Source organism: Bartonella sp. OC16QHHD, from assembly GCF_042194035.1.
In the GTDB taxonomy this organism is placed as follows: Bacteria; Pseudomonadota; Alphaproteobacteria; order Rhizobiales; family Rhizobiaceae; genus Bartonella.
The window spans coordinates 1-57671 of record NZ_JBHIMJ010000007.1 but is presented as its reverse complement, the minus strand read 5'-3'; the positions used below and the strand labels follow the sequence as shown (position 1 = coordinate 57671).

General features: G+C 36.6%; 48 protein-coding genes, 1 tRNA gene and 3 pseudogenes (1 of these 52 running past the window's edge). 24 read left to right on the top strand and 28 right to left on the bottom strand.

Features of this window, described 5'->3' with window-relative positions; genetic code table 11:
• The 5 genes from ACFIK1_RS01255 to ACFIK1_RS01235 form a co-directional block, all read left to right on the top strand.
• Positions 1-412 carry the 3' portion of a hypothetical protein gene (locus tag ACFIK1_RS01255; protein ID WP_375661896.1) on the top strand. 383 nt of this gene lie to the left of the window's left edge, so only the last 412 of its 795 coding nucleotides appear in the window; the start codon falls outside the window, past its left edge; the stop codon is at positions 410-412.
• Positions 409-951, top strand: a complete 543-nt coding sequence (locus ACFIK1_RS01250; RefSeq protein ID WP_375661895.1) for a hypothetical protein — start codon at positions 409-411, stop codon at positions 949-951. The genes ACFIK1_RS01255 and ACFIK1_RS01250 overlap by 4 nt, the downstream gene beginning before the upstream one ends.
• The gene (locus ACFIK1_RS01245) at positions 948-1403 is read left to right on the top strand and encodes a hypothetical protein (protein ID WP_375651248.1); all 456 of its coding nucleotides are present in this window, start codon (positions 948-950) and stop codon (positions 1401-1403) included. The genes ACFIK1_RS01250 and ACFIK1_RS01245 overlap by 4 nt, the downstream gene beginning before the upstream one ends.
• 75 nt (positions 1404-1478) lie before the next feature.
• The gene (locus tag ACFIK1_RS01240; RefSeq protein ID WP_015857131.1) at positions 1479-1727 is read left to right on the top strand and encodes a hypothetical protein; all 249 of its coding nucleotides are present in this window, start codon (positions 1479-1481) and stop codon (positions 1725-1727) included.
• A gap of 2 nt (positions 1728-1729) precedes the next feature.
• Positions 1730-2770: a tyrosine-type recombinase/integrase gene (locus ACFIK1_RS01235; protein ID WP_375661894.1), complete on the top strand. Its 1041-nt coding sequence runs from the start codon at positions 1730-1732 to the stop codon at positions 2768-2770.
• 82 nt (positions 2771-2852) lie between these two features.
• On the opposite strand, the gene ACFIK1_RS01230 is transcribed toward ACFIK1_RS01235, so the two are convergent.
• A tRNA-Gln gene (locus ACFIK1_RS01230) sits at positions 2853-2927 on the bottom strand.
• An 877-nt stretch (positions 2928-3804) separates the two neighbouring features.
• Between ACFIK1_RS01230 and ACFIK1_RS01225 the strand changes: the two genes are divergently transcribed.
• Complete coding sequence (locus tag ACFIK1_RS01225; protein WP_375661893.1) at positions 3805-4407, top strand: superoxide dismutase; 603 nt, start codon at positions 3805-3807, stop codon at positions 4405-4407.
• An 82-nt stretch (positions 4408-4489) separates the two neighbouring features.
• Here the strand turns inward: ACFIK1_RS01225 and ACFIK1_RS01220 are convergent, their stop codons facing one another.
• A complete protein-coding gene (locus ACFIK1_RS01220) occupies positions 4490-6583 on the bottom strand; it encodes a S9 family peptidase (protein ID WP_375661892.1) in 2094 nt (697 codons plus the stop codon).
• Positions 6584-7437: 854 nt separating this feature from the next.
• Between ACFIK1_RS01220 and ACFIK1_RS01215 the strand changes: the two genes are divergently transcribed.
• The gene (locus ACFIK1_RS01215) at positions 7438-7875 is read left to right on the top strand and encodes a MucR family transcriptional regulator (RefSeq protein ID WP_012754848.1); all 438 of its coding nucleotides are present in this window, start codon (positions 7438-7440) and stop codon (positions 7873-7875) included.
• 98 nt (positions 7876-7973) lie between these two features.
• On the opposite strand, the gene ACFIK1_RS01210 is transcribed toward ACFIK1_RS01215, so the two are convergent.
• Both ACFIK1_RS01210 and ACFIK1_RS01205 read right to left on the bottom strand, forming a co-directional pair.
• The gene (locus ACFIK1_RS01210) at positions 7974-8384 is read right to left on the bottom strand and encodes a SufE family protein (RefSeq protein ID WP_375611146.1); all 411 of its coding nucleotides are present in this window, start codon (positions 8382-8384) and stop codon (positions 7974-7976) included.
• A gap of 108 nt (positions 8385-8492) precedes the next feature.
• A pseudogene (locus ACFIK1_RS01205) lies at positions 8493-8868 on the bottom strand (DUF5330 domain-containing protein).
• Between the two features lie 1054 nt (positions 8869-9922).
• On the opposite strand from ACFIK1_RS01205, the gene ACFIK1_RS01200 reads away from it, so the two are divergent.
• Positions 9923-10756, top strand: coding sequence for a peptidoglycan-binding protein (locus ACFIK1_RS01200; protein ID WP_375636199.1), 834 nt, complete (start codon positions 9923-9925; stop codon positions 10754-10756).
• A 97-nt stretch (positions 10757-10853) separates the two neighbouring features.
• Here the strand turns inward: ACFIK1_RS01200 and ACFIK1_RS01195 are convergent, their stop codons facing one another.
• From ACFIK1_RS01195 to ACFIK1_RS01175, 5 genes are all read right to left on the bottom strand, one after another.
• Entirely contained in the window at positions 10854-11042 is a 189-nt protein-coding gene (locus ACFIK1_RS01195) for a hypothetical protein (protein WP_375661891.1), read from the bottom strand.
• Positions 11043-11666: 624 nt separating this feature from the next.
• Positions 11667-11807, bottom strand: coding sequence for a hypothetical protein (locus ACFIK1_RS01190; RefSeq protein WP_375661890.1), 141 nt, complete (start codon positions 11805-11807; stop codon positions 11667-11669).
• A 718-nt stretch (positions 11808-12525) separates the two neighbouring features.
• Positions 12526-15192: a pyruvate, phosphate dikinase gene (gene ppdK / locus ACFIK1_RS01185; protein WP_375661889.1), complete on the bottom strand. Its 2667-nt coding sequence runs from the start codon at positions 15190-15192 to the stop codon at positions 12526-12528.
• Positions 15193-15364: 172 nt separating this feature from the next.
• Positions 15365-16021, bottom strand: coding sequence for a DsbA family protein (locus ACFIK1_RS01180; RefSeq protein ID WP_375661888.1), 657 nt, complete (start codon positions 16019-16021; stop codon positions 15365-15367).
• An 82-nt stretch (positions 16022-16103) separates the two neighbouring features.
• Positions 16104-16604 (bottom strand): DUF721 domain-containing protein, encoded by a 501-nt coding sequence (locus ACFIK1_RS01175; RefSeq protein ID WP_375638055.1) that lies wholly within the window; start codon positions 16602-16604, stop codon positions 16104-16106.
• Between the two features lie 203 nt (positions 16605-16807).
• Here ACFIK1_RS01175 and mutY point away from each other — a divergent pair, with 203 nt between their 5' ends.
• Entirely contained in the window at positions 16808-17866 is a 1059-nt protein-coding gene (mutY, locus tag ACFIK1_RS01170; RefSeq protein WP_375620664.1) for an A/G-specific adenine glycosylase, read from the top strand.
• Positions 17867-18621: 755 nt separating this feature from the next.
• Here the strand turns inward: mutY and ACFIK1_RS01165 are convergent.
• Positions 18622-19710: a site-specific DNA-methyltransferase gene (locus tag ACFIK1_RS01165; protein ID WP_375661898.1), complete on the bottom strand. Its 1089-nt coding sequence runs from the start codon at positions 19708-19710 to the stop codon at positions 18622-18624.
• 371 nt (positions 19711-20081) lie between these two features.
• Here ACFIK1_RS01165 and ACFIK1_RS01160 point away from each other — a divergent pair, with 371 nt between their 5' ends.
• The 7 genes from ACFIK1_RS01160 (at position 20082) to ACFIK1_RS01130 (ending at position 30663) form a co-directional block, all read left to right on the top strand.
• Positions 20082-20777: an HAD family hydrolase gene (locus tag ACFIK1_RS01160; RefSeq protein ID WP_375661887.1), complete on the top strand. Its 696-nt coding sequence runs from the start codon at positions 20082-20084 to the stop codon at positions 20775-20777.
• Positions 20778-22558: 1781 nt separating this feature from the next.
• Entirely contained in the window at positions 22559-22915 is a 357-nt protein-coding gene (locus tag ACFIK1_RS01155; protein WP_375661886.1) for a hypothetical protein, read from the top strand.
• A gap of 174 nt (positions 22916-23089) precedes the next feature.
• Positions 23090-23437: a hypothetical protein gene (locus tag ACFIK1_RS01150; protein WP_375661885.1), complete on the top strand. Its 348-nt coding sequence runs from the start codon at positions 23090-23092 to the stop codon at positions 23435-23437.
• A 206-nt stretch (positions 23438-23643) separates the two neighbouring features.
• Complete coding sequence (locus tag ACFIK1_RS01145; protein WP_375661884.1) at positions 23644-24009, top strand: hypothetical protein; 366 nt, start codon at positions 23644-23646, stop codon at positions 24007-24009.
• A gap of 612 nt (positions 24010-24621) precedes the next feature.
• Entirely contained in the window at positions 24622-26019 is a 1398-nt protein-coding gene (thrC, locus tag ACFIK1_RS01140) for a threonine synthase (protein WP_375650418.1), read from the top strand.
• Between the two features lie 83 nt (positions 26020-26102).
• Positions 26103-27377 carry a M16 family metallopeptidase gene (locus ACFIK1_RS01135; protein ID WP_375661883.1) on the top strand — a complete coding sequence of 425 codons (1275 nt, stop codon included), beginning with the start codon at positions 26103-26105 and terminating at the stop codon, positions 27375-27377.
• A gap of 400 nt (positions 27378-27777) precedes the next feature.
• Complete coding sequence (locus ACFIK1_RS01130; protein WP_375661882.1) at positions 27778-30663, top strand: EAL domain-containing protein; 2886 nt, start codon at positions 27778-27780, stop codon at positions 30661-30663.
• A gap of 42 nt (positions 30664-30705) precedes the next feature.
• Here the strand turns inward: ACFIK1_RS01130 and ACFIK1_RS01125 are convergent, their stop codons facing one another.
• The gene (locus ACFIK1_RS01125; RefSeq protein WP_375618404.1) at positions 30706-31290 is read right to left on the bottom strand and encodes a YqgE/AlgH family protein; all 585 of its coding nucleotides are present in this window, start codon (positions 31288-31290) and stop codon (positions 30706-30708) included.
• Positions 31291-31361: 71 nt separating this feature from the next.
• Here ACFIK1_RS01125 and ACFIK1_RS01120 point away from each other — a divergent pair, with 71 nt between their 5' ends.
• A complete protein-coding gene (locus ACFIK1_RS01120; protein ID WP_375661881.1) occupies positions 31362-32240 on the top strand; it encodes a protein-disulfide reductase DsbD domain-containing protein in 879 nt (292 codons plus the stop codon).
• Positions 32241-32266: 26 nt separating this feature from the next.
• Here ACFIK1_RS01120 and rnhA read toward each other — a convergent pair whose 3' ends face one another.
• From rnhA to cyoE, 4 genes are all read right to left on the bottom strand, one after another.
• Positions 32267-32734, bottom strand: a complete 468-nt coding sequence (rnhA, locus tag ACFIK1_RS01115; RefSeq protein WP_375634233.1) for a ribonuclease HI — start codon at positions 32732-32734, stop codon at positions 32267-32269.
• 5 nt (positions 32735-32739) lie between these two features.
• Entirely contained in the window at positions 32740-33699 is a 960-nt protein-coding gene (locus tag ACFIK1_RS01110) for a homoserine kinase (protein WP_375634231.1), read from the bottom strand.
• Positions 33699-34754 carry a 4-hydroxy-3-methylbut-2-enyl diphosphate reductase gene (gene ispH, locus ACFIK1_RS01105; RefSeq protein WP_375661880.1) on the bottom strand — a complete coding sequence of 352 codons (1056 nt, stop codon included), beginning with the start codon at positions 34752-34754 and terminating at the stop codon, positions 33699-33701. Before ispH ends, ACFIK1_RS01110 begins: the two co-directional genes overlap by 1 nt.
• 178 nt (positions 34755-34932) lie before the next feature.
• Positions 34933-35868 (bottom strand): heme o synthase, encoded by a 936-nt coding sequence (gene cyoE / locus ACFIK1_RS01100; protein WP_375661879.1) that lies wholly within the window; start codon positions 35866-35868, stop codon positions 34933-34935.
• 344 nt (positions 35869-36212) lie between these two features.
• Between cyoE and ACFIK1_RS01095 the strand changes: the two genes are divergently transcribed.
• Together ACFIK1_RS01095 and tldD are read left to right on the top strand one after the other, a co-directional pair.
• A complete protein-coding gene (locus ACFIK1_RS01095; RefSeq protein WP_375611128.1) occupies positions 36213-36752 on the top strand; it encodes an invasion associated locus B family protein in 540 nt (179 codons plus the stop codon).
• Between the two features lie 110 nt (positions 36753-36862).
• Positions 36863-38287, top strand: a complete 1425-nt coding sequence (gene tldD, locus ACFIK1_RS01090) for a metalloprotease TldD (protein WP_375661878.1) — start codon at positions 36863-36865, stop codon at positions 38285-38287.
• Positions 38288-38842: 555 nt separating this feature from the next.
• On the opposite strand, the gene ACFIK1_RS01085 is transcribed toward tldD, so the two are convergent.
• The 8 genes from ACFIK1_RS01085 to ACFIK1_RS01050 all read right to left on the bottom strand — a co-directional run bounded on the left by ACFIK1_RS01085 (position 38843) and on the right by ACFIK1_RS01050 (position 47471).
• On the bottom strand, positions 38843-40096 hold the full coding sequence (locus ACFIK1_RS01085) for a class I SAM-dependent RNA methyltransferase (RefSeq protein ID WP_375661877.1): 1254 nt from the start codon (positions 40094-40096) through the stop codon (positions 38843-38845).
• Positions 40093-40836: a TlyA family RNA methyltransferase gene (locus ACFIK1_RS01080; protein WP_375661876.1), complete on the bottom strand. Its 744-nt coding sequence runs from the start codon at positions 40834-40836 to the stop codon at positions 40093-40095. The genes ACFIK1_RS01085 and ACFIK1_RS01080 overlap by 4 nt, the downstream gene beginning before the upstream one ends.
• A gap of 16 nt (positions 40837-40852) precedes the next feature.
• Positions 40853-42760 (bottom strand): 1-deoxy-D-xylulose-5-phosphate synthase, encoded by a 1908-nt coding sequence (dxs, locus tag ACFIK1_RS01075; RefSeq protein ID WP_375661875.1) that lies wholly within the window; start codon positions 42758-42760, stop codon positions 40853-40855.
• A gap of 241 nt (positions 42761-43001) precedes the next feature.
• Positions 43002-43256: an exodeoxyribonuclease VII small subunit gene (locus ACFIK1_RS01070; protein WP_375618413.1), complete on the bottom strand. Its 255-nt coding sequence runs from the start codon at positions 43254-43256 to the stop codon at positions 43002-43004.
• 7 nt (positions 43257-43263) lie between these two features.
• Positions 43264-44367: a 3,4-dihydroxy-2-butanone-4-phosphate synthase gene (ribB, locus tag ACFIK1_RS01065; protein ID WP_375634292.1), complete on the bottom strand. Its 1104-nt coding sequence runs from the start codon at positions 44365-44367 to the stop codon at positions 43264-43266.
• A gap of 15 nt (positions 44368-44382) precedes the next feature.
• Positions 44383-45471, bottom strand: coding sequence for a chorismate synthase (gene aroC / locus ACFIK1_RS01060; RefSeq protein ID WP_375634294.1), 1089 nt, complete (start codon positions 45469-45471; stop codon positions 44383-44385).
• 148 nt (positions 45472-45619) lie between these two features.
• Entirely contained in the window at positions 45620-46438 is an 819-nt protein-coding gene (gene fabI / locus ACFIK1_RS01055; RefSeq protein WP_273787904.1) for an enoyl-ACP reductase FabI, read from the bottom strand.
• Between the two features lie 127 nt (positions 46439-46565).
• Positions 46566-47471, bottom strand: a complete 906-nt coding sequence (locus ACFIK1_RS01050) for a DnaJ C-terminal domain-containing protein (RefSeq protein ID WP_375661874.1) — start codon at positions 47469-47471, stop codon at positions 46566-46568.
• 324 nt (positions 47472-47795) lie between these two features.
• On the opposite strand from ACFIK1_RS01050, the gene pdxH reads away from it, so the two are divergent.
• On the top strand, positions 47796-48419 hold the full coding sequence (gene pdxH, locus ACFIK1_RS01045) for a pyridoxamine 5'-phosphate oxidase (protein WP_375611119.1): 624 nt from the start codon (positions 47796-47798) through the stop codon (positions 48417-48419).
• A 237-nt stretch (positions 48420-48656) separates the two neighbouring features.
• Here pdxH and ubiA read toward each other — a convergent pair whose 3' ends face one another.
• Complete coding sequence (ubiA, locus tag ACFIK1_RS01040; RefSeq protein ID WP_375634211.1) at positions 48657-49661, bottom strand: 4-hydroxybenzoate octaprenyltransferase; 1005 nt, start codon at positions 49659-49661, stop codon at positions 48657-48659.
• A gap of 90 nt (positions 49662-49751) precedes the next feature.
• Between ubiA and purD the strand changes: the two genes are divergently transcribed.
• Positions 49752-51026 carry a phosphoribosylamine--glycine ligase gene (gene purD, locus ACFIK1_RS01035; protein WP_375661873.1) on the top strand — a complete coding sequence of 425 codons (1275 nt, stop codon included), beginning with the start codon at positions 49752-49754 and terminating at the stop codon, positions 51024-51026.
• Between the two features lie 1156 nt (positions 51027-52182).
• Here purD and ACFIK1_RS01030 read toward each other — a convergent pair.
• The 3 genes from ACFIK1_RS01030 to ACFIK1_RS01020 form a co-directional block, all read right to left on the bottom strand.
• Complete coding sequence (locus tag ACFIK1_RS01030; protein WP_273787899.1) at positions 52183-52710, bottom strand: DUF6101 family protein; 528 nt, start codon at positions 52708-52710, stop codon at positions 52183-52185.
• A 144-nt stretch (positions 52711-52854) separates the two neighbouring features.
• Positions 52855-54264 carry an FAD-binding oxidoreductase gene (locus ACFIK1_RS01025; RefSeq protein WP_375661872.1) on the bottom strand — a complete coding sequence of 470 codons (1410 nt, stop codon included), beginning with the start codon at positions 54262-54264 and terminating at the stop codon, positions 52855-52857.
• A 2-nt stretch (positions 54265-54266) separates the two neighbouring features.
• The gene (locus ACFIK1_RS01020; RefSeq protein WP_375620641.1) at positions 54267-55229 is read right to left on the bottom strand and encodes an L-threonylcarbamoyladenylate synthase; all 963 of its coding nucleotides are present in this window, start codon (positions 55227-55229) and stop codon (positions 54267-54269) included.
• A 276-nt stretch (positions 55230-55505) separates the two neighbouring features.
• On the opposite strand from ACFIK1_RS01020, the pseudogene ACFIK1_RS01015 reads away from it, so the two are divergent.
• Positions 55506-55786: pseudogene (locus ACFIK1_RS01015) on the top strand (type II toxin-antitoxin system RelB/DinJ family antitoxin).
• Between the two features lie 9 nt (positions 55787-55795).
• On the top strand, positions 55796-56068 hold the full coding sequence (locus tag ACFIK1_RS01010; protein ID WP_375661897.1) for a type II toxin-antitoxin system YafQ family toxin: 273 nt from the start codon (positions 55796-55798) through the stop codon (positions 56066-56068).
• Positions 56069-56129: 61 nt separating this feature from the next.
• Here the strand turns inward: ACFIK1_RS01010 and ACFIK1_RS01005 are convergent, their stop codons facing one another.
• Entirely contained in the window at positions 56130-56348 is a 219-nt protein-coding gene (locus ACFIK1_RS01005) for a hypothetical protein (protein ID WP_273787999.1), read from the bottom strand.
• A 329-nt stretch (positions 56349-56677) separates the two neighbouring features.
• Here ACFIK1_RS01005 and ACFIK1_RS01000 point away from each other — a divergent pair.
• Positions 56678-57671: pseudogene (locus tag ACFIK1_RS01000) on the top strand (tyrosine-type recombinase/integrase); the annotation flags it as partial.

Below are 57671 nucleotides of genomic sequence, written 5' to 3'. Positions count from 1 at the left end.
TTATGCAAAAGTTTTAGAAAATGCACATGTTTACGGTTATGCATATGTTTCCGATAAGGCAGAAGTTTATGGCAATGCAAAAATTAAAGACGGGCATGTAGGCGATAGTGCAAGGATTTATGGTGATGCTAAAATTTATGATCATGCAGAAGTTTACGGTAATGCATGCGTTTCCCATAATGCAGAGGTTTATGGTTATGCCAAGGTTTTTGGTGATGCCTTGGTTTTTGGCAATGCACATGTTCATGGGCGTGCAAAAGTTTACAATGATGCACGCATTTACGATGAAGCACGTGTTTACGATAAGGCAGAAATTTACGGAGAAGCAAAAGTTTACGGTGATGCAGAAGTTTACCGTAGCGCACACGTTGATGACTATAACGCCATATCAACTGGAGAAAAGACCAGATGAAAAAATATGAACTGACAGATAAAACAATCGAAGTTGGGCGCAAAACGCTCCGCTGCATTCGTGCATTGAGAGATTTTGGGAACGTCAAGCAAGGTGATCTTGGCGGCTATATCGAGAAAGAAGACAACTTATCGCATCATGGTAATTGCTGGATTGGGGGTTATGCCAAGGTTTATGATGATGCTAAGATTTACGAAAATGCACAAGTTTACGGTTATGCACATGTTTACGGCAATTCTCGTATTTATGGCAACGCAGAAGTTTTCGATGAACCATGCATTTACGGTCATGCAGAAGTTTACGGTGATGCATATATTTGCGGTGAACCGCACGTTTTTGATAATGCAGAAGTTTATGGCAATGCACAAGTTTACGGTGAGGCATACATTTACGATAGGGCGCGTGTTTACGGCAATGCGCAAGTTTACGGTGATGCGCATATTTACGGTCATGCAAAAATTTACGGTGAAGCATGTGTATGTTGGGACGACTGGATTGATGACGATAGAAGAATCTCAACTAGAGAAAAAACCAGATGAGAAAATACGAACTTACTGATGAAACAATAGAGTTTGATGGATACATTACGCTTTACCGCATCCGTGCATTGAAAGACTTTGGAGATGTAAAGGCAGGTGATCTTGGCGGCTTTATAGAGCATGAAGACAATTTAAGTCATGAAAACGATTGTTGGATTTATAATGATGCCAAGGCGTATTTGTTTGCCAATATTTACGATAGCGCTAAGGTTTTTGATAACGCACAAGTTGCTTATAGTGCAGAGATTTTTGGAAATGCAAAAATTTATAATAACGTCAAAATATATAGAGGTCATATTTTTGGAAGCGTAGAAATTTATGGAAATGTGGTTATCGATAATGATTCAAGAATTTATGGCGATACAAAAATTTATGATAATTCAGAAGCTTGTAAACGAACTATGACCGCCCAGAACGGCGACTCTTCAGCAAAAGACGACATTCCTTTCTAGCAACACAAACAAAATTTTAACACCAGCGTGATTCACGCCACGAGTGAATTACATCTAAAATGAAGGGGAATAAACATGCCACACCGCCCACCTACTATCACGCAACCAGCTATTGCTCGTGCTTTAAGAGAAGCTAAAAAACAAGGATGTGAACTCATAGAAATCAAACCTACAGGGGAATTATTAATTCATATCAATAAAACCATAACACCAACAACGACAGATAATACTTATAGCATTGACGATTTTCCACCACTTGAAAACGAGCAAGAAGACTACGAGACCAGCAAAAGCTGCCCCTCTGTCGACGGTATAAAGTTTTAGCCATGCCAAAACGCCGTCCACTGCATCTTGTTCGTGAACGTACACGCCATGGTAAAGTTATATGGTATGTACGTATTGGTCATGGACCACGGTTTCGGATTGAAGGAACCTATGGAACGCAAGAGTTTGTTGATAATTATACGCTGGCTATTAAACAAGCTCAAAATGGCTCCTCCAAAACAAAGAGGCGTACCAGACTCACAGAAGGGTCTTTCGATTGGTTGCTGCATCAGTATTTACAAAGCATGCAATGGCATAATCAATCAGAATCCACTAAAAAAGTTAAATATCGAATTCTGAATAATGTTTCTAAACATATCGGTGATCGTGCATATAAAAGCATAAACAAACAACACATTCTTGAAGCCGTAGACAGAAGGCGAGAGACCCCCGCGGCGGCAAAACATTTTTTGACCTCTTTAAACGGTCTCTTTAATTGGGCGGTTGATAATGCCCTTTTAAATAGAAATCCTGCCTTTAATATAAAAGCACCAAAATCTTTAAACAGTGAGGGATTACTGCCATGGCTAGAAGAGGACATAGACAAATATTATCACCGTTGGTCACATGGTACACATGAACGCGTCTGGATTGATGTTCTTCTTTATACAGGCTTGCGTCGTGGTGATGCCGTTCGTATCGGCTGGCAAGATATCACAACAGATAATATTATTCATTTAAAAACAGAAAAGAGCCAATTTAAAACAGATGTTTTTCTCCCGATTTTGCCAGAACTCGCAGAAACACTTAAAATTGGACCTATTGGAGATGAAACATTTATTTGCAGTAAAGAAGGTAAAAAACTGACCAAAGAAAGTTTTGGTAATCTGTTTCGTAAAGCATGTAATGCAGCAGGTATTAAAAAATCAGCGCATGGATTGCGAAAATCAGCAGCAACACGTGCAGCAAATGCTGGTGCGACAGTTTCGCAAATGAAAGCGCTTTTTGGCTGGACAGAAGATAACATGGCATCCCTCTATACCAAAACAGCCGATAGAAAACGACTTGCAATAGAAGCAATCAAAAAACTTCAAAAAAGTTAGGGATAGGTGGAAAATAAGTTAAAAGAATCGACGGAATCAAAATTCCCGAACTTTTATATAACCTATTGATTTAATTAAATATTGGCTGGGGTACCTGGATTCGAACCAGGGAATGCCGGTACCAAAAACCGGTGCCTTACCACTTGGCTATACCCCAAAAAAACACGCTTTATAGCGACGTCTTGCACTTTATAGCGATTCCTGTGATTGGACGCAATATCTGAAAATCAAAGACTTTACTTTTTTATCATAAAATTTCTGAGTTTTGTATGGCATTGCCATCGATACAAATTCGTAGCAGAAACTGATATACAGTTGTGATTTTAACATAAGAAAAAACCATTTATCCATCAATTATTTTGCTCTTTGTATTGATTTTCTAGGAACAGAAAATGAAAATCTTGCAGTTTACTCATGTATCTAATAAATTTGCATATGATTTACTTTTCTTGATATATTAAAATCCCATCTTGCTCAATTTAAGAAAAAAGCTGTCACCAAATTGGCAATCGGTAAGTGTATAATAGTGCTGCTGTGCTCTTGCATTAAGCATAAAGATGGTAATGTCCACTAATTTTTACATTATATTATTCATGGGTAGCACCATAAAATAAAATCAAGCACATTGAAAAATATTTCCTAAAAAATAACACTTAATATTCTGTTGAAAACATTATGATACACCAATAAACTGGAAGAGTTTTGCAAAAATTAAAAACATTTTATATGGTATTTGAAAAAATAGAGATACAAAAACAAGGAATAATAACTATTTCCATTTACTTTTTATTCAAAAGATAATGATATTTATTACCCACTCATAGATGTAAAAAAATCTTCAGAAGCAATCTTTATGTAGACCAATACCCTTTTTGATTGATGAATATACATTTCCTAAAAGCTTCTTTTACAAAAAGAGAAACATTAAAACTATTTCATACAAACTAGGTATTCAACATTTGCTTTTAAATGCGGTAAATGGCAAATTAGGCTTATGAAATAAGCTTAACAATTAGAATCGAGGAGATTTTTAAATGGCTTTTGAATTGCCCCCGTTGCCTTATGATTACGATGCCCTTTCGCCTTATATGTCACGCGAAACGCTTGAATATCATCATGATAAGCATCACCTTGCTTATCTTACCAACACCAATAATTTTGTGAAAGAGTTAGGCTTAGAAAATGAAAGCCTTGAAGATATTGTTAAAAAAAGTTTTGGAAAAAATATTGGTTTGTTTAATAATGCAGCGCAGTATTACAATCATAACCACTTTTGGCTTTGGATGAAAAAAAATGGTGGTGGCCAAAAACTTCCTGAAAAGTTAGCAAAAGCTATTGACGCTGATCTAGGTGGTTACGACAAATTCCGCGCTGATTTTATTGCTGCTGCTAGTGCCCAATTTGGTTCTGGATGGACATGGGTTGCTATTAAAGATGGCAAGCTTGAAATTATGAAAACGCCTAATGGTGAAAATCCCTTAGTGCACAATGCTCGCCCTATTTTGGGTGTCGATGTGTGGGAACATTCCTATTACATTGATTATCGCAATGCTCGACCGAAGTACCTCGAATCCTTTGTAGACCATTTAATTAATTGGGACTATGTTTTGGAACTTTATGAAGAATGTGAATTTTAAACTATCTAGATAATTTTTTAGTGTATGAAAGTCTCTATAATCCAATAAATTATCGGAGACTTTCATACAGAAGTATTATGGATTAGCAAAAGTCTTTTCCTGCTATCTTTAGAATATATGCATAGATATAGGCAACTTCTTCTAGCTTTGAAAAACGTCCAGCTGCACCAGCGTGCCCTGAATCCATATTAATACGTAATAAAACTGCATTATCGTCTGTTTTTAGGTCTCGTAATTTTGCCACCCATTTTGCAGGCTCCCAGTAAGTTACACGAGGATCTGTTAATCCTGCCATCACAAGTATAGGGGGATAGTTTTGAGCTTTGACATTATCGTAAGGGGAATAGGAAGCAATAAGCTTATAATCTTCTTCTGATTCAAGAGGATTCCCCCATTCGGCCCATTCTGGAGGTGTGAGTGGCAATGAAGCATCTAACATTGTCGCTAAGACATCAACAAAAGGCACATTCGCTACGATCCCAGCAAAATCCTGGGGAGCTATATTGGCAATGGCTCCCATCAACATCCCCCCTGCTGAACCACCATGAGCAATCAGCCGGTCGTGAGAAGTGAATTTATTGTTTACAAGGTAACGCCCACAAGCAATAAAATCTGTAAATGTATTGTGCTTAAAGAGATGCTTTCCTTTCTCATACCACTCTACTCCCTTTTCTTTTCCTCCACGAATATGAGCAATCGCGTAAATAAAACCTCTGTCTACTAGAGAAAGTACATTACTATTGAAACTGGCAGGAATAGAGATCCCATAAGCACCATAACCGTAAAGCAGACAAGGCGCACCACCATCAAGGAGAGTGTTTTTGTGGTAAAAAAGTGAAATAGGAATCTTCTCACCATCGTCTGCTATTGCTGTAATCCGTCGTGTTACATATGCATCTTTATTATGCCCAGAGGGAATTATTTGCGTTTTTAAAAGCATTCGTTTACAATTTTTCATCTCATAATCAAACACTTGATCAGGTGTTGTCATAGATGAATAGGAAAAACGAATAGTTGGACTGTTATATTCTGCAACTCCTTGCAAACTTAAAGAATAAGCCTCTTCAGTAAAAGCAATGGAATTCACTTGTTTAGTGGTACGTTCCATCACTTTTATACGTGGAAGCCCCTCAAAACGTTCGATCCAGACAAGAAAATCTTGATAAGCATCATGGGATAATATTAGGCACCCAAGCTGATGTGGGACAAACTCAGACCAATTTTCTGATTGTGGAGATGTATATGGCGCTACCATAATTTTGAAATCTTTTGCATTATCTAAATTGGTCAGAATATAAAAGACATCACCACCCTCTGTAAGTGAATATTCAATACCTTTTTGTCGTTTCCGTACACATTGGGGAACAGTAAAAGGCGCCTCAGCAGGAATTAACCAGATCTCGGATGTTTCATGATCATGAATATTAATATAAATAACATCATTAAGCTTAGAACCGCTTACATCTAAGAAAAAACCTGGATTGTCTTCACGAAAAATAAGCTTATCTTGTGATTGATATGTGTTTAATTGGTGATAATAGAGCTCTGAAGGTCGGTGTTTTTTATCCATCTTAGTATAGAAAAAACCTTCAGATCTAGCATCCCATACAATTTGACCAGATGTATCAGTAATTGTGTCCATACAGTCAGACAATGTCTCAAAATTACGAATTTTAGCTGTATAGAATTCTGATCCTTTGTCATCATAGGTCCATACCACATGTGTATGGTCAGGAGATTCTTGAACTGAACCAAATTTGAAATATTCTTTGCCTTCTGCCAAGACATCACCATTAAGGTACACGTTTTTTTCTCCGCCATTCCTTGGTGTCCGAAAATAATGTGGTTGTTGGCCTCCGGTAACATAAGAGAATCCGTAAGCAAAAGGACCATGTTTTATAGGAACAGAACTATCATTCTCTTGGATCCTGTTTTTCATTTCGGTAAAAAGCAAATCTCGTAATGGTTTTGTATCAGCCATTTGAGCTGATTGATAAGCATTTTCTTTTTCAAGATAATGTCGAATATTGGGATCAAGACAGTTAGGATCTTTAAAAACATCTTGCCAGTTAGACGCACGTAGCCAATGATAGGGATCATCACGAAAAATACCATGATATATTTCCTTATGAGTGATTCTAGATGCTTTGGGAGGAATTGCAAAAGTGCGAGTCATACACAATCCTATATTAAAATATGTTAATAGCTTCGTTTATATGTTAGAATCACAATGATTGATGCAAGTGTAAAAATCTATAAGTTCTATTCACTTGCAAAAATAGCACCATGATAATTTTTAAAACTAATACCTTTCTGTTCATTACATATCACAGCTATTGTTTTCTAGGGATATAACACCACTTTTATAATGAAAGTGACTGGTAAAACAATTAAACTATTAGAAAAAGAATTGATTTTTTTTGAAACAGTATAATCGCATAATTTTACAGAGAGGAATAAATATATCTAAAATATTATTATTACTGTATAAAAAATAAAAATGTCCTATCTCCTTTTAATGAATAATTTTATATTATAAATAATACTATTATGTCATATTTATAATACATCATGTTTTTTATTATTAAATTTTATAAATATAAATAATAAAAATGAATTTAAAACTTATTAAACATAAACTTACTAAACTATAAGTATTCAAAAAAAATATAATAATTTATATATTATATTTTTATAATTAGTAATTTTATTTTTACGTTCTCAAAAAAAATAAATAAATTTTATCATATATTTTTTTATATTTGTGATGTATTATATATTATGTATGATATGTTATAGGATAAAAATATATTTTAGCATGTAATAATTTCGTTTTTCTTATTGTATATTATGACAAAAAATGGGTATTTATTTGATTTTTTTGTGTTTTGGCAATTTTATAGAATAATTGAATTGACAAAAAAGATTTTTGTACAATATGAAGCTCATGTGCATGAGATCTTTATATCATGAGTATATGCACTATATCTCGATTTTGAATTACTCAATTTTAAATTAAAGGAAACAAGAATGGAACATCGTGCAGTCTTAGAGACTGAAAGCAATTTAGTTATTACATTGGTTGCTGATATTGTTGCTGCCTACGTGAGTAATAATTCTATTCGACCGACTGAAGTGCCAAGTTTAATTGCTGATGTCCATGCTGCTTTTCGTAAAGCAGGGAATCTAGAGTTAACAGAAGTCGAAGTTGAAAAACAAAGGCCTGCCGTTAATCCGAAGCGTTCAGTATTTCCTGATTATCTCATTTGCCTTGAAGATGGAAAGAAGTTTAAATCTCTAAAGCGTCATCTCATGACACATTATGGAATGTTGCCAGAGGAATATCGTGAAAAATGGCAGTTAGATAGTTCTTATCCTATGGTGGCGCCTAATTATGCAAAAACACGATCGGCTTTGGCCAAAGAAATGGGGCTTGGACGCAAAAGCAAACGGAAAAAAACTAAATAATCTTATTTTGCGAAAAAATGGTTTCATGTATAAAGTTGATTTTAGTATACATGTTTTGTGTGAAGCTTTTGTATATATAGCAATTTCTACCAAGGGGATTACATATAGCTTTCGTTACGAATCCGTTTAATCATTGATTTCAGACCATTTGATCGTTGTGGTGTAAGATTTTCATTTAAACCAAGTTTTTCAAAGAGCTCTTGAGCATCAGAATTGCGAATTTCAGAAGCTTTTTTGCCTGAATAAAAAGCAAGAAGTATGTAAATGAGTCCACGCACAATATGAGCATCGGAATCACCTTGAAACGTCAATATTGGATCTTTTGAGTTATTACGTGAAGATAAAAGCCACACTTGGCTAACACAACCAGGAACTTTGTGAGCATCGTTTCGAGCGCTTTCTGGAAAAGGTGGCAATTCATAGCCAAGCTCGATGACATAACGATAACGATCTTCCCAATTATCCAAAAGCGAAAAGTTTTCTATAATATTACCGATTGTTTCCGCCATTATTTTAGTCCTGTTTCGTTTGAATAATCATTCTTGAATACACTTATAAAAAATAAATATTTATTCTTCCTAACATAAATAACACGAAGAACGTTAAAAATCCTTATTTCAAGATAACATTGCATGGTTTTGTAAGAACTCTTGTATTTCGATTTTGTAAGAAACATTAGGGGAAGTCTCTGATATCATTTTTGTTTCCTAATATGTTCCCTAAATATTCATAAGCAGCTCTTGCACCGTAATATGCGCGCTCGCCAAGTGAACTTAAAAAGGATTTTCCTACTTTGCAGGTTTTTATATTACGGTCACAAAATGCGCCTAAGTCATTTAAGGCTTCCTTAAAAGCAATAATCACATCGCTCGTTGTTGTCTCATTATTTTGGGGGCTAGAAGAATGGTTACTGCTTGGATCTGCTACAAAAAATGAAATAATGACAAAAATAAAAAATAAAAAAAATGATAATTTGATTAAAAAACGTATCATGGATAATCAATGTACCGCAGTGGTCAATACAATAAAAGAAGCATTTTATACACTGTTGCTTTATAAACAATTTATAAAATGTGCTTTTTATAAAATTGAGTATTCATGTATTGGATCTATATCATTGGCTTTTTTATAAATATGGCACAATTCCGCTGTATAAAATGGGATACATTGTCTATTCAGTAAAAAATTAACATCAAAATTATACACTTACAAGCTGGTCATGTTAATGAACATACTATGATAAAAAATGAGAGAGATAATCATGTTGTGTACATAATTATTTTAAATAATAGTCCACCATCTTAGCTTAGTTGAAAAGGCTAAAAAGAGTAAAATTCTGTTATTCTGACTCTAGTGTCGATAAAATATTTATATTATCTATAAAATTTTTACTGGAATGTTATGAAAATGGTCAACATGTCGATAAAAACATCAAAAAAATAACTGCATCTCTTATGATTACATCTCAAGCCAGTTTTTTTCTATAACATTGTAAACATCAATTTAATTGATACTTATGAAAATTATTTAATAGAAGGAATTTATACCAAAATATAATACTATTAAGAGATAATTATTCTTACCAAACCGTTTATGGATCAGTAACCATCTATATGTAAATTATAAAGAATAGATAACGATTGTCATCTTTTTAGCGTTATAGGCAAATATTTTCAATTTTATTTTAAATAATAGGCAAACATATGGCACAAAATGAAGAATAACGTGGCATTATTGTTTAGATAATTATATGTGATAATGCAGTTTGCAAACACCAAAATGATCTTGAATGCTAATCATTTGGTGCTCTCTTTATACACATTAAAGATTTGTAAAAAAATGAAATGAATAAAAGTTGGTAAGAACTCTTGTTGATTTATCAACTTATAAATTGATATAATGAAGCTGCTCATTCTAGGAGTTTGAAAGGAAAAATCAATAATGTCAATGCATTTCTCTCTGGCTGGAAGTAAGAACTGATTCATATTCGTTTCCTAATTTATATTTGTTTCTTTGTAAAAAATAAACGCAACTGAAAATAAAAGTAATGGCAACAAAACGAAAGACATACCGAAAAAAAACTGTAAAACACCGTAAATACTACAGTAGTATTGTTATAACACTTCTTCTTATAACTTTTCATTTTATTTTTTGGAGTGCAAAAACTCTTTATTTCTATACACGAAAAAATACTTTATTTTTTGTTGGATTTCTTCTTTTTAGCATTAGTTTTTTATTTATTTCATTTAATGCTTTATTTTCGCAAATGACAACGCATCAAAATATTTTAACTCAAATGAAATTTTCCTCTGTTCAAAGTATAGGTAAGAGCTCTACTTTATCGGAAAAAGAAGAAAAATCACAAGAACTCTCCCGTGTAGCTTCTGTACATTCTCAAAGTCATAACCACACAAATTCACCTTTACCCTCTCAATCAGCAAGCATGCTGGAAAAGCAAAAAGAACTAGCAAAATTAGGATTTTATGATGGTCCATTAGATGGACTGGAAGGACCTAAAACACGCCGAGCCATCACTTTATGGAAACAGCAAACTGCTCAGAGAATGCAAAAGAATGTTCTATCTAATCCCGCAGCAGATGAAATCGCGATATTAATTAAGCAAAGCGAAATAGAAACAAACAATACAAAAAATATGACACACTTAAAAGAAGCTATTTTAGAGCCTTCTGTTGAAGATATTATACAAGTGCAAAAAGCTTTACATATTTTTGGGAATGAGGAGGTTATTGTCACAGGAATAGAAGATCAAAAGACGATAGAAGCCTTAAAACAGTTTCAAAAAATATTTGATCTTCCTGTAACAGGTAAAATTAATCACACAATTTTAATGAAAATGCGTGAAATTGGTTTATTAAATTGAAGCTAATCATAATAATCTCTTAATTTATAATGATAATTCATCTTTCGTTTGTTTAATGCTCCCCTCAAACATTCCTTCATCTCAAGCCCTCTTATATTCAATCAATCAGAATGGTTTTCTTACACATTACATATTGAGCCGTATAATTTGCTTCAAAAAAACCACAACCGATTGCAGAAAAAAGAATATTGCAAAATAGCAAACGCGCTTGTTCTAGCATTTTTATTGCCTCTGATGATAAAAGGACACGAAATTTTTGTAGTATCGTATCACGTAAACCTTTCATATTATCGAACCACGAATTGTCCATATATTATCGTCAATTTGATCTTTATAAATATGATGCAAAGAATTTGTGCAAACACCTGTAAGGATAAGTAGACATAAAGCTAGTTGTGTTATGGTTGTTGTTTTGCAAAGTGTCTGATAAAAAACCGGCACTTCTCTCTAATCTACTGCTGGAAAGTTATGTGTTTTATGACATTGTCTTCTTAAGAGAGCGTGTGTGTTTAGTATTGCCTATAAATCAACATCCAAACCTAACGCAGCAGTATGTTTGAAACAAATGTTAAGACAGTTTAGTACTTCTCTCAGCTGTTATAGCTTTTGTATGCCAAATGGAGGCAAGAATATTGCGCATCTCTGTTTGTATAATCTCTTAAAACAGGAAAACAGCCTAATTTGGGAAGAATATGAAAATTTAAGGTAAAAACCAGTTTTCATCTTTGCCATTTCCTTTTAATTCAGCTTTACGCCTTTCAAAGACATCTAAAGCAATATCTTTAAAATAACGGAGATTACCTATTGCCTCATGCTCTTATTTATCACATGTCTTTTTAGTCTCACTCCCCCTCACCTAAAACAAAATGTCCCAAACGGAATATACTTGGATTGCCATTCACGGGCTTTCTTAAAAAACATCTCTAAAGCACCCAAAACCACTTCGCAACAACGCCCGTGAATAATAATAGCAAGGCCCCCCCACAACAACTGCGCGACAGCGCACATCATCTTTACGCTTGTGAAGAAGCACGCCGGCACCATTACACACTGTACCTACCTTCAATTTGTGATAGCTCTCACTTGAGATGATTTATAAGAGGCATATCCTTGCTTTATTTTTTTATCCACAGACGCTCATCCCGCCTGTAACATACAAAAAACATGGTTTTGATTGATTCATTATAAAAGAAGTCGAAATAAGAAGATCTTATGATATTTACAGCTTTCATTCAATATGAGAAATAAAAAATTATCTTTATAAATCAATAGATTGTGTAACTTTGATATTCCTTTATAAATGTAAAGATGGGAGTGCATAATGGAGTTTATAAATTTTGGGAAGATTTTTATAAACTTACGGGGAGTTTTACATAATCCCCATTCCACGAATATCAATGTGAAATGGAGCATCCACTGAGAAATGTCTATCTCAAACAGCATGATGTGCAAAAAAAATGCATTTGTTTGGAGCATTCTATTTTGCGTGAGGAGCTCATTCCCCTATAAAAAAGCAAACGCATAAATTGACTGCACAATAACACGTTTCTCTCTATCAAGAGGTTCGCCAATAGAAAGTAGTATTAATAATACATCTTTGTCTATCCTGCTTTATATTTTCTCTCATAAACCTCTAAAAAAAACACTTTCTCGCGTAACACAACTTATCGTGCATTTTAGAAGCATTTTTATTCCCTTTATTAAAGAAAATAAAAGAATATATAAAAATTTATTTCAGTAATAACGATACAACAAAAAATATTAACCCATTACATCCTTTTTGCTATTGCGGCCTGAGCTGCTGCTAAACGAGCAATTGGCACTCGAAAAGGAGAACACGAAACATAATCTAGGTTATTTTCTTCGCATAAAGCAATAGAGGCAGGATCGCCTCCATGTTCACCGCAAATTCCCAATTTTATTTTTGCACGCTTTGAGCGTCCACGCTGTGCAGCAATGGTAATAAGTTCCCCTACTCCATCACGGTCAATAGACACAAAAGGATCTTGCTCTAAAAGACCTTTTTGAAAATAGGTTGCCAAAAAAGGAGCTGCATCATCACGGGAAATCCCAAAAGTAGTTTGTGTCAAATCGTTTGTTCCAAATGAAAAAAATTCAGCAGTTTCAGCAATTTCATCTGCTCGAAGCGCCGCTCTTGGAAGTTCAATCATCGTCCCAACCATATATTGAATAGTGCTTCCCTTTTCTTTCATCACTTCCTCAGCAACCTGATCAATACGCGCTTTCACAAAATCGAGTTCAGATTTAAGCGCAACCAGTGGCACCATAATTTCAAGCATAACAGGAGATCCAGATTTTTGGGCAGCTTCTGCTGCTGCTTCAAAAATCGCCCGCGCTTGCATTTCTGCAATTTCAGGATAAGTAATAGCTAAACGGCATCCTCGTAATCCAAGCATAGGATTAAATTCGTGCAACTGCTGAGTGCGTTCAGCAAGCACTTCAGCAGAAACCCCCATAGCTGTTGCAACATCAAGAATTTCTGCTTTCGTTTTAGGCAAAAATTCATGTAATGGTGGATCTAGCAAGCGGATAGTAACAGGTAAACCACACATAATTTCAAATAATTCACTAAAATCTGAACGCTGCATTGGCAAAAGCTTATCTAGTGCTTTACGACGACCACTTTCATCATGACTTAAAATCATTTCACGCATGGCAACGATACGTTCATCAGAAAAAAACATATGCTCCGTACGGCAAAGACCTATACCTTCAGCCCCAAAAGAGCGTCCCATACGGGCATCAGATGGTGTATCAGCATTAGCGCGAACTCTTATACGTCGCATCCCATCAGCCCATTCCATTAATTTTGCAAAGTCTCCGCAAAGCTGAGGCTGCAACATTGCAACTTTCCCTTTGAAAATTTCTCCACTTCCACCATCAATTGTGATAACATCACCTTTTTTTAGGCTTTCTCCTGAGGCAAACAACGTATTTGTGTTATAATCAATCCGCACACTGCCAGCACCAGAAATACATGGTTTTCCCATCCCCCGCGCAACAACAGCAGCGTGACTTGTCATACCGCCACGCGTTGTTAAAATTCCTTCTGCAGCATGCATACCATGAATATCTTCTGGGCTTGTTTCTACCCGGACCAAAATAACTTTGCGACCTTCCGCCGACACAGTTTCTGCCTCTTCTGAAGTAAAAACAATTTCACCAGTTGCGGCTCCAGGAGAAGCAGGTAAACCACGTCCTATAACAAAACGTTCTGCTTTGGGATCAAGTGTTGGATGCAAAAGTTGGTCAAGCGACTTTGCATCAATACGTATCACAGCCTCTTCACGGTTTATTAACCCCTCCTCAACCATTTCAATTGCCATCTTGAGAGCCGCACGAGCCGTGCGTTTTCCTGAACGAGTCTGAAGCATCCATAATTTACCTTTTTCAATGGTAAATTCGAGATCTTGCATATCCCGATAATGCTGCTCAAGATTCTGCGCAATCTGACATAATTTCAAAAAAGCCTCAGGCATAATTTTTTCTAACGACGGTCTATTTGAACCAGCAACAATACGCGCATTTTCTGTAATATTTTGAGGCGTTCGAATGCCCGCCACAACATCTTCCCCTTGCGCATTAACTAAAAACTCACCATAAAGTTCTTTTTTCCCTGTCGATGGATTGCGTGTAAAAGCAACGCCCGTTGCCGAATCTTCTCCCATGTTACCAAAAACCATAGCTTGCACATTAACTGCCGTTCCCCAACTTTCAGGAATGCTATGTAAACGGCGATAAGTAACTGCACGTGCTGTCATCCAACTTGAAAAAACGGCTCCAATCGCCCCCCATAACTGTTGTTCAGGATCTTGTGGAAAAGGGGTTCCTAATTTTTCTTCAACATAGGCTTTATAAGAAATAATAACATTCTTCCAATCATCTGCTGTCATTTCTGTATCAATAGTGTAACCATTGCATGCTTTTACTTCATCAAGAATCTCTTCAAAATACGAATGGTCTAGCCCCAAAACAACGTTAGAATACATTTGGATAAAACGCCGATAACTATCATAAGCAAAACGTTCATTATTGGCTTGTAAAGCAATTGCTTTTACAGTTTTATCATTCATGCCAAGGTTCAGCACTGTATCCATCATCCCTGGCATAGAAGCCCTAGCCCCTGAACGAACAGACAGCAAAAGTGGTCTTTGTTCATTCCCAAATTCACGTCCTGTTTGTTCAGCAACGTATCTTAGTGCTTGCTTAACAGATTCCTGTAGCTCTTCTGGATATGATTTGTCATGGGCATAATAAAAATTACAAACTTCTGTTGTCAACGTAAATCCGGGTGGTACGGGCAAACCAAGATTACTCATTTCTGCCAAATTAGCCCCTTTACCTCCGAGAAGGTTACGCTCACTTGCACTTCCTTCTGCCTTTCCATCTCCAAAACTATAAACCCATTTTTTCACTGTACAAATCCTCCCATATCAGCTTCAAAACATCATTCAACCCAGGCTCACTTAAAAGCAATGATTTGATTCAAAATTGGCTCAACGATATCGCTTCATAAATGCATAATATTAATCCTTCCAAAAGAGATAATGACCAAAAATCACTATCCATCTTCTGGAAGATTAAGATTCAGTTTTTTAGAAAACTATCAATCACCGAAAAAAATTCTTCTACTTTCATGGCACCTTCATATTTACTACCATTAATAAAGAAAGTAGGTGTTGCTGTGACACCAAGCTCTTCACCGCGTTCAAAAGATGCATTTACTTCATCTAAAATGGACTGATTTTTCAAACACGCAGTAAAACTTTCATCTGTAAAACCAGCCATTAAGCCAATTTTCTTCAATGGTGTTAGAGCATTTTTTCCGAAAGCCCATTCATTTTGTTTTTGAAATAAAACTTCTATCAAAGGAAAATAGCGATCTTCCGGTGCACACCGTGCCAACATAAAACCTGCTGTTGCCCGAGGATCAAAAGCATATTCTCGGAAAATAAGTTTTACTTTTCCTGTTTTGATATATTTTTTACGAATTTGGGGAAGTATATCATTATAAAAATGCGCACAATGGGTACATGTCAACGAAGCATACTCAACAATGACGACTGGTGCATCCGCCTCTCCCTCAAAGCGATCCTTTACTTTACCCGATTGGAGAAGCTCTGCCATATCAACAGTTGCCACTGATTTGGGATCACGCGCTAAAGCAACTGTTACACTGTTTTGTACAATCGTTATGAAGAGAAAAATTATCCCGAAAGATAAAAAAGAACGATATTTTACCATAAATAATACTTTTCTGTTGTTATTAACGAATAGGAATCCAATGCTTTCTTATATATTAAAGAAAAATATATAAAATATCTTTCTATTTATTATTTTTTTCCAAAAAAATGCAACAGCCAAGTTGATAAAGTGCTTGGTGCAAACTTTTATCTTCAATTCCTTCAAGCATTTTTTCCACGCATTTTTTGTCTTGTTCACTCAAAGGCGGTTTTAGAGGCAAGTGATTCATAAAAACCGACATACTCCTTTGCTCAATCTTGATGCGATCAATAGCAATATAGCCAAAAAATCCGTTAATTCTATGAAGTAATTCCTCTGTTTCATGCATCAATTTTAACGCAGCAAATCCTTCACATGCGACAACAAGTGTTGCTGGCTGAAAAACTTCATCTTGATCTGCACGACGTTTCCAAATAATTTTAAGCGGCATTGTATGTTCACTGATATCATAGCCCGCAATCTGTGGCCAGTGTTCTATAAGCGCTACATTAAGCCCTGTCCGTTTGCGTAAAACTGGATCAAGTATTTTGTATACCGCCTCAGAAAGAGAATAAAAGATACGTTTTTTAAGTTGTTTTCTCATTTTTAGATCATTGTTCAAGCGCTTACTAAATTAAAATCATTTGTTTCATCTAAAAATTTTTGCCTCCTCAATTTATGAAATATCAACAAAATAAAAAGCCTTTTCTCACCAGAGCCTTGACAATAAAAGAGCAAAAAACATGAATTACAAAATAAATAATTTTTTCTTTTGCATTTTATATCTCCCTATGCTTGAAAGCAATCATGTATGAAATTTCTTCGCACCTCCTTGCTTGGTACGATCAAAATCACAGACATCTTCCATGGCGGATTACCCCTGAAAAGCAAAAACAAGGTATCCGTCCTGATCCTTATCAAGTTTGGCTTTCTGAAATCATGCTTCAACAAACAACCGTTGAAACAGTTAAGCCTTATTTTAAAAAGTTTCTAAAACTATGGCCGGATCTTTCCTCTTTAGCAAAAGCCTCCCAAGATGATATCATGAAAGCATGGGCTGGACTTGGTTATTATTCACGCGCACGTAATCTTAAAAAATGTGCGCGACAGCTTGTTGAAAACTACGCGGGACAATTTCCACAATCTGTAAAAGAATTGCGAACTCTAGCCGGTATTGGAGATTATACTGCCGCAGCCATTGCTGCGATTGCTTTTAACCACCCTGTAGCAGTGGTTGATGGTAATGTCGAACGTGTGGTAGCGCGACTTTTTGCTATCACTTCAATATTGCAAAAAGCAAAAGTTGAAATTAAAGAAAAAACACAAAAAATTACTGCTTTAAATCGTCCTGGTGACTTTGCTCAAGCAATGATGGATTTGGGAGCAACAATTTGTACTCCACGCAAACCATCTTGTTATACCTGCCCTCTTCAATGTTTATGCAAAGCAGAAAAGATGCAACAACCGGAGTCTTTTCCAGTTAAAGCCCCTAAAAAAGAACGCCCTTCAAAAACAGGTATTGCTTTTGTGGTCCTTAATAAAAAGAAACAAATTTATTTGGAAAAACGACAGACGCAAAAGCTCCTTGGTGGAATGACCCAAATTCCTAACAATATTGGCATAAACAACGAAAATGGGCTCCAAAACGCACCCTTTACTGCCAATTGGCAATTCAAAGGACAAATTACGCATGTTTTTACTCACTTTTCTCTAAAACTCGATGTTTACTATACCGAAGATGTTCATGAAATGAATTGTGAAAATGGTTGGTGGTGTAACATTCAACATCTTGCCGAAGAAGCATTACCTACTGTTATGAAAAAAGCCATTTCCGTAGCACTTCCCAATTCTTTCAGATTTAAATAACCTTCCCTATTCATAAAAATGTTTTCTAATGGAGACTTTTGTATCTCTAGCGATCATTTATTAATCTGTAAAAGAAAAATTTTAAAAAATGAAATAACCAATTTTTTCTACAGACAAAAATTAAGGAGGGATAGAAACGCTTAGAAGCTTTAGATTTAAATTTCAGGATCTATCCTTTTTTCGCTTATGACGGAGCAAGTTAGCATCATCGTTATATTTACCAGCCCCCTCAACATCCCTTGGTACGTGAAACGGATTATAAGAGGTACTTTTAGTTCTTTCGTTAACAATTTTTATTCACACGCCAACCCCGTTTATGACAAGCAAGAAAGTAATTTTCATTGATTCAATATGGAACAAATTTGAAATAAGAAAACTTGACGATATTCCGAGGGCATTTCAATATGAGTTGCGCTAAATTATCTTTATAATCAATATATTATATGCACTTTACAGATGTACGTATTCAAAAAAGCACTTAATTTTGAACTTCTGAATGAACCTTTTAATTCTGATATTTCATTTTTATAAGCTTATATTGAAACTTTACTGTTTTGGAACTAAAATCAGAACATAGAGTGAAAATTTCTCATTTTAATTTCTTCTAAAAGAAGCATAAAAATACTCGCTTGTCGCTTACAAGCGAGATTAGTGTGTCAATAAAAAACATCTAAGAAAGGCTAAAACACCCTCACGTCCATCTCAATCAAGATCAGGTACATTGGTGGTCAATAGAATGAAGCGATCAGCTTAATTCATAAAACACCCGTTTTTAACATTTGTGAACGTATGATCATTCTTAAATGATCTATGGACTTCAACCGTCCATTTTCCTCATAATACCAAAAGGTCCAACCATTACAACTCTGCGAATCTTGAGCCTTTCTTCCCATTGCGTGAATTGAGCCCGCTTCACCACCATGCATAATCGTACCATCAGCTCTTACAATAGCAGATACTTGCTTCTTACGATCATACAGAACTTCTCCAGGATAGAGTAAACCTGCTTCAAGCAAACTGTTGAATGCTACGCGCGGTTCTGCTTTTTTTCTATCCAAAATCGCTAGTTCTGGTTGCGCTAAAGGTTGAACCGCCGCAATTCTCTCACATGCTGCATCGATGTAATCTTGCTCGCGTTCAATTCCAACAAAATCACGCCCTAAAAGCTTGGCAACAGCACCTGTTGTTCCCGAACCAAAAAATGGATCGAGAATAACATCACCAGGTTTACTAGAAGCCATAATAATACGCGCTAATAACGCTTGCGGTTTTTGTGTTGGATGTAATTTACGCCCTGAATCATCCTTTAAACGTTCAGCTCCAGTGCAGAGAGGGAAAAGCCAATCTGAACGCATTTGTAGATCTTCATTTGCCGCTTTTAAGGCATCATAATTAAATGTGTACTTTTTATCTTTTTGATCTCGCACGGCCCAAATAAGCGTCTCATGAGCATTTTGAAAACGGCGCCCTCGAAAATTAGGCATCGGATTATTTTTGCGCCAAATAATATCATTAAGCATCCAAAAACCTAAATCTTGTAATGCCGTCCCAACTCGAAAAATATTATGGTAAGATCCGATAACCCAAAGTGTTCCGTTGGGTTTTAATACACGACGACAAGCAAGCAACCATGCACGGGTAAAAGCATCATAAGCAGCAAAACTCTCAAACTGATCCCATTCATCATCAACCGCATCAACAAGCGAATGATCTGGACGATATAAAGCTCCGTCCAATTGCAAATTATAGGGTGGATCCGCAAAAATCATATCAACGGAATGTTTTGGAAGTTTTTCTAGAACGGAAACACAATCTCCTTTAAAAATTTTATTGCGCCATGGCATCTGTGAGGGAGTACGAAGAAAATCTTTTTGAAGCTGAATAACTGTCATGAAAAACCCAACAAAATTAACTGAATTTGCCCTATAATCAACCAAAATAGTTTATAGGCCCGCATTACCAATCCATATTTACAAAATAGCGTAAACGTATCGTTAAAGTTCTACAAAATTGATAATTGTTTTTGTTTTTTTAAGTAAAAAAACTTTCATATGAATGAAACCTTATTTTTCTTTTTTTCAATGTACTGTTCCCATATCTTTTATTTCGTAAAAGAATTAAAAATCATTTTCAAAGCGTATTTTTATGAAATAAGATCCTCTCAATATCGTTTTCATGAAAGTTGTCCATCTCGTAACATGTAAAGGAATATCTTATGCCTCAGATAGATCTTATTATTTTTGATTGTGACGGAGTTCTCGTCGACTCTGAATATCTTGCAGCAAAAATTGGATCTCAATTGCTCAAACAAACAGGATATGAAATATCACCCGAAGAATTGAGTGAGCGTTTTTCAGGGCTTATCTTTCGCGATATTCTTAAACACGTTGAACAGGAAACAGAAAAACCTATTTCTGCTCATCTCATAGATCAAATGACTAATATTTTTCGTACACAAATAAAAACTAAATTACGGGCTATTGATGATGTAAGAGAAGCTGTAGAAATTATCCAAACACGCTATCCCTACTGTATCTGCTCTAATGCAAAAAGCGTAGATATAAAAGAGATGCTCACCACGGTTGATCTCTATGACCTTTTTGAAGGTAAAATATTTTCAGCACCTGAAGTTGGAACAAAAAGAACGAAACCGGCCCCTGATGTTTTCCTTTTTGCCGCACAACAATTACAGGCAGAGCCCCAAAACACTATCGTTATAGAAGATTCACTTCATGGTGTACACGCAGCCATAGCAGCAGGCATGCGTGTCATCGGCTTTACGGGAGGATCACATAGCTATCTTGGCCACTCTAATGCACTTGCAGAAGCTGGTGCAGAAACAGTTATTGCAAAACATGCTCATTTAGGAGAAGTCTTAGAAGCAATGGCAGTATGGCGAGATCTATTATAAAAAATCTCTTGAATATATCAATTTGTAAACTCTTGTAAGAAGCATTTTTATTCAAATGTCCTGCTCTTCTCGCTGCTCCTTTTATAATAACTTCAATAAATGCGCAATTCACGACACGGGTGAATTGCATCTCAATGTGAAGGAAAAATATAGCACCTCATTGAGATCATAAGTCTGTTAACCATTGCACGTACTTAAAAAAAAGCAAAAAACAGGGGTGCAAACTCATAAAAATTAAACCCTGCTTATCTATCTCAAATCCAATATCCCACTCCCAACCACAGCAGCTCATCCTGATAAATTATTATATTTGTCAAAAAAGAAATATTACGATGCCTTGCTCGATAAGATGTGAAAATTGCTAACCTCTTTCATCTGATCAAAAAAACACACACTATGGTAAAATTGTAAGGGATGTGCATATTGATCATGGAAAAAATATTAAAATTCGCGGAATCTATGGAACACAAGACTTTATTGAAAATGACAAATGCGTCCTTGTTGAGTTACAAAGGCTTATATTTACTCAATCCAAATCTCATAAACTTGTTGAAGGCTTATTTACTTTGCTGCTTAAATAGTATTTTAACAGCATCAATTGGTACAACCTCCCTAAGATTACAAAAAACAAAAAGAATACACTCTTATGAAGATGTGCATTTTATAAAAAACATTTCATACCAAGTAATTTACAGACAATATATTGATTTATAATCATAATTTATCATTATTCAAATTAAGCAAAAAAACCGAATATTGTAAGATTCTCTCATTTCAAACCTGGATATGCTGAATTAAATAAATAAAGAAATAAAAATGCCTTTTAATGAATCATCTCAAAAGGCAAAAATTGTAGCAACATTAGAAGCGAGCAAAGTGTATGGCGATGCCATCTTTCTTCTTTATAAACATCAAAGATTCTGATGCCCTAAGAATTTTATATTATGGGGCTTTATCATCATATCTATAATTGCAAAATAGGCTTGAGTACCTTGAGAAGGATTTCTTAAAAAAGCACATAAATATGAAACATAGAACAACGTAAAGAGATACCTGTAGTTGCTCAAAATTTTCTGAAAGCACTTGTATAGATTTTTTAAATAAGTAATGAAATCAGATCTTTTCAAAAGTAATCCAACTTTAGGAAAGACATCCTTTCTAAAAAGGAAAGTGACTTTTCGGTTTGGAAAGAAGAAAATGTTGAAAAATATTATCTAATGCCGATCTTTCAGCACTCATAAATGTCTCTGAATTGATATTCTTCTATACACTGCTTTACATCACATTAATATGCTGTTCACATTGGCGAGAAAAAGATAATATCATTTATCTCTATCCAATTCGAGCTCTACTTTATACTATGAGTGAACTGTATATTTTTATTATATATAACAACTATTGTAAATAATAAAAATTTATCGCGTCCATTTATATTTGAATTATTAATATTAATTTTTATAAATACATCATAATTTTCATATTTTTTATTATCTATAAATGTATTAAAAAAATAATATTAATATCATTTTATAAAAATTATGCGATCACCACATGTTATTTATATATAACACATAACGAAATATTTCATAAAATTTTAAAAAATATTTTTGTGATTATTACTGTTACATTTTTACAATAATGTTTATAAAAAATATATTTATATTTTTTATATGTATTTTTATTATTGACTAATAATACATATTGAAATATATAGTGTGAGATATATAAACATTATGTATATTTTATTACATATATAAATTAAAAATATTTGAGGTAACATTATGGTGAAAATATTTAAAAATTATATCTTAAGCATTTTTATAGCGAATGCTTTTTTTATTTCACAAACTGTAAATGTTAATGCAAACTGTTTGAAAAACGATATTCCAAAAGAGGAACTTTCTGTCTTACCAATGGAACAAGTAAAGTATGCGAAATCCAATGTAGTTTCTAAGACTGCTTTCTATGTTCCATCTGTAAGTTATCAAACAGAAAATGGAACAACAGGTGAAGGGAAAATTGAAAAGGTCGTTGAGCCTATAACTATCGGAATAGGAATATTGTCTGCTGGATATGTAATAAACCTTATAGGATCGATAATAAGTTGGATAAAGGACATAATGTTGATGTTCAAATGATTCAACCTCGTCTGGAACTCTAGAGCAACGTATTCATTATGTGTCTCTGGTTTATTGTAAATAATTACATAATAAAGTTTCTATTGCTATAAAATATAAATGGATTACATAAAAATATCCAAAGTGTAAATTTACGCATATATATTTATATTATAAAATATTTGAGGTGAAATTATGATTAAAGTGTTTAAAAATTATATGTTAAATATTTTTATGGCGATTGCTTTTTTTCTTTCACAAGTTGTAAATGTTAATGCAAATCACTTGAGCAATAACTTACAACGAGAAGATGCTTTTGTAATCAGTCAGGTAAAAGAGAAAGTAACCCATATCGCATCTCTCTACGTTCCCAATTTAAGCTACGGAGCAAAAAATGGGACTACTGTTGAAGGAAGAGTTGAGAAAATAGCTCAGCCGGTCATAATAGGAGATTTCGGTTTGTCATTTTTAATAGGATATTTAGCACCCCTAGTGGGCTTTATCATAGCGGCGATAATAAATCATATAAAAAGACATAGATAACTCTGTATTTAAATTGAAACTTATAAAAACAAAATTTTCTAATTTCTCAAGTATATCCACACTTGTTCATTGTTATTGAACAAAAACAATAACCCTCACCACAGAAAAAAGAGCTGCACGCACTTATATCTCCTTAGTGTGTTCACCAGCTCCGCTGATTCGTTAAATTATCCACGCTGAAGTCAGAAAGGATTTGAGGTGAAATTATGACAAAAGTGTTTAAAAATTACGTGTTAAATATTTTTATAGTGATTGCTTTTTCTCTTGTACAAGTTGTGAATGTTAATGCAAGTCATTTGAGCAACACCCCACAAAAAAAAGATATTTCTCTTTTTGTAATGAAACAAGGGAAAAAAGAAGCAATGCGTATGGATACTCTCTATGTACAAAATTTAAATTATGGAGTGGGAAATGAAGCTCCCATTGAAGGAAAAATTGAGAATGTGTTTTTCGAACCCATTACAATAGGAACTTTTACCATGACGGGATCTTTTATTTTTGGTTTACTCTCTGGCGCTTTTATGTCCTTATTCGGCGGAATAATCGGGATAATAGTAGGTCTAACCAGATAATTCCAAAATAATTTAAAGCAATGTTTAAATTACATCCTGCTTCAAATAATTGGGGCAGGATTTTGTTGTGCTTTCTATAGAGGCTTTGTTCATTACTAATAATACCGCGTGGGATAAATATAATATCTCTTAGTACAAAATAATAAATTAAGCTAAACAACGATTATTCAAATTATAGATTTGCGTACGAAATGCCATAAAATTACCTTATAAATCTTTCAGTGTAAATTTTGTGCTGTATCATTTCAATATTCATTTTAGCAGATTTAATTATTACAAAGTATAAGAGCATAAAATAACTATGAATGGTTGATTTTTACAAAAAAAATCTTCAATAAATACCATTCTATCTATTTGGTTTTATTATTTAAGAAGGTGCACAAGTGAAAATACATTGTAAAATTTAAGTGAATGAATAATAGAGAGAAAATTTTCGACTGTAACAGATTTTCTGTGAACATTTGACGTTTATATCTCAAAAATAAAAATGCTTAAGACTATTTCCTTTCATTATTGAGTTTAAAAACTATCCATTTAATAATTTAAATATTATGAAAAACGTGAAATAAATAACTTCACCAATTTTCCAGAAATAAAAAAAGGATAAGACTTATGAAATATATAAGCACAAGAGGTGAAGCCCCTGTTCTAGGCTTTACGGAAACGATCATGACTGGGCTGGCTCATGATGGGGGACTTTATCTGCCAGATAAATTTCCTCAGCTATCATTTGATGCGTTACGAGCACTTCGTGGTCAGTCCTATACAACAATTGCTAAAACTATTCTGTGGCCCTTTGTGAATAACGAAATCGAATATACAGCTTTTGAAAATATGATCGCTGAATCTTATGCAACCTTTCACCATCCAGCAATCTGTCCGTTACGACAAACTGGAGCAGATGAATTTATCCTTGAACTCTTTCATGGTCCTACTTTAGCTTTTAAAGATGTCGCAATGCAGTTTCTTTCTCGACTGATGGATTATGTTTTGACTGAAAAAAATAGATGTGCAACGATTATTGCTGCAACATCAGGTGATACAGGAGGGGCTGCGATACAAGCTTTTGCTGGAAAAGAACACTCAGATATTTTTATTTTATTTCCTAAAGGACGTGTATCACCTGTTCAACAACGACAAATGACAACCAATCAATGTTCAAATGTTCATGCCATTGCCATTGAAGGAAATTTTGATGATTGCCAAGCTCTTGTCAAAGCAATGTTTAATGACCACAATTTTCGTAAAAAAAGAGCGCTTTCAGGTGTTAATTCTATAAATTGGGCGCGTATCATGGCGCAAATTGTTTACTATTTTTCATCTGCACTTTCCTTAGGAGCTCCTGATAGAGCTGTTTCATTTACTGTTCCTACTGGAAATTTTGGTGATATTTTTGCAGGTTATGTCGCAGCCCGTATGGGATTACCCATTGCTCAACTGGTCATCGCAACGAATGATAATGACATCCTTGCACGTACATTGGCAAGTGGTACTTACAAAACACAACCAATAGTTCATACAACATCACCTTCTATGGATATTCAGGTCTCTTCTAATTTTGAACGTTTGCTCTTTGAAAGTGGCAATCGTGATCCAATCTGGATTCGCAATGCAATGGAAAACTTGAAACAATCACGACGTTTTACTCTTAATGAAAAGCAACTCAAAAATATTCGTTCCCTATTTTCCGCTGGGAAAAGTGACATGGCTGCAACAGCTCAAACAATTGATAGTGTCTATAAGGAAAGTGGCTATCTTGTTGATCCACATACAGCTGTCGCTCTTCAAGTAGCGCGTGAAAACAAAAAACCGCATATTCCAATGATCGTCCTTGCCACAGCTCATCCAGCTAAATTTCCTGATACTATTAAAAGTGCTTGTGGCCTTCATGCCCCATGGCCATCTCATCTCAATGATGTAATGAAACGCGAAGAACACTTTATAAGTCTTGCTAATGATGAAAAAATAGTAAAAGATTATATCTCTTTAAAATCGCGTGCATCTTATTAAAGTTAGCTGCATTAATTTAAATCAAGAATATTCTAATACCCTTACAATGAGGTATTTAGCTTATTTAATGGAGTTGTAAATACATGGATGTAGATATATGTCGCCTTAGTAATGGTTTGACTATCGCCACACATACAATGCAACAAATTGATAGTGTTGCCCTCGGAATATGGGTTAAAGTGGGCTCACGCAATGAAACCTCCACACAGCATGGTATTGCTCATCTTCTTGAGCATATGGCTTTTAAAGGAACCGAAAACCGCACTGCTTTTCAAATTGCAACCGATATTGAAGATGTTGGCGGTGAAATCAATGCCACAACCAGTATTGAAACAACAGCTTACTTTGCACGTGTACTTAAAAGCGATATCCCACTTGCTATAGACATTTTAGCCGATATTTTAATGCATTCAAAATTTGACGACAATGAACTAGAACGAGAAAAACAAGTAATCTTTCAGGAAATTGGTGCTGCCCATGACACTCCTGATGATATTGTTTTTGATCACTTTACAGAAACAGCCTTTCGTCATCAATCCCTTGGACGCTCTATTTTAGGAACAGCTAAAACTATTCAATCATTTACATCTACTGATCTCCATGATTTCATCAATAAACAATATAGTGCAGATCGTATGATTGTCGTTGCTGCAGGAGCTGTAAAGCACGAAAGTTTCTTGCGAGAAGTTGAAAGTCGTCTTGGTACTTTTCGCTCCCATTCAACCGCACCTCTTACTAATCTTGCAAATTATGTCGGTGGCGACTTTCGTGAATATCGCGATTTAATGGATACACAAGTTGTTCTAGGGTTTGAAGGGCGTGCTTATCACGCGCGTGATTTTTATGCGGCCCAAATTCTTTCAATCATTCTTGGTGGTGGTATGTCTTCACGTCTTTTTCAAGAGGTAAGAGAGAAACGTGGATTATGCTATTCTATTTATGCTTTTCATTGGGGATTTTCAGATACTGGGCTTTTTGGTGTTCACGCAGCTACCGGACAAGAAGGACTCAAAGAACTTATTCCTGTGATTCTTGATGAACTTTCCAAGGTCAGCAAAAATATTCAAGCCAACGAACTGCAACGAGCACAAACGCAATATCGTGCAAATCTGACAATGTCACAGGAAAATCCCTCTAGTCAAGCACATCTCATTGCTCGCCAAATACTCCTTTATGGTCGACCAATTCCAATATCGGAAACAATTGAACGCCTCAATCTCATCACTCCTAAAAGATTAACTGATTTAGCACATCGTCTTTTTACAAACTCCACTCCAACACTAACTGCTGTCGGACCTGTAGGATCCCTCATAAATTTTGATGATTTAACGTCAACTCTTTCATCCAAGCTAAAGTAAAAAACTTCTTTTCAACACAGCATCACAATAACATACACATATTTTATCGTAAAATTTACCACAAAAGCTCTTCTCATTAAATAAGTTTTGGAAATATTGGGCAAAGAAGCGTACAAAACTACCCAATTCATACTTCATGTGATAAAGATTCTAATAAGTGAAGGTATATCCGTGAAATCTGGAAATTCATGGTTTAACTTTGCCCTTTTAAAATATAAAACTTCATTCGCTTCAGGTTCCATTGAAGCAAATGGGTGTGTGGTCTATTTGTATATAAAATCACATAACTTAAGAAAAAGTGATAACAATTTATTATGTAAATAAATTATAAAAGGTGGACGTTTTTTCTCAAAAATCGAAATGAAAATTAAACATCCTAAAATATTGAGAGTGGGACATTGTGAAGAGTTTGCGTAAAATAATTGACATCATTTTCATTGTAGTCGTTAGTTCTTTTGTCCATCTTACATCAGCACAAGCAATTGAACCAGTTAAAATTTCTTCTCAAGATGCTGCTCTTGATCTCTCAAAAGCAATTGAAATTCACCATACAAACAACTCTATTTTTCAAACAAGTACAGCACCAGGACCAGATGGTATTGTATGGCGTATTGAAGTGCAGGCAAAAAATGAAAAATTTTCCGGAAATTGGGCAGTTTTTTCTCTTGCAAATCCAACAGATGAACAAGTTGATCGTCTCATCGTTGCCCCCCATTACCGCATGGCACGTTCTGGATTTTTTTGGCCAGACCTTGGATCATCAAGGATTCAATCCATAACGCCAAGCGAAGGTTTTTCCCTCGATCGTCAACTTAGTGCAAACTCTGATATCTTTCGTATTACCCTTAACCCTGGTGCTGTTATTACATTTGTGGCCGAACTTAACTCTGCAAATCTACCGCAAATCTATTTATGGCAACCTGAAGCTTATAAAGATGCAATTAATTCTTATACGCTTTATCATGGTATTCTTCTTGGGATATCAGGTCTCTTAGCGCTTTTGTTAACTGTTCTCTTCGTCGTCCGTGGAACAGGGCTGTTTCCTGCAACAGCGGCAGTTGCTTGGGCAGTGCTTTTTTATATTGGTATTGACTTCAACTTTTTAAATAAATTCTTTGCAGTTACACTCACAACCCAACCAATCTGGCGTGCTGGTACAGAAGTAGCACTTACTGCTACACTCTTCATTTTTCTTTTTACCTATCTCAGCCTTAACCGCTGGCATTATCATTTTAGTTACGGTGCTATCGCTTGGACCATTGCGTTTTGCAGTCTAGGAGCCTTTGCTATTTATGATCCCATCAGAGCAGCTGGAATTGCGCGTTTGTCTTTTGGCCTTACCACTGTGCTTGGTATAATATTAATCATCTATTTCTCAATCAGAAGCTATGACCGCGCCATTATGCTTATTCCAACATGGTTGCTCATTAGCTTTTGGTGCGTTGGAGCCTATGCCTGCATAGCTGGACATTTAAACAATGATATTATCCAGCCAGCATTAGCGGGGGGATTAGTGCTCATTGTTCTTCTCATAAGCTTTACTGTCCTGCAACAAACTTTTTCTAATGACGCTTTCCATGAAGGAATATTTTCCGACCTTGAACAACAAGTACTCGCAGCAAAGGGAGCTGGAAATATTATTTGGGATTGGAATATTGAGCGTGACCGTATTGTTGTACATCCAAACATGGCAACCCTTTTTGGTACTGAAATTCATAACCTCAATGGACCTATGCGCAACTGGATTTCAGCCTTGCACCATGATGATCGTGAACGCTTTCAAGCCGTATTGGATATCATTCTTAAAAATAAAAAAGGGCGCATTGATCAAATTTTTCGGCTTTCTTCCGGTGGTGGTTATTATCATTGGTTTTCTCTTCGTGCACGTCCGGCTATGCAAAAAGATGGAAAAATCACACGTGTCATTGGAACCATTGTCAATATTACTAACCATAAAAAATCCGAAGAACGCTTATTGCATGATGCAATCCACGACAGCTTAACCGGACTTCCTAACCAACAAATTTTCTTTGATAGACTACAAAATTATACCTCTTTAGCGAAAGCAAATATCAAAATTAGACCGACTGTCTTTATGATTGATTTTGACAATTTTCGCCAAATTAATCGCAAATTAGGCATAGCAGTTGGGGATACTGTACTGCTTATAATCGCACGTCGTTTAAATCGTCTTATTAACTTTCAAGACACCTTATCGCGTCTTTCAGCAGACCGCTTTGCAATTATTTTACTCAGTGAAACCGAACCACAAAAAATTGCAGCATTTGCAGATCATTTGCACAAAACAATTTCAGCACCTATTTCACTTTCAGAAAATAAAATAATCCTTTCAACCTCTATCGGATTGGTTACATGGAGTGAAAGCCGATCGACGGCTAAAGATATTTTTAATGATAGTGAGTTAGCGATGATTCGCGCAAAACAAATGGGTGGGAACCATATTGAACCTTTTCGTCCTAATTTTCGCACTTTGGGTCTCGAACATAATACTCTGGAGAAAGATGTTCGTTATGCCATAAAACGTAATGAGATGAAAATCCTCTACCATCCTATTCTTAATTTATCAGACGGACATATTATTGGTTTTGAAACAATTGTAGAATGGCATCATCCCACTTATGGAAATTTAAATGTCTCTGATTTCATAAAAATCGTAGAAAATGAACAAATTGTTATGGATTTGTCACAATTTATCATCGATAATGCCATTATTGATCTTATAAATGTACAAGAAAAGTTTTCCCAACAATCTTTCTTTATTTCAATTAATTTACCAAGCGCAGAAATGATTCATCCTCGTTTTATCAGTCAATTGCGTGCCGCTTTGCTTCGCCATCCGCTCCACAAAGGGCGTCTGATGATTGAAATATCTGAATTTGTCTTAAGAAATAATCCTGAACAATCAGCGCACTTTCTTGAACAAATTAAAACACTTGGAATGAATCTCGCACTCGATAATTTTGGAACAGGTTATTCGTCTCTGACCTATCTCGTACGTTATCCATTTGATATGGTTAAACTTGATCGTTCACTTATCTCAATCGACTCTCTTAAGAAGAAAATTGTTCTAAAGTCTATCATTAATATGGCAACAGATCTTAATTTGCAAATTATCGCAGAAGGTGTTGAAAATGAAAAAGAAGCAATCTTCCTCCGTCAAGAAGGCTGTAAATATGTTCAAAGTACACTTGTGACAAAACCGATTGCCATAGAAGAATTAATTACGCTCGTTCAGAGCCATTTCCCTTATAAAATAAAAACATAAGGGATAAAATAACGTGTAAAGTTAAAAAGCTTAGAAAAAACTCTACGCGTGTCCCATTTCAGAAGCAAGATAAGTTGGATCGATACCCATGCGTGTTAAACTTTTATCATATTTGCAGCTTAAATCGCTTTCAAAAAGAAAACTAGGTGATGTAGAACTGATTAGCCACCCATTTGTAGAAATTTCTGCCTCAAGTTGCCCCGCTTTCCATCCAGCATAGCCTAATGCGACCAGTGCATGTTGCGGACCTTGTTCGCAACTGATCGCTTTTAATATATCAATTGTCGCAGTAAAACAGATCTTATCTGCAATAAAAACAGTTTCTTCACAAGCATAATCATCTGAATGAAGAACAAAACCACGCGAAGTATCAACAGGACCACCATAGCGAACTGGAAACTGTTTTATTGGTTCAGAAAGACTTTTTTTTTGGCCACTGTCTATGATTCCTAAGTGAAGCAAAAGCTCTGGAAAATCAATATGATGCAATTGATTGAGAATGATGCCCATCGCACCGGCATCAGAATGCGCACAAATATAAATAACAGAACGAATAAAGCGTTTGTCATTCATCCCAGGCATTGCTATGAGTAATTGTCCACCTAAAAAGCCATTACACCGCTTCATTAATCTGTTATTCTCCATAATTTACATGATAAAAGTTTGTTCATTTAGCACACTAGGAAAATAAAACTCCAATGAAAAAAAGTTATATATTTACAAATTTACAAAATATCGCAACTTTCTTTTATAAAAAGCTTTTAGTTACTTTAAGCTTAACATTCATAGTTTTAGAATTACTTAACATTCCTGTAAATGCTCAAACAGAACAAAAACTCCAGCTTTTCGCAACATCTTGGTATGAATCAGATGGTGGTCGTATCCGATTAGCGATCACTGAACCTTCTCTTTCTGGAATAAGAGAAGGCATTATTGAAATTGAGCTTAAACCAGGATGGAAAACTTACTGGCGTAATCCAGGTAATTCTGGCATGGCACCATTTTTTAATTTCAACCAACAGATTTCTTATGAAATCTTTTATCCTACTCCACAGCTTTTTGAAACAGAAAATGATTGGTCATTAGGTTATAAAGATAAAGTAATATTGCCCTTCAATCTTTCTAGTTCAAGCAAAAATTTAAGTGGTGCTTTCACTCTTGGATTATGTCACAAAATCTGTCTTCCATTTACTGTTAACTTTGATTTTTCGCCATCTGCTCTTAAAAATAAACAGCTTCCTGCTTCCTTCTTAAAAAAGGCGCAAGATTCTTTGCCACGCATGGCGCAGAATGCACTAAAAATAAGTGCCGAAAAAAATAACAGTACCCTTCTTATAAAAATACAAAATAATAACAAAACCACTCCTTCCTCTCTCTTTTTAGATGGAGGAGAAATGCAAATTGGAGCAGCAAGAAAAGTCAGTGATAACGCAGAATATACACTCTTTAATGCTCCACTCTATTTCGCACCAGAAGAAATAAACCAAAAAATTTTTTATACAGTTTCTTTTAAAGATCACGCCTTAAGTGGAACATTCATATTCCATACGCAGCCAACCCCTCTTGCGTCTCCGTGATAAAAGAAAAAGCTCTCAAACAGCAATTATGCTGGAAAACGTCCATTTTCACGATATTGAGTAATTGCTTTGCGAGCAAGGGCATCTGCGCGTTCATTTTCTGGATGTCCCGCATGCCCTTTTACCCAGTGCCATCTAACTGTATGACAAGAACTAGCATCCTCAAGAGCTTGCCATAGCTCCATATTTTTAACAGGATTTTTTGATGCGGTGCGCCAATTATTCTTTTTCCAATCTTCAATCCACTTAGATATACCGTTACGTACATAAACTGAGTCTGTATAAAGATCGACCAAACAGGGCTCTTTAAGCACCTTTAATGCACAAATTGCCGCCATGAGTTCCATTTGATTGTTTGTCGTATGGACCTTACCGCCATAAAGCTCCCGTTCATGACCATTCCAGCGTAAAATTGCCCCCCACCCTCCAATTCCAGGATTCCCTGAGCAAGCACCATCTGTATAAATTTCAACGACTTTTTGTTGAGTTGCCATAAAATTTAAAAACCTAATTCACTTAGCGAATTTACATTACTGAAAAAACAAAGCTTGTGCCAATACTCCCATGGATCTTTCTTAATAACAAAGCTATTAGGCGGTGTATTAAACCAATCATATAGACGTGTGAGTAAGAAACGTAGAGACGCACCACGAGCTAATAAAACCATCTTGTCCAATTCTAAAGGGATCAATGGTCTTATTTTTTGATAATTTTCCAATAACTTACGTGCTTTGGTAAGATTATAGGAATGATCAGGCTCAAAGCACCAAGCATTTAAACAGATCGCTAAATCATAAGCAAAAAAGTCATTACAAGCAAAATAGAAATCTATCATCCCAGAAAGACGATGATTCACAAAAAAAACGTTATCATTAAATAAATCTGCATGAATAATGCCTATTGGTAAATTGAACGGCCAATTTTCCTGTAAAAAAGCCAATTCCAACTCAATTTTTTGTCCAAATTCTTTTAACAATGCATCTTCTTTGGTTTGACAACGTTGCCACAATACCTGCCAATCCATAACAGAAAGAGTATTTTTACGACTGAGTGTAAAATCCTGTCCTGCTAAATGTAATTGTGCTAACCCCATCCCCACTTCGCCACAATGATCTATGTTGGGCTGGCGGATCCACTCTCCTTCCAGAAAAGTAATAATAGCAGCAGGACGTCCTGCTAATTCACAGATCATCATTCCATCATTTTGAATAACAGGTTTAGGACAAGGAATTCCACGTTGTCCTAAATGCTGCATCAAGCGACAAAAAAAAGGTAAATCATCTTTTGAAATACGCTTTTCATAAAGTGTTAAAATAAATCGCCCTTGTGTTGTCTCTAACATAAAATTGGAATTTTCAATCCCCTCTTCTATACCTTGATAAGACAAAAGTGATCCTATTGCATAACGTGTTAAAAACACTTTTAAATCATTTGGGTGAATATCTGTATAAACGGCCATTATTCTGCTTTCGTTGTAGACATGTCTGTATTCTGATTTTCATTTTTTGCATTATTTGCTTGACCATTGACGAAAGCCATATCTTGAGACGTTAAAATGACGTCACGTAATTCGCGACTCACTAAAAATTTTTCCGTTTCTACCGCTGTTTCAGCTAATTCTATTGTGACATCATAACGCTCACGAAACGCTGAAATAATTTCATCAATAATAATTTCAGGAGCCGAAGCCCCTGCTGAAAGACTGACAATAGAAAGAGATTTTAGGTTTTCAAAATTAATTTCATCAGCGCGCTGAACTAAAATAGCTTGTCGCGCACCAGACTTTTCGGCAACCTCTACTAAACGTCGTGAATTAGAAGAGTTTGGTGCTCCAACAATCAAAAACAAATCACTCCCCTTTGCCGCTGCTTTAACCGCATCTTGTCGATTCGTTGTAGCATAGCAAATTGATTCAGCCGCTGGGGCTGCTAATGTAGGAAAACGTTGTTGTAATATATCGATAATTCCTGCAGTATCTTCAACAGAAAGCGTTGTTTGTGTAACAAATCCTAATTTATCTGGATCATTGGGTTGATAATGCAAAGCATCTTCTATCGTTTCAATAAGCGTCACAACCCCTTCTTCAAGCTGTCCCATTGTCCCTATCACCTCAGGATGACCAGCATGACCAATCAATATAACATGACGACCATGACGTTGATGTCGTATCGCTTGTTTATGAACTTTCGAGACCAAAGGACATGTTGCGTCGAGATAAAAAAAATTATAGCATCGTGCTTCTTCTGAAACAGATTTTGGTACACCATGAGCAGAAAAAACAACTGGTTGATTGCGATGTTCTTCTGGAATCTCATTAAGTTCTTCGACAAAAACAGCACCCCGTTGCTGTAATCCCTCAACCACGTAGCGGTTGTGTACAATTTCATGACGAACATATACTGGAACACCATATTTTTTTAATGCAAGCAGAACAATCTGGATAGCACGATCAACCCCTGCACAAAATCCACGTGGACCACAAAGACGTATCGTTAAAGGGGGAAGTCCAGACATAAATCATCCTTAATCTCTATAGCTTTATCATATTCAAACAACCTATCATTATACATGAATAAGCAATGTAAAAAACGCGCAATATCATCTTTTGCATAAGAACACACTCTATCGTATTTTCTTACAGCATTTTCTTGAAGAAAAGCTCTTTTAAAATTTGCTCTTTCATTTTACGCGACTAAAGAGCGATAAAATACCAAACAAGAGATTCAATCAAAAGAATTCCAAAGATAGCTGCCAAATAAAGTAATGAAAAGAAAAACGTTTTTTTGGCCATCAAAATAGTTTCATTATGTGTATCAGCTTTCCATAAACGATAGGCAAAATAAATAAAGATAATGCTTAAAATTGTTGAAAAAATACCATAAAAAATTCCGCCAAGACCAGTAAAACACGGAGCAGCAGCGCATAATGCCATCAAAACAGTATAAAATAAAATCTGTTTTTTTGTTGAATGCTCACCTCGTACATTAGGCATCATAGGGATACCTGCAGCCTCATAATCAAGAGATGAAAATAAAGAAAGAGCCCAAAAGTGAGGAGGGGTCCACATAAAAATGATTAAAAATAATAAAAAGCTATCAATACTCACTGTCCCTGTTGTCACGGCCCATCCAATCATTGGTGGAAAAGCCCCAGAAGCACCACCAATAACAATATTTTGTGGTGTGATACGCTTTAACCAAATTGTATAGATAACGACATAAAAGAAAATCGTAAACGCAAGAAAAAATGCCGCAAACCAATTAATGAAGCTCCCCATAACCAATACCGAGAGCATAGAAAGAACCATGCCAAAAATAAATGCCTTTTGGGAGCTGATTTTACCCATGGGAATAGGACGCTTTTTAGTCCGTTCCATCACAGCATCAATGTCAGCATCATACCACATATTCAATGCTCCCGCACCACCACCGCCAACAGCAATACATAAAATTGCTAAAAAACCATACAACGGATTGATAGGAACAGGCGATACAAGCAAACCAACCAGAGCCGTAAAAACCACAAGAGACATAACACGTGGCTTTAATAATGTGATGTAATCACCAATACCGGATTTTGGTGGCGTTGATTTACCATTCACAACAGATAACTCTTCTGAAACTGACATTCCACTCAAAGCCCTTTTCCATTTCTGTCATTCACAAACCCAATATTATCTGACAAATATTATCTAGCGTATGGAAATGACCAATTAAGACCAATCGTATTTTTGAGAAAATATGAAATATCTCTTTCGCACGTATCCCCTAAAAGTAAATGGAAATATTGGCAATAAAAATACATTTTTTCAATCAACGTTCTCTCCACATTACAAATGTATCATAAAAATATATCATATGAATTAATATATTTGGGTAAATACTGATTTTGTGTTATAGTTTTTTATGGGGAGTTCATTTTTTTATGTAAATCTATGCATGGTTGTGGGTGTTGAGTCGGATAGGATTTTCTGTGATACTTTATAAATTACTCAAAAAAACTTTTTTTATTGGTGCTGTTCTTTACACACTTTATAGTAGTTTTATCAGTCATGCATTTGCACAAACACCCTATGCACAAGATGTCCCTGCTCCACAAACCTATGGTGCATGGACAAAAGTGTGTTCTCTACCACCAGGTACACCTAACATGCAGTGTGAAGTTGTACAAAACGTTCACACACAAGGGCGTCAAGATATTACCTTGCGTGTTACATTTTATAAACTTCCTCAAAAGCAAGGTGCCTTGATGCGTGTTTTTGTTCCGATTCGCGTTGAATTACGTCCTGGCGTTGGAATTAAAATTGACGATAAAAATATGGGCAGAATGGAATATCGTCGTTGTCTTGGTGATAATTGTGTTGCTGAAGCCTTTCTTAAAGAAGACATATTGCAGCTCTTTTTAAAAGGAAAAATGGCAACCTATTTTATCTTTACAACTCCTGAACAAGGGATTGGAGGTTTTGTTGACCTTCATGGTCTTGGCGACGCCTATGCAACCTTACCGACATGAATGAAATCAATACATTTTAAACAATCAAAATCTCATCGTATATTTTGAAAGATTCTTAAAATTAGATTGATAAAAATCTTCTAAGCCCCCATAAAAATAGGATAATTCTTATGAAATCGCTGATTGATCATTTTGATATTGCTTCCTCTAAAGTGCAATCACTTATACAGGAAACACTTCATCATGCTGATGATGGTGAGCTTTACCTTGAGTATACAGAAAGCGAAGCTCTTTTATTTGATAATGGACAGCTTAAAAACGGCTCATTTCATCAAGATATGGGATTTGGACTACGCGTTGTTGCTGGAGAGGCTACTGGATATGCTCACTCTAGTGAGTTATCAGCTGCTGCACTCAAACGTGCCAGTGAAGCTGCTAAAGCTGTTACCTATAATAATCATGCAGGGACTTATAGCATAGCACCTCAACAAACAAACAAAAGACTTTATCAACCGCATAATCCCCTTGATTCTCCATCATTTGAAGAAAAAAGTGCTCTTTTGCAAAAAATTGATGCCTATTTACGTGCTAAAAATGATAAATTGCATCAGGTGACTGTTTCTCTTTCCGGCTCGCTACAACATGTTGAAATTTTACGTGCAGATGGTTATTTGGTTCGTGATATTCGTCCCCTTGTGCGACTTTCTATATCTGTGGTCGCAGCTGAAGGCAATCGACGTGAAAATGGTTTTTATGGATGTGGAGGGAGACAAGCATTTAACCAATTTATTCATGAAGACAATTGGAAAAAAGCTGCAGATGAAGCCTTACGTATGGCTTTAACAAATTTAGAAGCAGAAGCAGCGCCAGCAGGAACATTTGATGTTGTTTTAGCCAATGGATGGCCCGGTGTTATGCTTCATGAAGCCGTAGGTCATGGATTGGAAGGTGACTTTAACCGCAAAAAAACTTCTGCTTTTGCTGGACTTCTTGGCCAACAAGTTGCCGCAAAAGGTGTTACAGTTGTTGATGATGGTACAATTCCCGAATGCCGTGGTTCACTTACTGTTGATGATGAAGGAACCCCATCAGGATATAATGTTCTTATTGAAGATGGAAAACTCGTTGGCTTTATGCAAGACAGACTAAATGCTCGACTTATGGGGGTTAATCCAACTGGAAATGGACGGCGTGAATCCTATGCACATGCACCAATGCCGCGGATGACTAATACGATCATGCTAGGAGGCGATAAAACACCTGAAGAAATTCTATCATCATTCAAAAACGGTATCTACGCTGTTTCATTTGGCGGAGGACAAGTTGATATCACTTCTGGAAAGTTCGTCTTTGAATGTACTGAAGCTTACAGAGTAGAAAATGGTAAAATTTTAGCGCCTATTAAAGGTGCAACCCTTATCGGTAATGGACCAGATGCCATGAAACGTATTACAATGATTGGCAATGATAGCAAACTTGATAATGGTATTGGCATGTGCGGAAAAGCAGGGCAAAATGTCCCTGTTGGTGTTGGTCAACCTCATCTTCGAATCAATAATATGACAATCGGTGGAACTGCGCTTATAGAGGAATAAGCTTGCTCATTCCTTCCCAGTATTGCCTCCTTCTCGTCTATTACGACCATTTTGTGAGGGGGATGTTACAATGAATTGATTTATAAAGATAATCTAGCGTTATTCATATTTTATTAGAACCTTGAATACCGTAAGATTCTCTCATTTTAAATCTGTGTCTGTTGGATCAATCAAAATCATTCGTTTATACGTTACAGGCGGGGAGAGTTATATGGATAAAAACTGTACAAGAAAGAACTAAAGATTCCTCTTATGGGCCGTCTCAAGTACCAAGAGTTTTAAGAAACATTAGGGGATGGCAAATATAACGATGGCACAGGCTTATTCAGACACATCTTCTTCGTAATACATTAGTCTTTTGTGGTTTTTTTGTGTGGGGTAACTTGTCTTTTATATTTCATAATAAAAAAGCTTAAAAGAAAAAAACACTTTCTACATTCAGTGCTCTTAACTCAACGAGAAAAAGATTATTATTATAGATAAATTTTGGAGAGATTTTATAATAATACACAGGTCAACTTTTAAAAAATCTTCATAGCATTAAAAAAAATTAGGCTAAAGTTTCCAACCTTTCTTTTTTTTCTTTTTGCTCAAAACAGCAACAATTTCGACATGTGGTGACCATAAAAATTGATCAATCGGTATGATTTTTTCTACTGTATACCCCCCTGCAACAAGAAGAGATAAATCACGAGCAAATGTAGTAGGATTACAAGAAATTGCCACAACACGTGATACTGTTGTCTTCGCTAATTCACGTACTTGTTGCTCTGCACCAGCACGGGGAGGATCAAAAACAACACTCTCAAAACATTCAAGTTCCTTTACAGAAAGGGGATGTCGGAAAAGATCACGTTTTTCACAAGTGAACGTTTTTAAACCAGTCGCGAAACGTGCTGCTGTATTTAGATTTCTTAATGCATCTTCATTATTTTCTACTGCATGAACATTCATCTTTTTTGCCATACGCAAGGTAAATGTTCCTACCCCTGAAAACAAATCAACAGCATTCTTTACTTTTTTAAAATGAGTCAAAATAATATTGCCCATTATATTTTCAGCTTCACAAGTTGCTTGCAGAAAACCACCAAAAGGAAATTCAACACGGACATCTCCAAAGTAAATCTCTGGTTTTTCTCGTTCAACCAAAACTTCACCGTCAACAGATAAACGTATAATCCCATATGAAAGAGCAGCACTGATCATTTTCTGACGAAGTGATTCATGGTGTATAATGCAACCGCTTAAAGCAACATCTAAACCATTTTCAACACATGTTATCGTAACATGAAACCGTTTGGCAGAGCTGCTTAGAAAAGCACAGAGCTCTCTAATATTATGCAACTGAGAAATAAGCTCTGGACGGCTTACTGGACATTCCTCAAGAGCTACAATCTCATGAGAGAGATAACGGTTAAAACCAACTTTTTGCCCCTGTGGGGTCATAGATGCTGTTAGAGTAATCCGCCGTCGGCTATAAGGTTTACATTCTATTAAAGGCGCAACAACATTATTAAGTCCATACTTTTTAAGCGCATCAACAACCAATTGTTGTTTCCATACGCGATAAGCATCCATATGCCAATGCTGAAGAGTACACCCTCCACATTCTCCAAAATGCTGACAAAGAGTATCAATGCGTTCTAATGATTTTTCTTTTAATGCTATATATGTTGCATATTTTCCATGAACAGTAATTTCAGCACACTCTCCTGGTAAAGTAAAAGGAACAGAAACGAAGCCGTGAGACGTCTTAGCAGTACCATAACCATTTGCTCCGATATGATCGATTATGACATTGTCATTCACTCTTGTTTTTCTCCGAATAGTAAATATTCCACGTTGCCATCACCACCTGTAATAGGGGAAGAAATTAAACTTTTTGCACTCCACCCTGTTTGTGTATTTAACCAAACAAAAAGCGCCTCAGCAGTTTTTTTAGCACTTGATGGACTTAATATTCCTCCCTTACTAAAGTGTTTACGACCAACCTCAAACTGAGGCTTTACCAGTAAAACAGCTTGGGCTCCCTTCTTGGCTAAAGACAACACGGGAGGCAATGCAAGTTTGAGCGAAATAAAGCTAACATCTGAAACGATAAGATCAATTTCTCGCCCACCTAAATGTTCCTGTTTAAAATCTCTGACATTCAAGCCTTCTAATAACGTTATAGCACTGTTGCCCAATAAACGTTTATCAAATTGATGATGCCCAACATCAACGGCAATGACATGATCTGCTCCACGCTCTAAGAGAACTTGCGTAAAACCACCTGTTGATGCACCAACATCAATGGCTGTCACTTTATCTGTTATAATTGGAAATGCATCAAGTGCAGCAATCAATTTTAACGCTGCCCGAGAAACATAATTCTGTGCTGGATCACAAACGGCAATCTCTGCATCATCAAAAACGATTTGCCCAGCTTTAAAAACGATTTCTCCGTTAACTTTAACAGTTTGGCGCATAATTGCATCACGTGCGCGTGAACGTGTCGTAAAAAAGTTTTTTTCAACTAAAAAAATATCGAGTCTTTTTCTGGAAGCCATCTCATACTCGAATTTTCTATTCTGTTCGAATCTCGCGTCCCAAAACAGCAAAAACCGTGCTTAAAATACCCATAGCGTCAAGTCCGACACGTGAAAGAACTTTTTCTGGTGAACCATGATTCAAATATTCATCAGGAAATTTTAGTGTACGAACTTTCAAACCATGCTCTAAGAGCCCTTCTTGCGCTAAAAATTGTAATATGTGCGCTCCAAATCCACCGATTGCCCCTTCTTCAATTGTCACCAATACCTCATGCTCACGTGCCAAACGACGCATCAAATCCTTATCTAAAGGTTTTGCAAACCGTGCATCTGCAACCGTTGTAGACAATCCTTCAGCCTCCAACGCATCAGCAGCTTGCAACACTTCTGACATCCGCGTTCCAAAACAAACCAAAGCGATTCTATTTCCTTCACGCAGAACGCGCCCTTTTCCAATTTCTAATAACTCACCACGTTGCGGTAAATCTATACCAATCCCCTCACCACGCGGATAACGAAAAGAAATTGGTCCCTGATCATAAGCTGCAGCTGTACGCACCATATGCATCAGTTCAAGCTCATCAGAAGGTGCCATAACAACAAAGTCAGGAAGAGTGGCCAAAAAAACAATATCAAAACTTCCAGCATGTGTTGCACCATCTGCCCCCACAAAACCTGCTCGGTCAATAGCAAAACGTACCGGTAATTTTTGAATTGATACATCATGAACAATTTGATCATAAGCACGCTGTAAAAAAGTAGAATAAATTGCAACAAAAGGCTTATACCCTTCACAAGCAAGTCCTGCCGCAAAAGTTACGGCATGTTGCTCAGCGATACCAACATCAAACATTTTTTCAGGAAATTTTTTCGCAAAAGAATCAAGACCTGTCCCTGTTGGCATCGCTGCTGTTATGCCAACAATCTTATCATCATGGCGAGCTTCTTCTATTAAAGCTTTAGAAAATACCTTGGTATAGGGTAGAATATTACTTGATGCTTTTACCTGTTTTCCTGTCGTGACATCAAAACGATTAACACCATGATATTTATCAGACGAGGCCTCTGCAGGTGGATATCCCTTTCCCTTATGGGTTACAACATGCACCAAAACAGGACCATTAGGATATTCACGAACATTTTTAAAAACAGGCAATAAATGCCCCAAATTGTGCCCATCTATGGGGCCAACATAATAAAAGCCAAGCTCATCAAATAAAGTTCCCCCAACCAAAAGTCCACGCGCAAATTCCTCTGAACGACGGGCTTTATCCAAAAAAAACTTTGGCAATTTTTCGCTCAACATCTTTACGCGTTCACGCAAATGACGATAAGAAGGACGAGACACTAATCGTGCAAGATGTGCACTCATAGCACCTGTAGGTGGTGCTATAGACATATCGTTATCATTAAGAACAACAATCAAGCGTGCATTCAAAGCACCAGCGTTGTTCATTGCTTCATAAGCCATGCCCGCTGACATTGCACCATCACCAATGACAGTTATGATATTGCGTCTTGTCTCTGCTTTCAAAGCACTTGCCACCGCCATACCAAGCCCCGCTGAAATAGAAGTAGACGAATGCCCCGCTCCAAATGGATCATACACACTTTCTGAACGTTTTGTAAAACCAGATAATCCGCCCTCTTGACGTAATGTGCAAATTTTTTCTCTACGCCCCGTTAAAATCTTGTGTGGATAGGTTTGATGACCAACATCCCAAATAATCCTATCCTCTGGTGTATTAAAAATATAATGTAATGCAACAGTGAGCTCAACAACACCAAGTCCCGCCCCAAGATGACCACCTGTTACAGAAACCGCATCAATTGTTGCGGTCCGCAACTCATCAGCCAACTGTACCAAATCAGACTCAGGCAATGCCCGCAAATCTTGCGGAAAACAAACACGGTCAAGCAATGGTGTTAAGACCTGAGACAAAAAAAATCCTTTCTATTATCTTAACTCAAGAAAACACAATGATAAAAATATATCTTCTCTACTCTTTTATTTACAGTTTTGCATCTTTTTTACTGAAAAATGCTCTTTTCTATTTGAGATGAGCTATAATTTCCTCATTTTTAACTTATTTTATAAAAAAGAAATCAATAAAACTTTCTATTTATAAACTAAGGTTATTGCTTCTCTTAAGTCCCACAATAAATATCCAAAAAGATTTAAATTATTTAGCATCAAGTGGTTCCACTCCTTCTGGAGAACCTTCTTCTGAAAGCTGGATTTTTTCAACTTTAGCTTCAGCAACTCTTAAGAGTTTTTCACAATGCTTTTTAAGCGCTTCACCGCGTTCATAAATATCAATGGATTGTTCCAAAGGCACATCGCCACGTTCCAAATTTTCGACAATAACTTCAAGTTGCTTAAGCGCTTGCTCAAAGCTTAAGGTCGTAATATCCCCCTCTTGTATCTCTTTTTTCATATGAACCTCAAAAAATATCTGTTCTGGATATACGAACTCCAAAACCTTCCAAACCTACATAATGATGCTCTTTAGAAGCATAAACAATAACAGAGCCTATTCCTAAATATTTTAAAATTTGTGATCCTAAACCAATTTTGCGCCATTCTTCTTCGCGTTCAATCGCCTGCACATGGTTTTCTGAACTGTTTCTTGTCATGTTTTGAATACCAACAGTTGATTGTATAACAGATCCTTCACGCAAATAAATAAATACGCCACGTTTTTCTTTTTCCATCATACGCCGCATCATCACCATAATATCTGAAGTTTGACAAAAAACGTCACTTATAATGTTTTCATGATGTAAATGCACAGGAATATTCTCACCCTCACGGACATCACCAAAAACAATTGCAATATGCTGAACGACTTCCCAAGGGAGTTGATAACTTTGAACAATAGCGGGACCTACAGATGTTTCAATAAGCATTTCTCCAACATGCTTGATCAATATTTCCTTACGTTGGCGGTAAGAAATTAAATCTGCAACCGTTATAATATGCAACCGATGTTCTTGCGCAAATTTCATAATCTGATCGCCATGTTTAACGCTTCCATCATCATTGACTAATTCACCGATAACACCAACCGGCGGCAAATTAGATAATTTACATAAATCAACAGCGGCCTCCGTGTGACCTGAACGCATGAGCACCCCCCCTTCATGCGCAATTAAAGGAAAAACATGCCCTGGACGAACAAAATCATCCGCACTTGCATTTGAATTCGCAAGATTACGTACAGCTAATGTACGGTCATGCGCTGAAATTCCTGTTGTTATGCCGTGTTTAAAATCAACAGTAACCGTAAATTGCGTCCCATGTGCAGAGTTATTATCTGGTACCATAGGAGAAAGATTAAACCGTTTTGCTTCTTTTTTTGGCATAGGTGTGCACACAATACCTGTTGTGTGACGAAGAATAAACGCCATCTTTTCTTCTGTACAATGCGCTGCAGCAACAGTTAAATCACCCTCATTTTCACGGTCATCATCATCTGTCACCACAACAATTTCACCGCGTTCAAAAGCTTTAAGTGCAGAAACAATTTTTTTTTCATCATACGCCATTGTTCACCTTTTCAATCACCCAACTTGACCGCGATGTCTTAGATAATGGTCAGCAATAGCACAAGCAACCATCGCCTCACCAACAGGAACGGCACGAATCCCAACACATGGATCATGACGTCCCTTTGTTATAACGTCTATATCATGACCATCAACATCAATGGAACGACGAGGTGTTAAAATTGATGAAGTAGGCTTTACAGCAAAACGTGCAACAATTGGCTGTCCACTCGATATTCCCCCTAAAATACCACCAGCATGATTGGATAAAAAAAGCGGTTTTCCATCATTTCCCATTCGCATTTCATCGGCATTTTCTTCTCCCCTCAAGCGGGCTGCCGCAAAACCATCACCAATTTCCACACCTTTTACCGCATTAATCGACATAAGTAACGAGGCAATATCTTGATCAAGCTTTGCGTAAATAGGGGCTCCTAAACCTGCCGGAACATTTTCTGCAACGATCTCAACAACCGCACCAACAGATGTCCCCTCTTTACGGAGTTTACTGATATAGTCACTAAAAATGTGAACCATCTCTGCATCAGCTGTAAAAAAAGGATTATTATCAACCTCTGACCAATCCCAACGATCACGATTAATATTATGAGGACCAATTGCTATCACTGCTCCTCGTACAATCAAACCAGGAACGATTTTACGAGCAAATGCACCTGCTGCAACACGTGCTGCCGTCTCCCGTGCCGAAGCACGTCCCCCGCCTCGAAAATCACGAATGCCATATTTAATATCATAAGTATAATCCGCATGTCCTGGACGATACTGATGAGCAATTGCTCCATAATCTTGAGAGCGTTGATCTGTGTTTCGAATCAACAGAGAAATTGGTGTACCTGTTGTCACCAATGTCGTTCCATCGTCTTGAACAACAACTCCTGAAAGGACCTCTACTTCATCTGGTTCTCGGCGCTGCGTTGTATATTTTGATTGTCCTGGCTTGCGTTTATCAAGATAAGCTTGAACTTCTGCAAGAGTAAAAATAATTCCAGGTGGACAACCATCAATGACACAACCAAGAGCAGCACCATGACTTTCACCCCATGTTGTTACACGAAACAAATGACCAAATGTATTATGCGACATGAAAAAAGATCCATTTCTCTGTCAAATATATACAACGATAACGTATGTTGTGTGCTATACACAAGACAACTCTTTTCTCCCAAATACTCTTGGACACCTTAAATTTGGTCAAATTACTGCTGTCTAATAAAATCTTATAAACCAAACTTTATTCTTTAACGACAGAAATGTCTGGGGCATCAACTGCTTTCATACCTATGATATTATAACCCGAATCGACATGATGGACTTCACCGGTAACAGAACGAGACAAATCTGAAAGAAAATAAAGCGCAGAATCACCAACCTCTTCAATTGTTACCGTACGACGTAATGGAGCATTATATTCATTCCATTTTAAAATATAACGAAAATCACCAATACCAGAAGCCGCTAACGTTTTAATTGGTCCAGCAGATATAGCATTAACACGAATATTTTGGGGACCTAAATCTACCGCTAAATATTTCACGCTCGCTTCAAGAGCGGCTTTGGCAACGCCCATTACATTATAATTGGGAACAACCTTTTCTGCACCATAATAGGTTAGTGTCAAGATTGAACCACCATCTGGCATCAATTTTTCTGCACGCTTCGTTAGAGCTGTTAGGGAATAAACGGAAATATTCATCGTCATCATAAAATTTGATTCGCTGATATCAATATAACGACCACTTAATTCATCTTTATCAGAAAAACCAATAGCATGAACTAAAAAATCAAGCTTTCCCCATTTCTTCTCTATTTCTCTAAAGACCGTATCAATAGAGACACTGTCAGAAACATCACAATGTCCACAAACAAATCCCTTTAATTCTTCAGCCAAAGGCTCGACACGCTTTTTCATTGCTTCACCCTGATAGGTAAAAGCAAGCTCTGCCCCTGCGCTACTTGCCGCTTTAGCGATTCCCCAAGCGATGGAGCGATTATTGGCCAACCCCAAAATTAAACCACGCTTACCGTACAATAAACCATTACCCTTAGCCATCAGCACTGCCCCATTGTTACTTAAAATTAGTATTATTCACCTGCCTATGACACAGGTCAACTTTTTCTTCAAGCAATTGGTTTAAAATCAAACAAAAACTACGCTTTTATATATAAAATTTTTAAAATTAATCTTGTTGCATTTGCAAAAACTGTTCTAGTGCGGCGGCATTTTCATCTCCCGGCAACATAATGCGAACATGCACATAAAGATCATCTCTTGTACCATTTTTTAAACGAAGCCCTTTCCCTTTCAACCGTAAAACGCGATCAGAACTTGACCACGCAGGAATCGTTAAAACCACACGCCCCTCCAACGTCTCAACTTCTTCTTTTGCTCCCAAAACAGCATGTTTAAGAGAAACTGGTAAATCAAGATGGAGTGCTCTTCCTTCAACCCGAAAACGAGGATGTTTTTGAATCTGAATGGTTATCAACGCATCTCCTGCTTGCCCGTGAGGTACCTCTTCTCCCTGACCTTTTAAACGAATAGTCTGTCCGTCTTCAATATAATCTGGAAGTTTAATTTTTAACTTTTTTCCATTTGGAAAAACAGCCTCCACCTTTTCTGCGCCAACCATCTGCTCTAATGTTATGGCAAGATTAGCACGAACATGAGCTCCTTGTTGGGGACGGTTATAGTGTGTGGAATTCGAAAAGCTACCACCTCCTCCAAACAGATCCCGAAAAATATCACTCGCATCAAAACTTGCACCACCTGAAGAGGAAAAATCAAATCCCTTTGCTCTTCCTGAAAAGGGATTTTGTTTATTGTTAAAATTTTCACCAGCACCATAGGCTTGATAAAGCGGTTTTCCTTCCATATCAATTTCACCGCGGTCAAATTGTGCTTTTTTATCTTTATCACCTATAATTTCATAGGCTTGATTAATTTCAGCAAATTTCTCTTTAGCCTTTGTATCATCTTTATTATGGTCTGGATGATATTTCTTCGCTAATCTTCTAAATGCCGATTTAATCTCTTGCGATTTTGCGGTACGTGCCACACCCAGAATCGTGTAGGGATCACGCATATTGCCCTCTTTTCAATTTCTTCGTTTTCAAAATATCAACTGATACGTTGTTCAATATCCCTTATAGCTTCATCAGTCTATTCTAAAGAATAATTTCTTCTTTTCTCTTTATATGTCTATCAATAAACTAAAATACCAGATAAAATGAGACATTTATTTAATATAGCTCCTTGTAGTCTATGCTAAAGTAAAAATAATTAAACTACCATAAAAATACATGATATCATTGGCTTTTTGAAAATAAGAAAAAATAGTACTGTAACTTCTTGATGATAAAGTAAATGAGAAATGCCTCACCCATGCTCACTGATATTTGGAGAAACTATGAGCACAAAAATACCAACAGATGATCATTTTATGAAAATGCAAAAACCTTTTGAACTTTTCGCAAAGTGGCTTGAAGAGGCAACGATAAGTGAAATAAATGATCCGAATGCTATGGCATTAGCAACAGTTGACGAAACAGGACTCCCTAATGTTCGTATGGTTCTCCTCAAAGACTACAGTCCCCAAGGATTCGTCTTCTATACCAATTATGAAAGCTGTAAAGGACAAGAAATTTTAAAATCAATGAAAGCATCCTTAGGTTTTCATTGGAAATCACTCCGTCGTCAAGTCAGAATTAGAGGAATCGTTGAAAAAGTAAGTCAACAGGAAGCCGATGCCTATTTCCAATCGCGACCACGTGGTAGTCGAATTGGTGCATGGGCCTCTAAACAATCTCAACCTTTAGACAATCGTTTTGTGCTCGAAAAAGCAATTGCTCAATATACTGCGCGTTATGCTCTAGGCAATATTCCACGACCACCTTATTGGTCTGGGTTTCGTGTTAAACCCCTTTCTATAGAGTTCTGGTGCGATCGCCCATTTCGTTTACATGATCGTTTGCTTTTTACACGGGATTGTGTTGAACACAGCGATTGGAAAAGACAAAAACTTTATCCCTAATCCTTCAAACTTCATCGTTATGAAGATTTTTTCTTCGCAACAATTAAACAAATATTTTTTATTCGAAAAATTCTAAAAGAAGATGATTTATTCTATTTAAATAGAAGAATTTTATTTTCACTGTAAAGGTTAATTGGTGATATTTTCTACTGTATTGCTTAAAAATAGATTAGCAACAAGCTTATTAAAAAAAACATACTGTATTCAGTAGAAACTATGATTTTAGCTAACTTATTTTTAGACCGCAGGATAAAATATCATCCATATACCCCCACATACTAAACCAGAAAAAATCACAAAACCAATAAGCGAATTAGATTTGAAAAGCCTGAGGCATTGTGAACTATCATCTATATCAATGACTTTAATTTGAATAAACATATGGATACTTGCCACAAAAATCCCCAAAAAACTAAGAACAGGGACTCCAGCTAAATAAAATGCTAGACTAACGAACATCACAAAACCACCATACAAAAATACTAAAGCACGCTTGGTTGCTTTACCAAAAAGAAGAGCCGTAGAACGGACACCAACAGTAACGTCATCTTCTTTATCTTGATGTGCGTAGATTGTGTCGTATCCTATGGTCCACAAAATTGATCCCACATAAAGCAAGATTGGTGCCCAGCTTAAACTTCCAAAGACAACAGCCCACCCCATTAATGCCCCCCAATTAAATGCAACGCCTAAAAAAAACTGCGGCCAATATGTTACGCGTTTCATAAAAGGATAAAATGCAACAGCTATCAATGACGAAATACCTAGAAAAAAACTAAATCTATTAAATTGTGATAAAACGACTAAACCAACAAAACATTGCACAAGGATAAAAACTCTCGCTTGAAACCGACTCACATGACCTGTCGGCAATGGGCGAGAACGTGTCCTTTCTACCTGAGCATCAATTTTATGGTCAATAAGATCATTCCAAGTACATCCTGCCCCTCGCATAGCAATAGATCCCAGAAAAAAAAGAAAAAGATACCAAACCCAATGAAGAAACATTGATAAAAGAGTATCGTAATGCATGTTATAAGAGAAAAAAGCCATTGTTGTTGACCAAAAACAAGGCCACATCAACAATTGCCAACCGATAGGTCGATCCCAACGCGCCAATTGCGCATAAAACCATAAAGAACGGGGAAGAAAGCTGTAGACCCATTGTTTGGAAGATGCATCCATAACCCGTCCTTGGCTATCATAGGACTGAACATGCGCGATATTTTTATTTTTTTTCATCAAATGATTTACCTTTGGTCTTGCGATAGAGACATTTCATTCTTATGAGAAGAGGATGAGATTAATCATCTTTTATGAGAGGAGCAAGCAATGAATATTCTTCTTATTGGCTCAGGTGGACGAGAACATGCTTTAGCATGGAAAATAGCAGCATCACCACTGCTAACAAAGTTATATTGTGCTCCTGGAAATCCTGCAACAACAGAATTTGGTGAAAATATTAATTTGAACATTGATGACCATCCCCTTGTTATTGATTTTTGTAAGGCACATTCTATTGATCTTGTAATTGTAGGACCAGAAGCACCCTTGGTGGCGGGTATAACAGACTCTCTTAATAGCGCTAACATCTGTGTATTTGGTCCTACTCAAAAAGCTGCTCAACTAGAAGGTTCAAAAGCCTTTACAAAAAATTTATGTCGGAAGAATAACATTCCTACAGGAAGCTACCAATGCTTTAATGATGCTTCTAAAGCTAAAGCTTACATTCATCAACAAGGTGTTCCCATTGTTATTAAAGCTGATGGCTTAGCAGCTGGCAAAGGTGTCGTGGTTGCAACAACTATGGAAGAAGCATTTAACGCAGTCGATGCCTGCTTCAAAAGTGCATTTGGAGATGCAGGAAACAAAATTGTTGTAGAATCTTTTCTTGAAGGTGAAGAAGCAAGCTTCTTCTGCCTTTGTGATGGTAAAGTTGCTCTTCCTTTTGGATCTGCCCAAGATCATAAACGTGTAGGTGATGGGGATATTGGAGCAAACACCGGTGGTATGGGTGCTTATTCACCAGCGCCCATCATGACCCAAGAAATAGTGAATCGTACCCTCAAAGAAATTGTTGAACCAGCTTTAAAAAGCATGAAAGAAATGGGCGCCCCCTTTAAAGGTATTCTCTTCGTCGGATTAATGATAACACAAAAAGGACCCGAATTAATTGAATTTAACGTACGATTCGGTGATCCTGAATGTCAAGTTTTAATGATGCGCCTCAAAGATGACATTTTGCCAATTTTTCTTGCTGCAGCTCAAGGAAAACTTGAAAATAAGCCTCTTCGATGGTCTGAAAAAACTGCTCTCACCGTTGTTATGGCTGCTAATGGTTATCCAGACTCTCCCCAAAAAGGTACTGTTATCCGTAACGTTGATAAAGTAAAAACTCTTCCCGATGTGAAAGTTTTTCAAGCTGGTACAGTATTGCGTGATGGAGAACTCATTGCAAATGGTGGACGTGTTCTCAATATAACAGCAACAGGAAAAACGATTACGCACGCACAAAAACGTGCTTATGAAGCTGTTGATTGTATTGATTGGCCAGAAGGTTTTGTTCGTCGTGATATCGGATGGAGAGCCATTGCACGAGAAAACTAAATTATTTGAATATTCTTTTTTACGATTTGATTATTTTATATAAGAGCATGATACACAAATTTTCTTACTGTTTTACGTTGACTATAATTTTGAAAAAATGAGTGTGCTTTCGTTTGAACAATCAAATATTGTAAATAGGATATCTACTCATGATAAAATAGGAAGTTTCTCTGAATATGACACTGTCATATAAACTGATCATTTTACTGTTGTATTTACTTTAAACGTATTTTCTCATCACTTTTATAAACACTTTCTTTCTTATAAAACCCTGAAGAAAAACATATATACTATCATTTCTTTTATTTATTGCGTTTTTTAATGAAATTCCGCTTTTACGAAAAATAAAATGCCAAAAAAAAGATACTGATGTTATTCACGTACAAATTCTTAAACAATACCTCTCATGCTCGTCACTCCCATTTTACGATACTACCTGCAAATAGTATAAACCCATTCTGCCATCTTTCTTGAATAAAGATAAAAACCGATACCATCATTGTATTTTCCAACTCTCAATATTACGATAACTCTTTCTATCTAAACGCTTTATCAGAGAGTGTTTACTCTTTTTTAATGATTTTTATCCACACTCTAATCCTTCTTATAACGTGCAAAAAAATGATTTTGGTTATAGGAGAGAGATGAAATAAGAATATTTTGCAATATTCAAAGCTCTCATTCAACATGGAGAAATGATTTATTAAAAAAATCAAAAACACTTCCAGCAATCTTCTGGTGTTTTAATGATGTGGCAAAAACCAAAAATTACACCGCCAAAAAAACGGTTTCTATTGTTATGAAAACCGTTTTTACCTCTCCGAGAAAAGCGTTTAACATAACCGATTCCTGCTGCAAATATATGGTGTCAAAAAATTCTCATTTACAATCATTGACTTCCTCTTTGCCTTAAAGAACCAACAGTCACACCAAATCCCATCTGGAAACATCTGGATTCTCATTGAGCAGGTTCCTCTTGGTTCCCACTCATATGCTTCACTTACACAAAGACCGACATTTAAGAATATTCGCCATGTCCTCTAAAAATACTTCATGTATGAAGTTTACATGCCTTATATTACCGCCCAAACAACGATGTTTTACGGCACAACAAGATAAATGCTTACGGTAGTACAAAAATGAATGCATATTAATATTACTGGAGTGCAACTCGATTCGCAATCACCAAACGCAAGCCTAACGGATTGCTATAACGAAGTAAGAAACGCTTTTGTTTAGAATGTGCTGTTGTACCAAAAAAACGATGTAAATCAGAACGATCTTTTACAACCAGAATGCGATTATCTTCATTGATCATAAGCATGGGGAGGCCATAAGTATCCGCCCATAATCGCCAATCCAGAAGAACATTATTCAAATCTCTGGAAACCAAAAGCGGTATACAAGCTTCCTCATCAGCATGAAGTAATTCTAATGCAACAGCTCTTTCTCCTGAACGCGTTTTTACGGTACGTGCTGCAATTCCTTGGAAATGATAAGGGGGTATTAAATGCGATAAGCTTGAAGGCATATCCGTTTTAAAAGAAACACCACGCTCATTTAACGAACAAATAACCTGATTACCCGTTTTGGATGAAAAATATGTCGTCGTTTGTGGCAAATGGCACGGATCTAACCGAAATTCAAGCACCGCTTTTGCCTGATTAAAGCATTGATTAGCCATATACATTATCCCAATTTATCTTAAATAACATACACCCTTTAGCAGCTTTTTCTCATTGGATTATTAAAAGTTTGAATAAAAAACAACTGGTTTCTTTTTTGGTTATTAAAATCTAAACAAAAATACATGATCACTATTCTTGAATTATAATACTTTTCCGGGATTCATTATCCCTAAAGGATCGAGCGTTTTTTTAATCCCTTGCATAATATCCAATGCGACAGGCGATTTAAAAGAACGAAGTTCTTCGCGCTTAAGCTGACCAATTCCATGCTCAGCAGAAAATGCACCTCTATAGTCCATTACTAAACTATGAATGCGATGATTCATTTTTGACCATAACTGCAAGAACACCGTTGTATCAGCTCCTACAGGTTGTGTAATATTATAATGTAAATTTCCATCGCCCATGTGTCCAAAACAAATCACCCGTGCTCCTGGAGAAATATCTTCAACAATAAGCGCTGCCTCAGCAATAAAATCAGGAATAGAAGCAAGTGGAACCGCAATATCATGCTTAATGGACCCTCCTGCTAACTTTTGTGCATAGGATATACTTTCACGCAACTGCCAAAAAAAATCTTGCTGTTTTAAAGATTGTGCAACAATTGCATCTTCTATCACCGCACTCTTTAAAGCTTCTTCTAAAATAATACTCAGTACTGATAACGCCTCATCATCGCCTTGCAATGATGAAATGTTCATTAATACATACCATTCATGCTCCCGCTGAAGAGGAGGCTTCTCACACATCTTATAATCTAAAGCCATTTGCAAACTGAGATTTCCCATGAGCTCAAAACCTGTCAACATCCCTCCTCCATATTCTTGAGCCAGAGATAAAAACTCTAAAGCCTTCGCCGGACTATATAATCCCACCAAAGCAACAGCTTTTCCTTTTATTTTTGGAAACATCTTCAAAACGGCTGCGGTTATAACACCCAATGTGCCTTCTGCACCAATAAAAAGATTTTTCAAATCGTAACCACTATTGTCTTTTTTAACAAAACGCAAATCATCTAAAATACGGCCATCTGGTAAAACAACTTCCAAACCAAGACAAAGATCACGCATATTGCCATAGGCTAAAACAGCTGTCCCTCCAGCATTCGACGAAAGATTTCCTCCTACTTGACAAGAACCTTCAGATGCCAAAGAAAGAGGGAAAAAACGACCTGATTCATCCACTTTTTTCTGTAAATCCTGTAAAATAACACCAGCCTCTACAACAACAAAATTTCCCTCAAGATTTATAGTTCTAATCTTATTTAATCGTTCCATGGATAAAAGAACGCTCCCTCCTCTTTCATCTGGTTGTTGTCCCCCCACAAGCCCTGTATTTCCACCCTGTGGCACAATCGGTGTGCGTGTTTTGCTCGCTAGCTGCATAATCAATGAGACCTGTGCGCAAGAAGATGGACGTAAAAGTAAAGGTGTTTTTCCATGAAAAAGCCCACGCTCTTCAAGCAAATATGGTGCAATCAACGCTTGATCTGTTATAGCATGCTTAGCACCAACAATTTCCCTAAACCCTTCAATTAATTCCTGCTCCATGTTCATTTCTCCTTTGGAGCCGCAGCCCGTATAAGACGATCATTGATAGCCTCCCCTAACCCGTATAATGGAATAGGTTCTACTGCGATACATCTCACTTTAAATGAATCTAATTCCTTCATATATTGAAATAAATGAGAGGCTGCCTCTTCTAACTTTCCATCTTCGCTAAGGTTTAAAATAGAAACGGCATTTTCAGCCCCCATAACACGCTTTGAACCAAATGCTAAAAGTGCTTCACCATTTTCCACCTTTTCTACATTCAAACGAACCGTGGCATTGGGAGCATAATGCGACTTTAACATCCCAGGAGCTTCAATCGCCGCCCTTTGATCTATCCGTTTTAAAGGCTTCCCCACAACTTCTTCAATTTCATCAGCCGCAAGCCCCCCTGGACGCAAAAGATAAATATTTTCACCACAAATTTTAATAATCGTTGATTCCAGCCCTATTTTAGCAGGTCCTCCGTCCAATATCAAAGGAACAGATTCCCCCAAAGATGCAAAAACAGCCTCAGCTGAAGTAGGGCTAAGACGCCCCGATTGATTCGCACTAGGAGCAGCAAGTGGGCGGCCAAAATGTTGTACCACTTCCGCAAAACGACTGTCTGGAAAACGAACAGCCAAGGTATTCAAACCAGAGGTTGTTAAAGGATGGATATTATGCTGTTCCTTTAAAGGCAAAACCAATGTCAAAGGACCTGGCCAAAATTCCTCCATTAATTGGCGTGAAAGAAAGTCAATTTTAACATAACGTTCCGCCATTTCGATGCCGCTGACATGCGCAATAAGAGGATTAATTTGCGGACGACCCTTTGTAGAATAAATAGAAGAAATTGCCCTCCCATTGGTTGCATCGCCCGCTAATCCATAAACAGTTTCCGTTGGTAATGCTACTAACTTCCCTTGTTCAAGAAGCGCTATTGCCTCTCTTATCGAAGCACTATCGAGTGGTAGAATCGTCATGATACATCATTTCTATAACACTCTTTTAGTGATATTATGCTCTTTTTTATTCATATATCACATTGATTTATATGTTTTTTAAGTATGGGGTTCATAAATAAAGGTTAGGGAATAGGATTTTCCAATATTCTTCTACAAAACATATCTTATTCTGCTAACTTTCTCTAATAATTTTTTGAATTTTGCTAAGTTCTCTTGTGAAAAGCTATTGTTGAAACTCTTGACATAGACTTAACGTGCAGTACATTGTGCTACAATTGAATAGGGGATTTAGCAATGGGAAAAATTCAAGCCCGCATACCTGATCAAGTTCAAGAAATTGCAAGTGCAGTTATTAAGTCTACGGGTTTAACTGTATCGGATGCAGTACGCATGTTTATGACCCGCATTGCTAGAGATCGTACATTACCGCTTGGATCTTTCAACCAAATCCGGAAACATTACGAGCTATCGAGGATGTCGAAATGGGATGCGTCGAACGTACATCATTAGACAGCTTAAGGACCATGATACGCGAAGATAGAACCGAAATGCGTAAATCTGAAAAGAAAACCTAAGCTTGCTATATTGTCTATACGCGTTCATTCCGGTCTGACCTTAAACGTGAAAGCAAAGGTAGGTATGCTAATACACTAGAGAAGGATTTGCTGCTTGTGGTCAAAGCGTTAGCGGAGAATGAACCGCTAAAAGCGCATTGGAGAGATCATGCGCTAACAGGTCAATGGCGCAATTGTCGTGACTGTCATATCAAGCCAGATTTAGTTTTGATCTATCGAAAGCCAGATGCCAAAACACTAGAGCTTTTACGACTTGGTTCCCATTCTGAACTGCGTTTATAATTGGATCTCCAATTCATAGTAATAAAGAATTTTACGAAATTTTTTCTTTTATGACAGTTGTTCAGTTCTTTGAAAACCACTGCTTTAAATGTGCAATGACATTATCTAGCGCATCCATGAGGCGTGCAAAATCAAGGATCAACAAAAAGATAAAAAACGCTATCCATTTCATAAAGCGAGACATCATTTTCACACTTTGGTAGGTAAGTATCATTTCTTGAAGCATTTCTTTTTCTGCTTCTGTAAGCTCTATATCGTCTTGTGTTTTTTTTCTAGCCATGTTTCTACCCACACAAGCGTTGACCCTGCTTGTTATGCTTTAAGATCTCTCTTACTAAGTTTGAGCTAATGGTGTTCAGATCTTGCCGGCTTAAATAAATAGGTAACCAACCAACACAAGAAGAAACATATTTATTTGTCGCGCAACCAGTGTGTAATGCATTGATTTATAATGACAATTCACTGTTTTGTATGTTGAATGAGAGTCTCGAATAACGTAAGATTCTCTCATTTAAAATCTGTTCCATGTTGTATTAATCAAAATCACTTGCTTGCACGTCACAAGCGGGGTTGATGTGTGGGTAAAAATTGTACAAGAAAGGAGTAAAAATGGTTCTTATGAATCGTCTTAATGCAAGGGCTGTAGCAACATTGGGAGCTGGTAAATATAATGATGGTGCCGGCTTGCTTCTTCACAAACGTAAAGATGGTGGTGCTCAATGGCTTTATCGTTATACCATTCATGGTCGGCGCCGCGAAATGGGCTTGGGTGCCTTGCGAGATGTTTCTTTAAAACAAGCCCGTGAATTGGCAACTAGGTGGCGGGCTGTTTTACGTGAGGGGCGTGACCCTATTAAAGAACGCAACAAACAAAAGCGTGAGGCAATGCGCAATCTCCATTATTTAAAAGATATTGCTCTAGATGCTTTTGAAAGCCGTAAAGCTGAATTAAAAAATGATGGTGAGTCTTGTAATTGGTTTTTACATTTACGCCTCCATATTCTCCCTAAATTAGGCTGTCTGCCCGTTTCAGAGATTACGCAAACAGAGATACGCGATACCCTTGCCCCTATTTGGCATACAAAAGCTGGAACTGCTCGAACAGCACTAATGCGTCTTAATCTTTGTCTCAAACATGCGGCTGCATTAGGTGTAGATGTTGATTTACAAGCTGTAGAAAAAGCAAAAGCTCTCTTAGGAAAACAACGCCATAAGGTCACTAATAGACCAGCCATGGATTGGAGAGAGGTTCCGGCTTTTTATAAAACACTCTGTGAAGCATCAACCATAACACAACTGGCTTTGCGTTTGCTTATTCTGACAGGTGTTCGTACCAATCCTTTACGTCATATTCATAAAGATCAAATTGATNTTTCGCGTGCCTTTATCAACTGAAGCATTAGACATTTTAAAACAAGCACGATTGCTTTCTCGTAATGATTTCTTTTTTTCTGCTAAAGGTCGCGGTCCCCTCGCTGAGAAGTGTATGGCTCAATATATGAGAGACAATAAACTTGAAGCCTGCCCGCATGGTTTTCGCTCTAGTTTACGCGATTGGCTAGCAGAAACAACCGATGCCCCCTATGAGGTCGCTGAAACTATT

Excerpts from the sequence above, each read along its gene's own strand:
- ACFIK1_RS01250 (WP_375661895.1), top strand. The coding sequence starts at position 409 with ATGAAAAAATATGAACTGACAGATAAAACAATCGAAGTTGGGCGCAAA.
- ACFIK1_RS01245 (WP_375651248.1), top strand. The coding sequence starts at position 948 with ATGAGAAAATACGAACTTACTGATGAAACAATAGAGTTTGATGGATAC.
- ACFIK1_RS01240 (WP_015857131.1), top strand. The coding sequence starts at position 1,479 with ATGCCACACCGCCCACCTACTATCACGCAACCAGCTATTGCTCGTGCT.
- ACFIK1_RS01235 (WP_375661894.1), top strand. The coding sequence starts at position 1,730 with ATGCCAAAACGCCGTCCACTGCATCTTGTTCGTGAACGTACACGCCAT.
- ACFIK1_RS01225 (WP_375661893.1), top strand. The coding sequence starts at position 3,805 with ATGGCTTTTGAATTGCCCCCGTTGCCTTATGATTACGATGCCCTTTCG.
- ACFIK1_RS01220 (WP_375661892.1), bottom strand. The coding sequence starts at position 6,583 with ATGACTCGCACTTTTGCAATTCCTCCCAAAGCATCTAGAATCACTCAT.
- ACFIK1_RS01215 (WP_012754848.1), top strand. The coding sequence starts at position 7,438 with ATGGAACATCGTGCAGTCTTAGAGACTGAAAGCAATTTAGTTATTACA.
- ACFIK1_RS01210 (WP_375611146.1), bottom strand. The coding sequence starts at position 8,384 with ATGGCGGAAACAATCGGTAATATTATAGAAAACTTTTCGCTTTTGGAT.
- ACFIK1_RS01200 (WP_375636199.1), top strand. The coding sequence starts at position 9,923 with ATGGCAACAAAACGAAAGACATACCGAAAAAAAACTGTAAAACACCGT.
- ACFIK1_RS01195 (WP_375661891.1), bottom strand. The coding sequence starts at position 11,042 with ATGAAAGGTTTACGTGATACGATACTACAAAAATTTCGTGTCCTTTTA.
- ACFIK1_RS01180 (WP_375661888.1), bottom strand. The coding sequence starts at position 16,021 with ATGGTAAAATATCGTTCTTTTTTATCTTTCGGGATAATTTTTCTCTTC.
- ACFIK1_RS01175 (WP_375638055.1), bottom strand. The coding sequence starts at position 16,604 with ATGAGAAAACAACTTAAAAAACGTATCTTTTATTCTCTTTCTGAGGCG.
- mutY (WP_375620664.1), top strand. The coding sequence starts at position 16,808 with ATGTATGAAATTTCTTCGCACCTCCTTGCTTGGTACGATCAAAATCAC.
- ACFIK1_RS01165 (WP_375661898.1), bottom strand. The coding sequence starts at position 19,710 with ATGCCATGGCGCAATAAAATTTTTAAAGGAGATTGTGTTTCCGTTCTA.
- ACFIK1_RS01160 (WP_375661887.1), top strand. The coding sequence starts at position 20,082 with ATGCCTCAGATAGATCTTATTATTTTTGATTGTGACGGAGTTCTCGTC.
- ACFIK1_RS01155 (WP_375661886.1), top strand. The coding sequence starts at position 22,559 with ATGGTGAAAATATTTAAAAATTATATCTTAAGCATTTTTATAGCGAAT.
- ACFIK1_RS01150 (WP_375661885.1), top strand. The coding sequence starts at position 23,090 with ATGATTAAAGTGTTTAAAAATTATATGTTAAATATTTTTATGGCGATT.
- ACFIK1_RS01145 (WP_375661884.1), top strand. The coding sequence starts at position 23,644 with ATGACAAAAGTGTTTAAAAATTACGTGTTAAATATTTTTATAGTGATT.
- thrC (WP_375650418.1), top strand. The coding sequence starts at position 24,622 with ATGAAATATATAAGCACAAGAGGTGAAGCCCCTGTTCTAGGCTTTACG.
- ACFIK1_RS01135 (WP_375661883.1), top strand. The coding sequence starts at position 26,103 with ATGGATGTAGATATATGTCGCCTTAGTAATGGTTTGACTATCGCCACA.
- ACFIK1_RS01125 (WP_375618404.1), bottom strand. The coding sequence starts at position 31,290 with ATGAAGCGGTGTAATGGCTTTTTAGGTGGACAATTACTCATAGCAATG.
- ACFIK1_RS01120 (WP_375661881.1), top strand. The coding sequence starts at position 31,362 with ATGAAAAAAAGTTATATATTTACAAATTTACAAAATATCGCAACTTTC.
- rnhA (WP_375634233.1), bottom strand. The coding sequence starts at position 32,734 with ATGGCAACTCAACAAAAAGTCGTTGAAATTTATACAGATGGTGCTTGC.
- ACFIK1_RS01110 (WP_375634231.1), bottom strand. The coding sequence starts at position 33,699 with ATGGCCGTTTATACAGATATTCACCCAAATGATTTAAAAGTGTTTTTA.
- ispH (WP_375661880.1), bottom strand. The coding sequence starts at position 34,754 with ATGTCTGGACTTCCCCCTTTAACGATACGTCTTTGTGGTCCACGTGGA.
- cyoE (WP_375661879.1), bottom strand. The coding sequence starts at position 35,868 with ATGTCAGTTTCAGAAGAGTTATCTGTTGTGAATGGTAAATCAACGCCA.
- tldD (WP_375661878.1), top strand. The coding sequence starts at position 36,863 with ATGAAATCGCTGATTGATCATTTTGATATTGCTTCCTCTAAAGTGCAA.
- ACFIK1_RS01080 (WP_375661876.1), bottom strand. The coding sequence starts at position 40,836 with ATGGCTTCCAGAAAAAGACTCGATATTTTTTTAGTTGAAAAAAACTTT.
- ACFIK1_RS01070 (WP_375618413.1), bottom strand. The coding sequence starts at position 43,256 with ATGAAAAAAGAGATACAAGAGGGGGATATTACGACCTTAAGCTTTGAG.
- ribB (WP_375634292.1), bottom strand. The coding sequence starts at position 44,367 with ATGGCGTATGATGAAAAAAAAATTGTTTCTGCACTTAAAGCTTTTGAA.
- aroC (WP_375634294.1), bottom strand. The coding sequence starts at position 45,471 with ATGTCGCATAATACATTTGGTCATTTGTTTCGTGTAACAACATGGGGT.
- fabI (WP_273787904.1), bottom strand. The coding sequence starts at position 46,438 with ATGGCTAAGGGTAATGGTTTATTGTACGGTAAGCGTGGTTTAATTTTG.
- ACFIK1_RS01050 (WP_375661874.1), bottom strand. The coding sequence starts at position 47,471 with ATGCGTGATCCCTACACGATTCTGGGTGTGGCACGTACCGCAAAATCG.
- pdxH (WP_375611119.1), top strand. The coding sequence starts at position 47,796 with ATGAGCACAAAAATACCAACAGATGATCATTTTATGAAAATGCAAAAA.
- ubiA (WP_375634211.1), bottom strand. The coding sequence starts at position 49,661 with ATGAAAAAAAATAAAAATATCGCGCATGTTCAGTCCTATGATAGCCAA.
- purD (WP_375661873.1), top strand. The coding sequence starts at position 49,752 with ATGAATATTCTTCTTATTGGCTCAGGTGGACGAGAACATGCTTTAGCA.
- ACFIK1_RS01030 (WP_273787899.1), bottom strand. The coding sequence starts at position 52,710 with ATGGCTAATCAATGCTTTAATCAGGCAAAAGCGGTGCTTGAATTTCGG.
- ACFIK1_RS01025 (WP_375661872.1), bottom strand. The coding sequence starts at position 54,264 with ATGGAGCAGGAATTAATTGAAGGGTTTAGGGAAATTGTTGGTGCTAAG.
- ACFIK1_RS01020 (WP_375620641.1), bottom strand. The coding sequence starts at position 55,229 with ATGACGATTCTACCACTCGATAGTGCTTCGATAAGAGAGGCAATAGCG.
- ACFIK1_RS01005 (WP_273787999.1), bottom strand. The coding sequence starts at position 56,348 with ATGGCTAGAAAAAAAACACAAGACGATATAGAGCTTACAGAAGCAGAA.